Annotated in this window: 52 protein-coding genes, 1 tRNA gene and 1 pseudogene (1 of these 54 running past the window's edge); 31 read left to right on the top strand and 23 right to left on the bottom strand. The window is 31.1% G+C overall.

Going from position 1 to position 57,671, the window contains the following annotated elements; translation table 11 throughout:
- Window positions 1–304, bottom strand: partial view of a potassium channel family protein gene (locus tag Q0V67_RS06000; RefSeq protein WP_297597984.1) — the start only. The gene continues 620 nt to the left of window position 1, outside the view; 304 of the gene's 924 nt are visible here — the first part of the coding sequence; its start codon is at window positions 302–304; its stop codon lies off the left edge, out of view.
- 168 nt (window positions 305–472) lie between these two features.
- Between Q0V67_RS06000 and Q0V67_RS05995 the strand changes: the two genes are divergently transcribed.
- Window positions 473–1,639, top strand: coding sequence for a dicarboxylate/amino acid:cation symporter (locus tag Q0V67_RS05995; protein WP_297597982.1), 1,167 nt, complete (start codon window positions 473–475; stop codon window positions 1,637–1,639).
- Between the two features lie 109 nt (window positions 1,640–1,748).
- Complete coding sequence (locus tag Q0V67_RS05990; RefSeq protein WP_297597980.1) at window positions 1,749–2,978, top strand: GNAT family N-acetyltransferase; 1,230 nt, start codon at window positions 1,749–1,751, stop codon at window positions 2,976–2,978.
- Window positions 2,979–3,017: 39 nt separating this feature from the next.
- Here the strand turns inward: Q0V67_RS05990 and Q0V67_RS05985 are convergent, their stop codons facing one another.
- Window positions 3,018–3,761 carry a glucosaminidase domain-containing protein gene (locus Q0V67_RS05985; RefSeq protein ID WP_297597979.1) on the bottom strand — a complete coding sequence of 248 codons (744 nt, stop codon included), beginning with the start codon at window positions 3,759–3,761 and terminating at the stop codon, window positions 3,018–3,020.
- Between the two features lie 155 nt (window positions 3,762–3,916).
- On the opposite strand from Q0V67_RS05985, the gene Q0V67_RS05980 reads away from it, so the two are divergent.
- On the top strand, window positions 3,917–5,239 hold the full coding sequence (locus tag Q0V67_RS05980; protein WP_297597977.1) for an MATE family efflux transporter: 1,323 nt from the start codon (window positions 3,917–3,919) through the stop codon (window positions 5,237–5,239).
- Window positions 5,240–5,302: 63 nt separating this feature from the next.
- Here Q0V67_RS05980 and Q0V67_RS05975 read toward each other — a convergent pair whose 3' ends face one another.
- The gene (locus tag Q0V67_RS05975; RefSeq protein WP_297597975.1) at window positions 5,303–6,625 is read right to left on the bottom strand and encodes a YjiH family protein; all 1,323 of its coding nucleotides are present in this window, start codon (window positions 6,623–6,625) and stop codon (window positions 5,303–5,305) included.
- 319 nt (window positions 6,626–6,944) lie between these two features.
- Here Q0V67_RS05975 and Q0V67_RS05970 point away from each other — a divergent pair, with 319 nt between their 5' ends.
- Together Q0V67_RS05970 and Q0V67_RS05965 are read left to right on the top strand one after the other, a co-directional pair.
- On the top strand, window positions 6,945–7,928 hold the full coding sequence (locus tag Q0V67_RS05970) for a DNA-processing protein DprA (protein WP_297597973.1): 984 nt from the start codon (window positions 6,945–6,947) through the stop codon (window positions 7,926–7,928).
- Window positions 7,929–7,959: 31 nt separating this feature from the next.
- Window positions 7,960–8,757: a homocysteine S-methyltransferase family protein gene (locus Q0V67_RS05965; RefSeq protein ID WP_297597971.1), complete on the top strand. Its 798-nt coding sequence runs from the start codon at window positions 7,960–7,962 to the stop codon at window positions 8,755–8,757.
- Here Q0V67_RS05965 and Q0V67_RS05960 read toward each other — a convergent pair.
- Window positions 8,736–8,812: transfer RNA gene (locus Q0V67_RS05960), tRNA-Arg, on the bottom strand. The two genes, Q0V67_RS05965 and Q0V67_RS05960, sit on opposite strands and share 22 nt — an antisense overlap.
- 183 nt (window positions 8,813–8,995) lie before the next feature.
- Between Q0V67_RS05960 and mglB the strand changes: the two genes are divergently transcribed.
- From mglB to mglC, 3 genes are all read left to right on the top strand, one after another.
- Window positions 8,996–9,979, top strand: a complete 984-nt coding sequence (mglB, locus tag Q0V67_RS05955; protein ID WP_297597969.1) for a galactose/glucose ABC transporter substrate-binding protein MglB — start codon at window positions 8,996–8,998, stop codon at window positions 9,977–9,979.
- A gap of 62 nt (window positions 9,980–10,041) precedes the next feature.
- The gene (gene mglA / locus Q0V67_RS05950; RefSeq protein WP_297597967.1) at window positions 10,042–11,538 is read left to right on the top strand and encodes a galactose/methyl galactoside ABC transporter ATP-binding protein MglA; all 1,497 of its coding nucleotides are present in this window, start codon (window positions 10,042–10,044) and stop codon (window positions 11,536–11,538) included.
- A 69-nt stretch (window positions 11,539–11,607) separates the two neighbouring features.
- Complete coding sequence (mglC, locus tag Q0V67_RS05945) at window positions 11,608–12,621, top strand: galactose/methyl galactoside ABC transporter permease MglC (protein ID WP_297598012.1); 1,014 nt, start codon at window positions 11,608–11,610, stop codon at window positions 12,619–12,621.
- 36 nt (window positions 12,622–12,657) lie between these two features.
- Here mglC and nrdG read toward each other — a convergent pair whose 3' ends face one another.
- On the bottom strand, window positions 12,658–13,167 hold the full coding sequence (gene nrdG, locus Q0V67_RS05940; RefSeq protein ID WP_297597966.1) for an anaerobic ribonucleoside-triphosphate reductase activating protein: 510 nt from the start codon (window positions 13,165–13,167) through the stop codon (window positions 12,658–12,660).
- A gap of 19 nt (window positions 13,168–13,186) precedes the next feature.
- Window positions 13,187–15,376, bottom strand: coding sequence for an anaerobic ribonucleoside-triphosphate reductase (gene nrdD, locus Q0V67_RS05935; protein WP_297597964.1), 2,190 nt, complete (start codon window positions 15,374–15,376; stop codon window positions 13,187–13,189).
- Window positions 15,377–15,737: 361 nt separating this feature from the next.
- Here nrdD and Q0V67_RS05930 point away from each other — a divergent pair, with 361 nt between their 5' ends.
- Window positions 15,738–17,123 carry an aminopeptidase P family protein gene (locus Q0V67_RS05930; RefSeq protein WP_297597962.1) on the top strand — a complete coding sequence of 462 codons (1,386 nt, stop codon included), beginning with the start codon at window positions 15,738–15,740 and terminating at the stop codon, window positions 17,121–17,123.
- A 50-nt stretch (window positions 17,124–17,173) separates the two neighbouring features.
- On the opposite strand, the gene Q0V67_RS05925 is transcribed toward Q0V67_RS05930, so the two are convergent.
- Window positions 17,174–19,105 (bottom strand): heparinase II/III family protein, encoded by a 1,932-nt coding sequence (locus Q0V67_RS05925; RefSeq protein WP_297597959.1) that lies wholly within the window; start codon window positions 19,103–19,105, stop codon window positions 17,174–17,176.
- A gap of 214 nt (window positions 19,106–19,319) precedes the next feature.
- Here Q0V67_RS05925 and Q0V67_RS05920 point away from each other — a divergent pair, with 214 nt between their 5' ends.
- Window positions 19,320–20,867 carry an extracellular solute-binding protein gene (locus Q0V67_RS05920; protein ID WP_297597957.1) on the top strand — a complete coding sequence of 516 codons (1,548 nt, stop codon included), beginning with the start codon at window positions 19,320–19,322 and terminating at the stop codon, window positions 20,865–20,867.
- Between the two features lie 65 nt (window positions 20,868–20,932).
- On the opposite strand, the gene Q0V67_RS05915 is transcribed toward Q0V67_RS05920, so the two are convergent.
- Window positions 20,933–21,769, bottom strand: a complete 837-nt coding sequence (locus Q0V67_RS05915) for an outer membrane protein OmpK (protein WP_297597955.1) — start codon at window positions 21,767–21,769, stop codon at window positions 20,933–20,935.
- Between the two features lie 9 nt (window positions 21,770–21,778).
- On the bottom strand, window positions 21,779–22,867 hold the full coding sequence (locus tag Q0V67_RS05910) for a histidinol-phosphate transaminase (protein ID WP_297597953.1): 1,089 nt from the start codon (window positions 22,865–22,867) through the stop codon (window positions 21,779–21,781).
- Window positions 22,868–22,977: 110 nt separating this feature from the next.
- Here Q0V67_RS05910 and yvcK point away from each other — a divergent pair, with 110 nt between their 5' ends.
- The 4 genes from yvcK (at window position 22,978) to eutH (ending at window position 27,590) form a co-directional block, all read left to right on the top strand.
- Complete coding sequence (gene yvcK, locus Q0V67_RS05905) at window positions 22,978–23,949, top strand: uridine diphosphate-N-acetylglucosamine-binding protein YvcK (protein WP_297597951.1); 972 nt, start codon at window positions 22,978–22,980, stop codon at window positions 23,947–23,949.
- An 11-nt stretch (window positions 23,950–23,960) separates the two neighbouring features.
- On the top strand, window positions 23,961–25,355 hold the full coding sequence (locus tag Q0V67_RS05900) for an aminopeptidase (RefSeq protein WP_297597949.1): 1,395 nt from the start codon (window positions 23,961–23,963) through the stop codon (window positions 25,353–25,355).
- Between the two features lie 95 nt (window positions 25,356–25,450).
- A complete protein-coding gene (locus tag Q0V67_RS05895) occupies window positions 25,451–26,392 on the top strand; it encodes a nitronate monooxygenase (protein WP_297597947.1) in 942 nt (313 codons plus the stop codon).
- 109 nt (window positions 26,393–26,501) lie between these two features.
- Window positions 26,502–27,590, top strand: coding sequence for an ethanolamine utilization protein EutH (eutH, locus tag Q0V67_RS05890; RefSeq protein WP_297597945.1), 1,089 nt, complete (start codon window positions 26,502–26,504; stop codon window positions 27,588–27,590).
- A gap of 18 nt (window positions 27,591–27,608) precedes the next feature.
- On the opposite strand, the gene Q0V67_RS05885 is transcribed toward eutH, so the two are convergent.
- The 7 genes from Q0V67_RS05885 to Q0V67_RS05855 form a co-directional block, all read right to left on the bottom strand.
- Window positions 27,609–28,862 carry a DEAD/DEAH box helicase gene (locus tag Q0V67_RS05885; protein WP_297597943.1) on the bottom strand — a complete coding sequence of 418 codons (1,254 nt, stop codon included), beginning with the start codon at window positions 28,860–28,862 and terminating at the stop codon, window positions 27,609–27,611.
- 105 nt (window positions 28,863–28,967) lie between these two features.
- Window positions 28,968–29,363 (bottom strand): large-conductance mechanosensitive channel protein MscL, encoded by a 396-nt coding sequence (mscL, locus tag Q0V67_RS05880; RefSeq protein ID WP_297597941.1) that lies wholly within the window; start codon window positions 29,361–29,363, stop codon window positions 28,968–28,970.
- Window positions 29,364–29,378: 15 nt separating this feature from the next.
- Entirely contained in the window at window positions 29,379–29,618 is a 240-nt protein-coding gene (locus Q0V67_RS05875) for a hypothetical protein (protein ID WP_297597939.1), read from the bottom strand.
- Between the two features lie 62 nt (window positions 29,619–29,680).
- Window positions 29,681–31,012, bottom strand: coding sequence for an MATE family efflux transporter (locus tag Q0V67_RS05870; protein ID WP_297597937.1), 1,332 nt, complete (start codon window positions 31,010–31,012; stop codon window positions 29,681–29,683).
- A 73-nt stretch (window positions 31,013–31,085) separates the two neighbouring features.
- Window positions 31,086–31,268 carry a hypothetical protein gene (locus Q0V67_RS05865; protein WP_297597935.1) on the bottom strand — a complete coding sequence of 61 codons (183 nt, stop codon included), beginning with the start codon at window positions 31,266–31,268 and terminating at the stop codon, window positions 31,086–31,088.
- 101 nt (window positions 31,269–31,369) lie between these two features.
- Window positions 31,370–33,178 carry an aldehyde ferredoxin oxidoreductase family protein gene (locus Q0V67_RS05860; RefSeq protein ID WP_297597932.1) on the bottom strand — a complete coding sequence of 603 codons (1,809 nt, stop codon included), beginning with the start codon at window positions 33,176–33,178 and terminating at the stop codon, window positions 31,370–31,372.
- A 92-nt stretch (window positions 33,179–33,270) separates the two neighbouring features.
- The gene (locus Q0V67_RS05855) at window positions 33,271–33,978 is read right to left on the bottom strand and encodes a TrkA C-terminal domain-containing protein (protein ID WP_297597929.1); all 708 of its coding nucleotides are present in this window, start codon (window positions 33,976–33,978) and stop codon (window positions 33,271–33,273) included.
- A 185-nt stretch (window positions 33,979–34,163) separates the two neighbouring features.
- Between Q0V67_RS05855 and Q0V67_RS05850 the strand changes: the two genes are divergently transcribed.
- The 5 genes from Q0V67_RS05850 (at window position 34,164) to Q0V67_RS05830 (ending at window position 39,154) form a co-directional block, all read left to right on the top strand.
- Window positions 34,164–36,242, top strand: coding sequence for a molybdopterin oxidoreductase family protein (locus Q0V67_RS05850; RefSeq protein ID WP_297597927.1), 2,079 nt, complete (start codon window positions 34,164–34,166; stop codon window positions 36,240–36,242).
- 14 nt (window positions 36,243–36,256) lie between these two features.
- Window positions 36,257–36,670: a 4Fe-4S dicluster domain-containing protein gene (locus Q0V67_RS05845; RefSeq protein WP_297597925.1), complete on the top strand. Its 414-nt coding sequence runs from the start codon at window positions 36,257–36,259 to the stop codon at window positions 36,668–36,670.
- Window positions 36,667–37,911, top strand: coding sequence for an FAD-dependent oxidoreductase (locus Q0V67_RS05840; RefSeq protein ID WP_297597923.1), 1,245 nt, complete (start codon window positions 36,667–36,669; stop codon window positions 37,909–37,911). Before Q0V67_RS05845 ends, Q0V67_RS05840 begins: the two co-directional genes overlap by 4 nt.
- 20 nt (window positions 37,912–37,931) lie before the next feature.
- Window positions 37,932–38,858, top strand: a complete 927-nt coding sequence (locus Q0V67_RS05835) for a TDT family transporter (protein WP_297597920.1) — start codon at window positions 37,932–37,934, stop codon at window positions 38,856–38,858.
- Between the two features lie 83 nt (window positions 38,859–38,941).
- Window positions 38,942–39,154: a hypothetical protein gene (locus Q0V67_RS05830; protein ID WP_297597918.1), complete on the top strand. Its 213-nt coding sequence runs from the start codon at window positions 38,942–38,944 to the stop codon at window positions 39,152–39,154.
- A gap of 43 nt (window positions 39,155–39,197) precedes the next feature.
- Here Q0V67_RS05830 and Q0V67_RS05825 read toward each other — a convergent pair whose 3' ends face one another.
- The 7 genes and pseudogenes from Q0V67_RS05825 to glsA all read right to left on the bottom strand — a co-directional run bounded on the left by Q0V67_RS05825 (window position 39,198) and on the right by glsA (window position 46,829).
- Entirely contained in the window at window positions 39,198–40,811 is a 1,614-nt protein-coding gene (locus Q0V67_RS05825) for an AbgT family transporter (RefSeq protein ID WP_297597916.1), read from the bottom strand.
- Between the two features lie 233 nt (window positions 40,812–41,044).
- Window positions 41,045–42,742 (bottom strand): flavocytochrome c, encoded by a 1,698-nt coding sequence (locus Q0V67_RS05820; RefSeq protein ID WP_297597914.1) that lies wholly within the window; start codon window positions 42,740–42,742, stop codon window positions 41,045–41,047.
- A gap of 142 nt (window positions 42,743–42,884) precedes the next feature.
- Window positions 42,885–43,490: a copper homeostasis protein CutC gene (locus Q0V67_RS10350; RefSeq protein WP_366938441.1), complete on the bottom strand. Its 606-nt coding sequence runs from the start codon at window positions 43,488–43,490 to the stop codon at window positions 42,885–42,887.
- A 30-nt stretch (window positions 43,491–43,520) separates the two neighbouring features.
- Window positions 43,521–43,877: pseudogene (locus Q0V67_RS10345) on the bottom strand (MOSC domain-containing protein); the annotation flags it as partial.
- A 52-nt stretch (window positions 43,878–43,929) separates the two neighbouring features.
- Complete coding sequence (moaA, locus tag Q0V67_RS05810; protein ID WP_297597909.1) at window positions 43,930–44,907, bottom strand: GTP 3',8-cyclase MoaA; 978 nt, start codon at window positions 44,905–44,907, stop codon at window positions 43,930–43,932.
- Between the two features lie 16 nt (window positions 44,908–44,923).
- Window positions 44,924–45,886, bottom strand: a complete 963-nt coding sequence (locus Q0V67_RS05805) for an aromatic acid exporter family protein (protein WP_297597907.1) — start codon at window positions 45,884–45,886, stop codon at window positions 44,924–44,926.
- 25 nt (window positions 45,887–45,911) lie between these two features.
- Window positions 45,912–46,829: a glutaminase A gene (glsA, locus tag Q0V67_RS05800; RefSeq protein ID WP_297597905.1), complete on the bottom strand. Its 918-nt coding sequence runs from the start codon at window positions 46,827–46,829 to the stop codon at window positions 45,912–45,914.
- 143 nt (window positions 46,830–46,972) lie between these two features.
- Between glsA and Q0V67_RS05795 the strand changes: the two genes are divergently transcribed.
- The 12 genes from Q0V67_RS05795 (at window position 46,973) to Q0V67_RS05740 (ending at window position 57,663) form a co-directional block, all read left to right on the top strand.
- Complete coding sequence (locus Q0V67_RS05795; RefSeq protein WP_297597903.1) at window positions 46,973–47,485, top strand: nitroreductase family protein; 513 nt, start codon at window positions 46,973–46,975, stop codon at window positions 47,483–47,485.
- Between the two features lie 88 nt (window positions 47,486–47,573).
- Window positions 47,574–48,362, top strand: a complete 789-nt coding sequence (locus Q0V67_RS05790; protein ID WP_297597901.1) for a substrate-binding domain-containing protein — start codon at window positions 47,574–47,576, stop codon at window positions 48,360–48,362.
- Window position 48,363: 1 nt separating this feature from the next.
- Entirely contained in the window at window positions 48,364–48,993 is a 630-nt protein-coding gene (locus tag Q0V67_RS05785) for an ABC transporter permease (protein WP_297597899.1), read from the top strand.
- A gap of 1 nt (window position 48,994) precedes the next feature.
- The gene (locus Q0V67_RS05780; RefSeq protein ID WP_297597897.1) at window positions 48,995–49,600 is read left to right on the top strand and encodes an ATP-binding cassette domain-containing protein; all 606 of its coding nucleotides are present in this window, start codon (window positions 48,995–48,997) and stop codon (window positions 49,598–49,600) included.
- Window positions 49,601–50,248 carry a ferredoxin-like protein gene (locus tag Q0V67_RS05775; RefSeq protein WP_297597895.1) on the top strand — a complete coding sequence of 216 codons (648 nt, stop codon included), beginning with the start codon at window positions 49,601–49,603 and terminating at the stop codon, window positions 50,246–50,248.
- A 19-nt stretch (window positions 50,249–50,267) separates the two neighbouring features.
- On the top strand, window positions 50,268–52,376 hold the full coding sequence (locus Q0V67_RS05770) for an aldehyde ferredoxin oxidoreductase (protein WP_297597892.1): 2,109 nt from the start codon (window positions 50,268–50,270) through the stop codon (window positions 52,374–52,376).
- Between the two features lie 24 nt (window positions 52,377–52,400).
- Window positions 52,401–52,925, top strand: a complete 525-nt coding sequence (locus tag Q0V67_RS05765) for a hypothetical protein (protein WP_297597890.1) — start codon at window positions 52,401–52,403, stop codon at window positions 52,923–52,925.
- A gap of 18 nt (window positions 52,926–52,943) precedes the next feature.
- Window positions 52,944–53,666, top strand: a complete 723-nt coding sequence (gene fdhD / locus Q0V67_RS05760; RefSeq protein WP_297597889.1) for a formate dehydrogenase accessory sulfurtransferase FdhD — start codon at window positions 52,944–52,946, stop codon at window positions 53,664–53,666.
- Window positions 53,667–53,677: 11 nt separating this feature from the next.
- Entirely contained in the window at window positions 53,678–53,869 is a 192-nt protein-coding gene (locus Q0V67_RS05755) for a twin-arginine translocase TatA/TatE family subunit (RefSeq protein WP_185874759.1), read from the top strand.
- On the top strand, window positions 53,866–54,576 hold the full coding sequence (gene tatC / locus Q0V67_RS05750) for a twin-arginine translocase subunit TatC (protein ID WP_297597885.1): 711 nt from the start codon (window positions 53,866–53,868) through the stop codon (window positions 54,574–54,576). The genes Q0V67_RS05755 and tatC overlap by 4 nt, the downstream gene beginning before the upstream one ends.
- The gene (locus tag Q0V67_RS05745) at window positions 54,576–55,784 is read left to right on the top strand and encodes a molybdopterin molybdotransferase MoeA (protein WP_297597883.1); all 1,209 of its coding nucleotides are present in this window, start codon (window positions 54,576–54,578) and stop codon (window positions 55,782–55,784) included. The genes tatC and Q0V67_RS05745 overlap by 1 nt, the downstream gene beginning before the upstream one ends.
- Complete coding sequence (locus Q0V67_RS05740; protein WP_297597881.1) at window positions 55,774–57,663, top strand: molybdopterin biosynthesis protein; 1,890 nt, start codon at window positions 55,774–55,776, stop codon at window positions 57,661–57,663. The genes Q0V67_RS05745 and Q0V67_RS05740 overlap by 11 nt, the downstream gene beginning before the upstream one ends.
- The last annotated feature ends 8 nt before the right edge of the window (window positions 57,664–57,671 follow it).

The raw sequence follows: 57,671 nt of genomic DNA, 5'->3' as shown, positions 1-57,671 counted from the left end.
TAAAATATAAAATTAAAGAGATTGAAAACAATACATGTTCACTCAAAAATTTTCCAAATTTAAATCTGAAAAAATAAATAAAAGGGTATAATATAACAAAAATAGAAAAAATTAGAACGACTGAACTAAAAATGAACTCTTTAGAGCTACGAATAATATCAGAACTATATAGTTCCCATCCTGCAAAAAATATGGAAAGAAGAATAGAAAAAGTACGTATTTGAGTTTTCTTTAAGCTACTTAAAGATTTAATATTTTTAATTTGTTTAATTAGATTACCTAGATATTTTCTGTAATCAAGCATAAAATCCTCCTAGTGAAAATAAGTTGTTTCTATTAATACAGATACATAAAAAAATGATTCTTTCCTCTTAAAAATAATAAAAATTAATTTGACAAAGTTACTAAAGAGTTATACACTCTCAATGTAAAGTGTACCAAAAAAAAATAAAACATATCAAAAGGGGGAGAAATGCAAAAAGAAAAGAAAGATAATCTAATCATTAAGTTAGTTTTTGGAGTTATAGCAGGGTTGGTAATAGGTCTTTATTCCAATGAAGCTGTGATAGGAATTGTACAGACTATAAAATTTGTACTGGGACAAATAATTTCGTTTACAGTACCACTAATTATTTTGGGGTTTATAGCTCCTGCTATAACTAAGATGAAATCAAATGCGAGTAAAATGTTGGGAGTAATGTTATTGTTAGCATATCTTTCTTCATTAGGAGCGGCAATATTTTCAATGATTTCTGGGTATGCTATCATTCCTATGTTGAATATTGTGACATCTGTTGATGGATTAAGAGCATTACCGGAGATGATATTTAAACTTAATATTCCACCAGTATTATCTGTAATGTCAGCATTAGTTTTAGCGTTATTTTTAGGGCTGGCAATAGTTTGGACTAACTCAAAGAAATTAGAGGCAGCATTAGATGAATTTAACAATGTGATTTTGGCAATAGTTTATAGAATTATTATTCCTATATTACCTGCTTTTATTGCTACGACATTTGCGGCATTAGCTTATGAAGGAAGTATCACAAAACAGTTACCGATCTTTTTAAAAGTAGTTTTAATAGTTTTAGTAGGACATTTTATTTGGTTAGTAATTCTTTATTCAATAGGAGGAGCTGTGTCAAAGCAAAATCCAATTAGTTTATTGAAATTTTATGGGCCGGCATATTTAACTGCTGTTGGAACAATGTCCTCTGCAGCTACTCTTCCGGTGGCTCTATCTTGTGCAAAAAAATCTAAAGTTTTAGATGATGATATTGCAAATTTTGCAATTCCATTAGGAGCAACAGTACATTTATGTGGTTCTGTTTTGACAGAGGTATTCTTTGTAATGACTGTATCTCAAGTTTTATATGGAACATTACCAGCTATGGGAACAATGGTTCTATTCATTGTATTGTTAGGAATATTTGCAATAGGTGCTCCTGGGGTTCCGGGAGGAACAGTTATGGCATCACTGGGAATAATATCCTCAGTATTAGGATTTGATGATACGGGAATAGCTTTGATGCTGACAATATTTGCATTGCAGGATAGCTTTGGAACTGCGTGTAATGTGGTTGGAGATGGAGCGCTAGCACTTATATTGAATGGTATATTTAAAAACAAAAAAAAATAGTTATATATAAAAAATCTCCCTTTTAAAAATAAAGGGAGGTTTTTTATATATATTTAAAAGAAAAAATGTTATACTGTCGATATTAAATTTTATGAATTTTGGAGGAAGTATGTATAGAAGCTACACTTCGCAAGAAGTGAAAGAAAATATTGAACAATTTTTAGAGTTAGATAAAGATTTTTATTTTGATGCCAATGGTCTGTATTTTTCTGTAGAAAATAAAAGTGGATTGATAGGTTATATTTTTTTTATAAAAAAAGATAATAACTATTATTTGAAAAATATTTATATAAAAAAAGAAAAAAGATATAAATCCTATGGAAGTAAACTGTTGTCATTCGCTATCAACAAAAAAATACAAAAGGGGAATTTGATAGTAGCAAAAGACACGCCGATAGAGGATTTTTTAAAAAAAATGGGATTTAAAAAAGAGAATGCAGGCGAATATGTGATTGAGAATATAGAAAAAAAAGATGTGAGAAAAAATGAGGGGAAAAGAACGGTTCTATATTCGATATTTTGGAATATAATTTTAGCTGCAACAAAAATATCATTTGGTTTTATAGGGAAATCAAGAGCCCTTTTAGCGGATGGATTTAATTCACTATCAGATGTGATTACTTCATCGGGAATTCTTTTAGGGATCCATTTTAGTAATATTCCAGAAGATGAAGATCACCCATTTGGTCATGAGCGGATAGAAAGTGTCATAGGTGTTATTATGGGAATATTTATGATATTGACAGCTTTTGAACTAGGAAAAAGCGGAGTTGAAATTATTTTTTTAGGAAAAGATAAAGAGATTCCGGAGATGTCAACAATATATTTTGCAGGATTTTCTTCGATAGTTAAATATTTTATGTACAAACAAAAGATAAGAGTTGGAAATGAAACTGGAAATACGGCGTTAATAGCGGATGCAAAAGATAGCAGAAATGATATATTTGCATCTTTAGGTGTGATAGTAGGAATTCTTTTATCGATATATGTGAACCCTATATTTGATATTTTGATAAGTATAGTGGTTTCGATACTGATTTTTAAAGAGGGAGTGCATGTTATTTTAGAAACTACAGATACAATTTTAGATAAGCAAGATGTAGATTTCATAGATGAAATAAAAAAGTATATATATGAAAATACAGATATAAAAAATGTTCATGATGTTGTAATGAGAAAATCAGGAGATAAAATTTTTCTTTTATTTCATATTCGAGTTCCTAAAGATATGACGGTATATAATGCCCACAAAATCTCAGATGATTTAGAATATTCAATAATTGAGGATTTTCCGACAGTAAAAAGTGTTACGATTCATTTGGATTGTTTAATGAATTAAAAAGGTCTGTAGATTTTTATATCTACAGACCTTTTATTTTTATACATCATATTTAGCAAAATTATTTGATTTTAGCATTGTCTGTACATTTCTTATGTATACTTCCTTTTTTTCAGAATAGTATTTTAAACCATGAGCTATACTTTCAGGAGATTCTCCTGCATGTACACGTGTTCTCAAAGATTTATATGCATCTACTCTAGAAAGAGTTAGAACAAAATCTTTAACAGAGTCCTTAATTGAGTCGTATTCCTTATATGTTCGGTTAGTGTGCTTATAAGCATTCATACCAAAAAGATTATTACGACTTTTAAAAACTTTTGAAGTCCCCCAACCACTTTCAATCGCAGCTTGTGATAAAATTAGTGATGTTGGGTACTTGATCATTCTTTTTTTCAGTTCAGACCAATTATAAGCAGACACTTTATAAGAATTAAAAATTCTATCTAATTCCTTTTTTTCCTCATTTGTATGAGCTTTCTTTTTTGATAGAGTTTTTATAATAGCAATATCTCTATCAATCTCCTTGTTAACAACTTCTATACTTGGTAACAGCATGTTAACAAATACTTTTTTTCTATTCGGTACACTTAACGATTTTAAATCTAATCCATCTAAAGAGTAAACGTGATTTCCAGTAGGTTTTTTCTCTAAATCTTTTAATGTTTTGACCTCGACAGTTTTGTATTTGATTTCGTGTGGTAATGTGTAATCTACCATAGAGAATGTAAAAGATGAATAAAGGAAAAAAGTAAGCATACTCAGACATAATTTTTTTATCATAATCTCTCCTTTATTAAATTAACATTTTTTTTGTATAGATTAAATTATACAGTAAAATACAGCAAAAAGCAATAAAAAATTTACAGATAGCTTTAGATTAGTGTATAATAGAGGCTTATAAAAAGTAAAAAAATAAAAAAATAGGAGAAAAAAGGATGTCAGAAAAAAATAAATCATTATTTTCGATAACAATACCAATATTTTTAGAACTTCTGTTGGTAACTGTTGTTGGAAATGTTGATACTATAATGTTGGGACGTTATAGTGATCAAGCTGTAGGGGCTGTTGGAGGGATGAGTCAAATTTTATTGATTCAAAATACTGTTTTAAGTTTTATTTGCTTAGGAACAACCATTCTAATGGCTCAATTTATAGGAGCTAAAAACGAAAAGTCTACAAAAGAGGTTATTTCTGTTTCTATAATTATGAATCTTTGTGTGGGACTTGTTTTAGGGTTAATCTATTTTTTTGCTTGGGATTGGATTCTTTTAAAAATAAAACTTCCATCAGCACTTAGAGATATGGGGATGAACTATTTTAAATTGGTTGGTGGACTTTGTGTTTTTCAAGCTATATCACTAACAAATGGGGCCATATTAAAGAGTTATGGAAATACAAAGCCGATGTTGTTTGTAAATGTGGGTGTAAATTTATTAAACATTTTAGGAAATGGTATGTTTATTTTTGGATGGTTTGGAGCACCTATTTTAGGAGTTACTGGAGTGGGACTCTCAACTGTGTTTTCAAGATTCTTAGGAGCAATTGTATCTTTTATTGTGATGGCTCAATTCTGTAAGTTTAAATTAAAAGATTTAAAGCAGTTTACAATAGAAAAGGTTAAACAAATACTTTCGATAGGAATACCTACAGCAGGGGAGCATTTAACTTGGAGTTTAACTCAAGTTATAATATTGGCGATGGTAAATACTATGGGAACTACCGAAATTACAGCAAGAACTTATTTGGCTCTTGTCTCCTCTTTTATAATGATATTTTCAATAGCTTTAGGTCATGGGACAGCAATTCAAGTAGGCCAGTTAGTTGGAGCTGGAAATAAAGAGAAAGCTTATAGTCAGTGTTTGAGAAGCTTAAAACTATCTTTTACAGCAGCAACGCTAGTTTCGATAGTAGTTTACTTTCTGAGATATCAAATAATGGAATTGTTCACAACAGATATGATTGTAGTAGAAGCGGCAGTAAAAGTATTCCCATGGTTAATTTTTATAGAGACAGGAAGAACTTTTAATATTGTTGTTATAAATGCTTTACATGCAGCGGGAGATATAAAATTCCCGATGTTTTTGGGGTGTTTTGTGATGTTGGGGGTTGCAGCTCCATTGTCTTGGTTACTGGGTATAAATTTAGGTTGGGCTTTGGTTGGAGTTTGGATAGCAAACGGAATGGATGAATGGATTAGGGGATTTGCTATGCTCTGGCGTTGGAGAAGTAAACGATGGTTAAATAAAAGTTTCATTTAATAAAAAAAGCTAGGAGAAAAGATAATTCTTTTTTTCCTAGCTTTTTTATTATTTAAGAATTTATTAATTTGCTAAAATACCAACTTTTAATAGAATCATAGAGATTGTATAGATAATTGGAAGTGTAATAATCGTTCTTAAAATAAAGAATTTTCCAACATCTAAAATAGAAAACCCCATTTTAGAGTTAACTAGAATCATTCCAGTTTCACTTAAGAAAATTAACTGAGCAAAAGATAGAGTTCCTACGATAAAACGAGCTACTTCACTAGTTGTGTTTTCAATGAAAAGAGCTGGAAGATACATATCAGAAAATCCAACAATCATAGCGGGTGCCATCTGAGAGGCAACCTCATGTGTAAATCCTAATAATTTAAGTATCGGCATTAAAGGCATTGAAAGAATGCTGAAGAAATTAGTATTCTCAGCGATAACTAAGCCGATAGATCCAACACACATAATAACAGGGATAAAGGTGATGTATATAACAACAACTTTGAAAAGAGAATCAGTTAAAATCTCTTTTTCAGAAGCTTTACCAGCAGTGGTTGTAGCCATATTTAATGCATGAGAAAAACTTCTGTTTCCTCCATCTTCAATCTTATTATTATTGTAGTATTCATTTTTGAATTTTTTTAATGGCAGTCGAGCAATAACAAATCCAGCTACAACAGTTGCAAAAGCAATAGTACCATAGAAAATCCAGAAAATTTTAGAAAATTTTAATAAATCAGCCACAACAGCAGCAAAAGATATTCCCACGATAGAAAATGAAGTGGCAATAACAGCAGCCTCTCTTTGTGTATAGTAACCTTTTTGGTACTGTTGATCAGTAACCACAATACCAATTGTACCATCCCCTAAAAAAGATGCCAAGGCATCGATGGCTGCATATCCAGGAACTTTGAATAATTTTTTCATAATAGGAGCTATTAGAGTTCCTATAAATTCAACAAGTCCAAAAGAAGTAAGAAGTGGCATAAGCATAACCCCGACAAAGAATGTAACCATAAGAGGGGGTATCATGTCTCCTGCCATTAATCCACCAGTATTTTCATTGCTTAAAAATTCAGGAGCGATTCCAAGAGATATGATAATAAATAAAATTGAGCCACCAATTCTTAGCATTCCACTAAATTTATCAGTAATAAAAAGCTCATTTAAATATTGCTCATTAAATTTTTTCTTTATAAAGCCAAGACATGTTCCAGTTATTGTTATAACAGAACAAAACATGATTAAAAAAGTAACTAAATTTGAGTAGTTATCGAGAACAAAATTTTTAAGATGTCCCATAATAATAGATGATTCTCCACCAATTGTAACAGGAGCTAAAAACGCTAAAAGCCCTATAAAAGAATAAATTCCAAACTTAAGTATTGCCATATAAACCTCCAGAAATTTTTAAATTTCTGCCAAACAAAAAAACATACTTAAAAAAAGTATGCCTGAATTGAGAACTTATTTCATTAAGCGTATTACTATGGCAGCTTCGTAATACTTAATTCACAGGAACATGTCGTCATCGCCATCGGCCTTAGGCTCATAACATATAAGTGAACTAACCTCTATTTAAATTGTTAGCATAGTATACATTAAAATCAAATAATTGTAAAGTGAAATTAATAAAATATTTTTTAAAAGGAGAATTAAAAAAGTTGAGTAATTTAATTAAACAATGTTTTTCAAAAGGAGAGTGATTGGGGTGTATTCTAAAGATGATATGATTTTATGGTCAATGGTTTCTTCAATGGTTATAAATATTGGAAAAATAGAAGTTTTAGCCTTTTCTTCAAACTACCTTTTTAAAATTTTTAAAAAATCTTCTGAAATGGGAATAAATCTATTTACTTCTAGTTACAGTGAAAAAATTGAAATTATAAATATGTTAAAGGATGGCTCTGAAAAAGAGAAGTTAAAAGTTTTTTTTGGTGATTTTCAAATGATAAGAAATTTGAAGTTGCAACTTTTGGAAGAGAAAAAAATTATAGAAAAAAAACAAATTAAGATATCGACGTATTATTGTCCAGATTATCCTAAAAAACTTAGAGAAGTTAAGACACCGCCATATGTTCTCTATTATAAAGGTGTTTTACCCAAGGATAAAGAACTGAAAACTGCTATTTCGATAGTGGGAACAAGGTATCCGGAAGATTTAAGTGTCGTGCAATTTACAGAGGAGATAGTAGAGTATTTAAAAAAAAGTGTTGAGTATAATGTGAGTGGATTAGCAAAAGGATGTGATTTTATAGGGCATCAAATAACTTTAAAAAAAGGATTGAAAAATATTGCCGTTTTAGGACAGGGATTGGGAGGGGAAGTATACCCGTCTGAAAATAAAATGTTAGCGGAAGAGATTATAGAAAAAAAAGGAGCAATTATTTCAGAGATTCCACCAAGCTTAGGGGTTAAGGGTGTGTATTTATTACGAAGAAACAGAATTCAAGTATATTTGGCAGAAGAGGTATTTGTATTGGAAAGTGGGAAAAAAGGCGGGACGATAACAACTATAAAGAATGCATTTGAGGAGCAAAAAAAGGTCTATATCAGAAATTTAAAAAGAAACTATAGTATTTTTAATTTGAAAAATATTAAAAAAGTTACTTTTATAAGTAATTCGTCAGATATGGAGTATATAAAAATATTGACAGGAAAACCACATACTCTTTTTACTTTTGAATATTCCTAGTATATAATAGGAAGAAAAAAGGGGTTATGACATGAAAGAGATATTAGTTTTAGATGGTGCAATGGGTACGTTAATAAGTGAAAAGTTTAAAATAGATGAAAAATGCAGGGAAAAAGTTAATGAACTTTACCCAGAAATAATAGCTCAAATACATAGGGATTACATTGAAGCAGGTGCCGATTTTATAAAAGCAAATACTTTTAACTGTTCGAAAGAAGCCTTGATAAAGTATGGAGAGGACCCAGAAAAAAGTTATTCATATGCATTAAAAGGGGCAAAATTAGCCAAAGAAAGTGCTTTAAAATATAATAAAAAGAGTGTTGGAACTTTTTGTTTAGGAGATGAGAGTCAAATAGATGGAATCTTAGATGGGGATACAGATTTTATTTTAATAGAAACAATTTTTGATTATAATGAAGGTAAAAAAAGTTTGAGATTACTTAAAGAAAGGTTGGCTGAAAAGAAAAGAAAAAAACCAATAATGATATCATTTGCTGTAAATAAAATTGGACAGTTGTATTCTGGAGAGAATGTATTAGATATATTGAATGAATTTATAGTGGAGGATGTTTTTTCAATAGGTATAAATTGTTCTGAGATTTCTGATGAAATAATAATGTTGTTTGAAAAAATGAGAAAAGCAACAACATTAAAAATAAGTTGTCATCCAAATTCAGATGGAAATATAAAAAAATATCTTTTAGAGTTATCTAAATGTTTAAATGAAGGAGTTCTAGATATAGTTGGAGGGTGTTGTGGGACAGATGAGAAGCATATAAAAGCTTTGAAAGTTATGATCGAAAGAGATGGTGTACCTGACGAGATTTGAACTCATGACCTACTCCTTAGGAGGGAGTTGCTCTATCCAGCTGAGCTACAGATACATAACTAAAAAAATATATCATTATATAATATAAAAGTCAACACAAAAATAATAAAAAAAAATAAGATATTTAAATAGGTAAAAAAAGAAACTCTATACTTTTTTGCATTGCTTGACATTGGATTATTAAATAATGTATAATTACAATATGTTTTATAATATAACAATTTTGTAGGGGGTTTTTATGAAAAGAGTTTCGTTTTTATTAGGAGCATTGGCTCTTACTACAGTAGCATCGGCAGCATCAACAAAAATTGGAGTAACAGTATATCGTTATGATGACAACTTTATGTCAACAGTGAGACAGAGAATAGAAGAAGTTGCAAAAAATGACAAAGATGTTGTGGTTTTAATGAACGACTCGCAAAATGACCAATCAAAACAAAATGACCAAATTGATGTATTAATAGCTAAAGGGGTAAATTCACTGGCAATTAATCTAGTTGATCCAGCTGCAGCATCAACAGTTATAGCTAAAGCTAAAGCGGAAGATATTCCAGTTGTATTCTATAATAAAGAACCATCTAAAGAGGATATGGATAGTTATGATAAAGTTTATTATGTAGGAACTGATTCTAAAGAATCGGGAGTGATACAAGGGGAAGTTGTAGCTAAACAATGGAAAGCAAATCCGACATGGGATTTAAATAAAGATGGGGTTATTCAATATGTTTTATTAAAAGGAGAACCAGGGCATCCAGATGCAGAAGCTAGAACAACATATGTAACAAAAACATTAAATGATATGGGGATTAAAACTCAAGAGCTTCATATGGATACAGGAATGTGGGATGCTGCTATGGCAAAAGATAAAATGGAAGCTTGGTTATCGGGTCCTAATGGAGAAAAAATAGAGGTTGTTATAGCAAATAACGATGGAATGGCAATGGGAGCAGTAGAAGCTTTGAAGGCTAATGGAAAACCAAAAACTCCTGTATTCGGTGTGGATGCATTGGCAGAAGTACTGGTAATGGTTGAGAATGGTGAGGTTGCTGGAACAGTTCTAAATGATGGAATGAATCAAGGAAAAGCAGCATATGAAATTGCTAGAAACTTAGGGCAAGGAAAAAAACCAACAGAAGGAACAGCATGGGAGTTAAACGGAAAAATATTGAGAATTCCTTATGTAGGAGTAGATAAAGACAATTTAAAAGATTTTAAAAAGTAACAGGAGAGGGGGAGGTAAAACTTCCCCTTATTTTATAAATAAAAATGGTTTAAGGAGATAGGATGGATAAATATTTACTTGAGATGACAGGGATATCTAAATCGTTTCCAGGAGTAAAGGCTTTAGACAATGTAAATCTTAAAATAAGACCGCATACAGTCCATGCATTGATGGGTGAAAATGGAGCTGGAAAATCAACGTTGATGAAATGTTTATTTGGTATTTACTCCAAAGATGAAGGGAAGATATTTTTAGATGGAAAAGAAATAAATTTTATATCGGCAAAGGATGCATTAGAAAATGGAGTATCTATGGTTCACCAAGAGCTAAACCAAGTGTTACAAAGAACAGTGATGGATAATGTTTGGTTGGGAAGATACCCGTTAAAAGGTATATTTGTAGATCATAAAAAGATGTATGAGGATACAAAGAGAATATTTCAAGAGTTAGATATAAATATAGATCCGAAAGCTAAAGTTTCAACTTTGTCTGTATCTCAAATGCAAATGGTGGAGATAGCAAAAGCGTTTTCATACAACTCAAAAGTGATCGTGATGGACGAACCTACATCTTCTCTTACAGAAAAAGAGGTTGCACATCTTTTTAAGATTATCAAAAAACTTACAGATAGAGGTTGTGGCGTAGTCTATATATCTCATAAAATGGAAGAGATAAAAGGAATATGTGATGATATAACAATTTTAAGAGATGGGCAATGGGTTACTACAACAAATTTGAACGGAATAACAACAGATCAAATAATAGGAATGATGGTTGGAAGAGAGTTGACTCAAAGATTTCCACCAAAATCAAATAAACCTCAAGAGGTTATAATGGAAATTGAAAGATTGACAGCTAAAAACCAACCTTCTATTCAAGAGGTGACTTTTGATCTGAAAAAAGGGGAAATTTTAGGTGTAGCGGGACTTGTGGGATCAAAGAGAACAGATATAGTAGAAACAATATTTGGAATCAGAGAAAAAGAAAGTGGAGATATAAAACTGAACGGAAAAAAAATTAAAAATAACTCGAGTTTAGATGCAATTAAAAATGGATTTGCTCTAGTGACGGAAGAGAGAAGAGCGACAGGTATTTTTCCTCAGTTAAATATAGAGTTTAATTCTTTAATTTCAAATATGACGAGCTATGAGGGTAAGAACAAATTGTTGAACTCATCTAAAATGTATGGTGATACTAAATGGGTTATAGATTCTATGAGAGTTAAAACACCTACTCAAAAGACACCTATTGGGAATCTGTCTGGTGGAAATCAGCAAAAGGTAATAATAGGGAGATGGTTGCTTACAAGCCCAGATATTTTAATGTTGGATGAGCCAACAAGGGGAATTGATGTGGGAGCTAAATATGAAATATATCAGCTTATGCTAGATTTAGCTAACAAAGGAAAGGGGATAATTATGATCTCGTCTGAGATGCCTGAACTTTTAGGAGTGACAGATAGAATTTTAGTTATGAGTAATGGAAGAGTAGCGGGGATAGTAGACACTAAAGAAACAAGTCAAGAAGAGATATTAAAACTGGCATCATTATATTTATAATAGTTACAGGAGGAAAAAATGCAACTAAATAATGAAAATACAATAAACCCAGAGGAAGAAAAGAGAGATATGTTTGGTTTTCTAAAGGGAAAGGACACAAAAAAATTATTATTAGATGGGGGGCTATATTTAGTTTTACTGATACTTATAGCTGGAATAATAATTAAAGAACCTTCGTTTTTAAGCTTTAGAAATATGAGAAATATATTAACACAATCATCAGTAAGAACGATACTAGCTCTTGGAGTGGCTGGAATAATAGTGACACAGGGTACAGATCTATCGGTTGGAAGGCAGGTTGGGCTATCGGCTGTTATATCTGCTACGCTTCTTCAAGCTATGACAAACGTGAATAAAGTATTTCCTAATTTGGATACACTTCCAATTCCAGTTGTAATTATAATAGTTTGTGCTATAGGTGCTTTTGTGGGATTTTTAAATGGATTTGTGGTAGCATATCTAAATGTGACACCATTTGTTGCTACATTGGGATCGATGATAATAATATATGGTGCAAATTCACTGTATTATGACTATGTGGGCGCTTCTCCAATAGCAGGATTTTCAAAAAGTTTTACAAACTTTGCGCAAGGATATTTTACAGTAGCTGGATTTAGATTTAACTTTTTAATTATTTATGCGCTATTAGCACTATTTTTCATATGGGTACTATGGAATAAAACAACTTTTGGTAAAAATCTTTTTGCTGTTGGAGGAAATCCAGAAGCAGCAAAAGTATCAGGGGTAAACGTAAAGAAAACATTAGTTTTAGTTTATACATTATCTGGGATATTTTATGCTTTTGGTGGGATGTTGGAAGCTGGAAGGGTAGGAAGTGCCACAAATAACCTAGGGAATATGTATGAGATGGATGCCATAGCAGCTTGTGTTGTTGGTGGAGTTTCATTTTCAGGGGGAGTGGGAACTGTTCCAGGAGTTCTAATAGGGGTTATTATATTTACCGTAATAAACTATGGGCTTACTTTTATAGGTGTAAATCCTTATTGGCAGTATATAATAAAGGGTGTAATTATAGTTATGGCAGTAGCATTAGATACTCTTAAATATGTAAAAAAGAAATAAGTAATAAAAAAAGTTCTATCACTAGAACTTTTTTTATTATTCAATATATCTGATAGTTTCTTTTAATTCTAAACTTTTTTTGATATCAATAACTCTTTGATTTTTACTTCCTCGCCACTTTAAATTTAAATCTTTTTCCTCTATTTTAAATTTGCCATCCACTAGGATATCGCATAATTTAACGAGAGAAAGTAGATGAGAATTTTGAATGATAGCTTCCCATGTAAAGCCTGACCAAATCCAAATATCTTTTTCTGGAAAGGCCAGTTTAAATTTTTTAAGGAATGAGACAAGAGGAGTTATATTGTCGATGTATGTAGGATCTCCTCCTAAAAGGGAAAGTCCTTTTATACTTTTATCATATTTTTTAAAGTAAGCTAAAATCTCATCTTCAATATCTTTTGTAAATGGTGATCCAAAACCAGGATTCCATGTATCAGAATTAAAACAATCTTTGCAGTAATGAGAGCATCCGCTCACAAAAATACTTACTCTAATCCCTTCTCCATTGATCATATCTGTATATTTAATACCAGAATAATTCATATTCAATCTCCCATCATTATTACATATGTTTAACTCTGTTTATAACTTCTTTTTGTTTCCCTTTATTAAATGGTCTAGCATCAGGCTGTGCTAAGTATCCACATACTCTTCTTATAACATTCATTTTAGTTGAGTCATGATTTCCACATTGAGGACATTCAAATCCTTTTTCGGTAGCTAAAAATTCTCCGTTGAAATCACAAACATGGCACTTATCAACCGGTTGGTTAATTCCCATATAATGGATACCGATAGATTTAGCATACTTTAGTACCTCGTAAACAGCTTCCAAATTATTTTTTAGGGAATCTGTTTCAATATAACTTATATGTCCACCAGAAGCTAAAGTATGTCCAGGAGCTTCAAGTCTTAACTTTTCAAAAGGGCTTATTTTAATTTTAGAAGATACATGGAATGAATTATCATAATATTCTTTATCAGTTATCCCTTCTATTATACCAAACTCTTTTGAATCGATTTGAGCAAATCTATCGCAAAGAGATTCAGAAGGTGTAGAATAAAGAGCAAACCCTAAATTAGTTTCATCTTTGAATTGTTTAACTTTTTTAGAAATATAGTCTAAAATTTTAAAAGTTTTTTCATAAGATTCTTCGTCTAAAGCAAAGTTTTTTCCATATAGTAGCTCAGATACTTCACTTAAACCAATATACCCAATAGAGATTGTAGCGTATCCGCCCCAAACTAAATCTTTGATGGTGTCTTTGGGTTCTTTTTCTGCTAAAGCACCAGCCATCCAAAGGATAGGAGCTATTTCAGCAGGAGTATTTTCTAAATATTTTGCTCTGAAAATACTATTTTCTTTACAAATATTTAAAATTTCATCGAGTTCTTTGTAGAATCCAACTTCATCACCTCTATTTTTAATGGCAATTCTAGGAAGATTTATAGAGGTAGCCCCCAGATTGAATCTACCTGAATATTTTTCAATACCATCTTTGTCAAACCACGGAGAAAGAAAAGCTCTGCATCCCATAGGATAAACAACAGTGCCTTTTTTTATCTGTTCTGGAGTAACGAATAAAATATCAGGATAAACTGATTTTGTCATACATTCAAAAGCAATTTGTGAGATATCCCAGTTTATATCTTCTGGATTAAAATTTAAGCCTTCAGAAACAGCATAAACAATTTTAGGGAAAATTGCAGTTTCTTTTTTAGCTCCAAATCCTTCCATTCTAGTTTTGAATATAAACTTTTGCACAAGTCTTCCTTCCCAAGAAGTCTCAGTACCTATTCCTACAGTTGTAAATGGCGTTTGACCATTGACAGTTGATAAACTGTTGATTTCATACTCCAAACCTTGCATTGCCTGTTTTACAGAGTCTTCAGTCATATCTGTAGCGTATTCAAAAGCTCCAGGATAAGAAACTTTTAATTTTTCATTAGAGTGGTCTATTTCATTGCTAGAAACAATAGAAGCGATATCCTCAGCAGAGAATCTATCCACGTATTTTAAACCTCTACTGAAATGCTTTTTAAAACTTTTAACAATATAAGGAACTAAAGCTCTATCCAAATATGGAATTGAACATCCACCGTAAGTATTAGATGAAACAGAGGCTATTATTTGAACGATGTGTCCAACAGCAACATCCACAGAGTTAGGCTCTAGCATTTTTGCATTACCTATATTGCATCCGCCACTTAACATTTGCTCTATATTTACAAGTTCACAGTTAGTTTCTCTAAAAAGTAGGTAGTCTAAATCGTGGATATGAATTCTTCCGCTTTCGTGTGCCTCTTTAAGATGCTTAGGGAGCATTCTATTTATATAGTAATCTTTAGATGAAATTCCTGCTAACAAATCTCTTTGAACAGAGATAGTTTTTCCATCTTTGTTGGCATTTTCATTAAGTATATCTTGGTTGGATGCATCTATAAGCTCGCCTATTTTCTTGTAAATAACATCTTCTTTTTTTCGTAGTTCAGTTTTTATAGTACGATATTCTTGATAAGAAAGGGCGATATCTTTTTCAGAAGATGCCATTAGTTTTTTTACAACTAAATCTTGAATCTCTTCTACAGTCATCTTAGGAACATCTAAATTTTCAATTTGTATCGCTATTTTTTCAACTAATTCCGCATTAACTGGTTTTTCTTTTTGAGTAAAAGACATTGTAATTGCTCTAACAATTCTACTTCTATCAAAGTTTACAGTTGAGCCGTCTCTTTTAATAACTTCTTTCAAAAAACTCACCTCATAATTTTATTTTATATATTTTAATATTATACACACTTTCATAAAATTCTACAAACTTATAAAAAAGTAAAAATGACAAAAAAAATGGTTAAAAAAAAATATTTGACAGAAAAATATAGATTTAATAACGAAAACTAAGCTGAAAAAATAATCAAATTTTAAAAAAAAGATCAAAAAAAAGTCAGATAAAAAAATTAGAAACACAATATGTATTGTTTGTTTTAAAAATTTAACACAACATATTGTGTTGAAGTAAAAAAAGACATGAAAAAATAAAAAAATAAATAAAAAATATTAAAAAAATGTGATATAGTTATTTTCAAATACTTATAAATAAGGAGGGGTTTGTTTGTTTGGAAAAAATATTTATATTTCTAGAAGAGAAAAAATGAAAAAAATGGTAAAAAATGGTTTGATAATAATTATGGGGAATATGGAATCTCCGATGTCGTATAAAGATAATGCATATAACTTTATACAGGACTCAACATTTTTATATTACTTTGGTATAGACTCTCCAGATTTAATTGGTGTAATTGATGCGGATACAGGGGAGGAGTATATCTTTGGAAAAGAGTTTACTTTAGATGATATTGTTTGGATGGGGCAGCAAAAAACATTTAAAGAAAGGTCTGAAGAAGTTGGTATTGAAAGATTTAAAGAAAAAGATGAACTTTTAGAATTGATAGAAAAGACAAAAAAATTAAATAAAAAAATTCATTATACAAACCAATATCGTGTAGAAAATACTATTTTTCTCTCAGAATTACTGGGGGTAGATTATAAGAAAATAGATCTTGAATTTTCGGAATTACTAGTTAAGACAATAATAAAGATGAGAAGTATAAAAAGTGATGAAGAAATAAAAGAGCTAGAGAAGGCTACAGACGTGACAAGAGAGATGCACATAGAGGCTATGAAAAATATTGAGCCTGGAATGAAAGAGTATGAGTTAGTAGCAATTTTAGAGTCTGTAGCAAAGAGATATAATGCGACAACATCTTTTCATACTATATGCACAAAAAATGGGCAAATTTTACATAATCATTGTTATGAAAATGAGTTTAAATCTGGGGATATGGTTCTTCTAGATTGTGGAGCGAGATTAAAGAACGGTTACTGCGGAGATATGACTACAGTTTTTCCAGTATCTGGAAAATTTACAGATGAGCAGAAAGAGATTTATAGATTGTTAGTAGCGATGTTTGAGAAAGCGGAAGAGTGTACAAAGCCAGGAGTAACTAATAGAGATGTACATTTGGAAGTGTGTAAAGTTTTAGCTAATGGAATGGTAAAAAAGGGGATTTTAAAAGGTAGTGTTGAAAAAATTGTTGAAGCTGGAGCTCATGCACTGTTTTTTCCTCATGGATTAGGGCATATGATAGGGTTAGATGTTCATGATATGGAAAATTTTGGGGAGAATAGAGTTGGTTATGATGAAGAAACTCGAAGGAGTACTCAGTTTGGATTAAAATCTTTAAGAATGGGAAAGAAATTAGAGGTAGGACAAGTCCTGACGATAGAACCAGGAATTTATTTTATTCCTGAACTTATAGAAAAATGGAAAAATCTAGAACTTCACAAAGAGTTTATAAATTATGAGGAAGTTGAAAAATATAAACATTTTGGTGGAATGAGATACGAGGGAGATTTTTTAATTACAGAAAATGGATCGAGAAGATTAGGAAATAAAATGCCAAAATATGTGGATGAAATAGAGAGTATAATGAAATAAGAAAGGCTTGTTACAATGAGTGAACAGTACTTATTGTAACAAGCTTTTTTTTAATATTTGACGATTTCAAAAGAAATATGATCTTTATATTTTTTTATAAAGCCGGTTTTCCCGTAGAATAAGGTGTTATCAATTAAATAACTTTTTTTCTGATTGTTGATGTCAACCATTGAATTAAAAACAATGATTCGATTTTCAGAATTTAAAGTAATTTCAATTGCTTGAGCTTCGTAGGATGGAACAAAAGTTCGATCACCTCTCAAAATACTAATATCTTTGACAGTAATTTTTTCAGAAGATATAACAGTGAATAAAGTTTTATTTCGGCTTCTTTTTATAGAGGTAGTCAATTGAGAATTGGAGATTTTTTTATTATATTCAGTAGAAAAAATACTATTTTTTAAAGATAGATCTAGATCGTTATCAGTCCAATACATAAAAAGATCACTATTCAGTCCTTTTATGAAGACACTTTGTTTGTTAATTATAGGTTTTTTGTCGGGATAAAAATTAAAAATTTGAGAATATTCATGATCACCTTCAGTTAAAAACTCATCGATAATAACCCATAAACTGTCTTTAAAATATAAAATTTTTCTGTTAGTAATAACAGGGTCGTCTAAAGAAATATACCCCAGGTGTCCACCTTCAACAAAGTCAAAATCCTCCTTGAAAGAGTGATAAGAGTTTAAAGTTAAGGGGGATTTAACAATGCCCCAAGCCCCCTTAAATTCACTAAAGGGTAAATTATCAACAATGGTAGTATTGTGTGCAAAGCAACTTTTTAAGAACTCTCTATCCCTATTATTTTCCATATAAGTTAATCTACCGGAGTCGCTTATAAAGTTTTCCCCTTTACAAACTAGATCAAAATGTAAGTGTTCACCATGTCCGTGTCCACTGCCAAGGGATCCACATCTAAACCAAAGGTAACTACTATCTTCTTTATAGGAATCTCTTAAATAGAAATTCCCACTTTCTTTGAGAGCTATTGAAGTGAAATTGGGTTCTTTAATAGGAATAGCTTCATATTTTGATATATTTGTAGGTCCAATATCCCAAATAGATTCAAAGTCCACATAATCATAAGCGAAGTATTTTAAATTTTCATCTTTTAAAATATAGGCTGCTCTAGTAAGAATATCTCTTAAATCTGTTTCATCGCTGTCACCTTGCATAGGTTGGTAATGGTTAGGTTTTTTCATGAATGCATTGGTATAAGCTAATTTTTTTATACTGGATAAAATAAAAACAGGAGTACTTAAATTTAAGTTTTTAAAATCAAAAGATATTTCTAGGAGAGAATTCAGAACTTCGTTTTGATACATAGGCGACTGCTCCCAGTGAATCCCATCAGGTAGGATTTGAATTTTACATTGATACTCTAGTCGTTCTAGAGCAATATTTAAATATTTTGTTAAAATAGGATATTGATTCTGATAGTTTAAAGCCAAAGATATAAGACCACAATTTTGCATGATTCCCCAATTACTAAGAGTTCTGAAATCATCATAGATTTCAAGTAAAACCTTACTTTGGTAGATGAGAGATTCTATCATTTTTGTTTCGATATAATTTATGTCACAGGAACAATTCCTAAATATTTTAATAGCTTTTATCCAATTTAAACATCTGATTCCTACTTCAATAGTTCTAGAACAGTTTGAATATTTTTCTTCGAAAATATCAACGGTATCAATCCATGAGTCCACCTGAGAAATAAATGTATCAAAATATTTTTTTTTAGAGGTCAAAGTGTAAGCCTTAGCTAAATAGATCCAAAATTTATGACGATTTAGCATAAAAGTCCATTCAGGATCTTTAAAAGGGGTTTTATTCCAAATAATTTTTTTAGGAAAAGTATATGGAGTTTTACAAACTTCCATATCCCATTTGTGATTAAAAATAAATGTATTTTTACAAAGCAAATCGCAGGTATCGATTATTTTTTTACTGTCATCTTGAAATAGTTTGTTCTTCACAATTCCTCCTCGCTAGCTAAGAATTTTTTATTATTTTATCCAATTTATTTTTATGATACATTTGGTTGTAAAAAAAGTAAATATTCTATTTTCAATACAGAAAACAGAATATTAACAACAGGAAAAATGCATATAGTTAGAAAAATAACCATTGAAAATAAATAATATGAAAGGGTATATTTTAAATAAGAATTTTTTTTGGGAGGTCTAAAATATGTATAGAAGAAAATCTATGTTAGTTTTATCTTTAGCTTTATTAGGAGTGAAAAGTTTTTCTAATGAGGTTGATGAAAAAAACAAAAATCATAAAATATCAGAAAAACCAGTAACACTATCAATTTTAGCAATTCAAAATGGAAAAGTTTTTGATGAGAATTGGTTGATATTTAAAGAAGCTTTTAAAGATACAAATGTTAAGCTAGAAAGTGCAACATCTAAAAATTTAACGGATGAAGTACAAGCTTTTAATTTGACTGTATCGTCTGGTAATTTACCAGATATAATATCCTATGCCTACCCAGATAAAATTGAAAATTTAGGAATGGCAGGAGGAATGGTATCTTTAAATGATCTGATAGATAAACATGCTCCAAATATAAAAGAATTTTTTGAAAAATATCCCAGATACAAGATGGATGCTGTAGCAGCAGATGGGAAAATATATTATATTCCATGCTATTATGATTGGTACGCTATGAAGGCCTCACAAGGTTTGTTTATACGAAAAGATTGGTTAGATAAATTAGGATTGCAAGTACCAGAAAATATGGATGATTTTTATAAGGTTTTAAAAGCGTTTAGAGAACAGGACCCGAATGGAAATGGGAAAGCAGATGAAATTCCATATTTTGATAGAACTGTTGAATTTGCTACAAAGGAGTTGGTAGGACTATTTGGTGCCGAATATGGATTTTATATAGAGAATGGGATAGTAAAATATGGACCAACAGAAGAAAGATTTAAAGAAGCTATGCCCGAAGTAATAAAATGGTATAAAGAGGGATTGGTAGACCCAGAGATTTACACAAGAGGATTCAGTGGAAGAGACTATATGTTACGGAATGATGTTGGGGGAGTAACATTTGATTGGTTTGCAAGTACAGCAGGATACAATAATGATGAAGAACTAAAAAAACAGAATGAAAAATTTGAATTTGTAGCTATTGCCCCACCAAAATATAAAGGAAAGAGTTATGCACCAGACGCAAGAACAACATCTTTAGGAGGGTGGGGAATTTCAGCAAGTGCTAAAGATCCTGTAGTAATAATAAAATATATGGACTATTGGTTTTCAGACAAAGGATATGAACTTTATAACTGGGGAGTAGAGGGAGATACTTTCGCAAAGAATGAAAATGGGGAAAAATATTATACAGATAAAGTGATGAAGGCTCCAGGAAAAAATGCACTACAAGTTTTAAGAGATAATGGATTACAATTTAAAATGGGAGCACGTCAGGACTACGAGTATGAAAAAGCTTGGGGAGATTCAAAAGCTACCGAATGGTCTGAGATGTATATGAAAAATGGGTATATAATGGATCAAGTTCCACTTTTTAAATACACTCCAGAAGAAGCAAAGAAAGTTCAAAAGATAAATTCGCAAATAACGATGACTTTAGATGAGATGAGTCAAAAATGGGTTTTAGGAGCAGAAGACTTTGATAAATCATATGAAAAGTTTATAGAAAGAATAAATAAATTGGGACTAAAAGAACTTATAGAGATAAATCAAAAAGCATTCGATAGAGTTCAGTCTTAGTTAAAAATTAAAAGCTGATTTGAGATAGTAGAAATTTACTCTATTTTCTCAGATCAGCTTTTGGCTTAAAACATTATTGCGTAGTGAAGGCCAAATGATTTATTATTTTTATTAGAAGTGAATTGATCAACTTGAGAGAAATGATTATTAATTTGGTAAGTATAACTTACAGAAAAATTATCATTTATAAAAAATCTGACTTGATTTTGCCATTGTAAAGAGTCATGCGTCTCATTATTTGAGTTTGTTTTAGCTCCAAAATCGTAGTCTAACCATCCGCTAAAACCTAATTTCATGCCATTTTCAAACTTATGAAAAGTTCCACCATAAGCGACATTAAAAAGATATCCGTCCCATTCATTTTCATTTCTATCATAATTTCTATCAACATATCTTGCATATAAATTTGTTTTAAAATAATCAAATTTTAAATATTTTAATTGAGGAATTGTGATGTAATTTCCAAGACCTACATAATGTTTTTTAATACCTTTATTTTTTCCCCATTCAAAACCTCTCACATTGTCATAATCAAATTGATATGCAATAAACCACTCGTTAACAGGACCGATAGATAAATCGTGACCAGTAAGACCATCGATAGAAAGTCTAGGAGTAATTTCTGCATAGGTATAGTTATCGTCAACACCGTTTTTATCACTTAAGTTAGAATTTTTAAAGACATTTGAACGATCAACAAACCAATAGAGATCTAACAAATTATATCTAGTAGTTCCTTGAATTTCAAAAACAAAATCTTTTTCAGAATCTCCAAATCCATTAGGTAATGCATTTCCTTTAATAAGACTTCCTTCTAAAATAGTAAAATTCCAAGGTTCATATTTAGCAAAAGTTAAAGTTGGTAATAGCAATGAACCAATAAGTAAAGAATTTTTTAACACTGTTCCTCCCTAAATAATAAAGTTGTTTATAAAATTATTAACCTCTGTCAATAAGAGATTAATTTGTTCTTCAGTGAGAATACACACACGAAAAAATTTGTTATTTAACCCGTCAAAGGACTCCGCTTTTCTAATGATGAGACCTTTTTTAGAAAGGTAGGAATATAGGTCATTCGTATTATATCTATCACTTGAAATTTCACATAAGATAAAATTGCTTTTGCTTTCATAAACTTTTAAAGTTGGTATATTTTTTAACCCATTAAAAAGAAGATTGAAATTTTTATTAAATTCTTTATAGCACATATTTATAAAATCAAAATCTTTAAACATAGCTTCACCCATAATTGCAGCAAAAATATTAATGTTCCAAAGATTAGGAAGGTTAGATATTTTTTCTAAAAGGTCACCTTTTGAAACAATAGCATACCCCAATCTAATTCCAGGAGTTGAAAAAAACTTAGATGTACCCCTTATAACAACTATATTACTATTGTCTTGAACAAGAGAGGTAGCTGAGGTATTTTTGAAATCTGTAAACTCAATATATGTTTCATCAATCATAATTGGTTTTTTAAAATTTAAAATTATTTTTTTCAACTCTTCTATAGAGATCAATTGTCCAGTTGGGTTATTAGGATTGCATATGACAATCATATCAAAATTTTCTTTTTTGATAAGAGTGATAACTTCATCAATATTGATTTTAAAATTATTTTCTTTTTTATAAAAAAATTTAACTATTTTCGAATCAATTTTATTTAATTCTTTTTCGTATTCAGAGTAAGCAGGAGATAAAAGAAGAGTACTTTTAGGTTTGACTGTTTTTATAGAAGAGGAGATGAGTTCAGTGGCCCCACTTCCTAGAATAATATTATCAACATCACAGTTACAATAGCTAGAGATACTTTTTTTTAGGTCTGTATAATCTGGATCTGGATATATACTGGCTTTATTTAGGTTGTTTTTTAATTCTTCCAGTCCCTTTGGGCTCAATCCAAAAGGATTTATATTAGAGCTAAAATCTATAATATTTTCTTCGGTAATACCTAGTGTTTCAGATAATTGATGTAGATTTGCTCCATGATTATTTTTCATAAAACTCCCTCCAAATATAAGAATATAAACTATTTTAACAAATATAGTTTTTTTTTGCAAAAGAATGTTATAAAATATAGATATAACAAAATAAAAAAGGGGAATTTATAATGAGAAATCCAAAAGTAGTTGTAATAGGAGGAGGAAGTGGACTTTCTGTAGTTTTAAGAGGATTAAAACACTTTCCAATTGATATAACAGCAATTGTTTCAGTTGCTGATAGTGGAGGAAGTAGTGGTATTTTAAAAAAAGAATTTAATATACCAGCTCCAGGGGATTTGAGAAATGTTATGATTGCACTTAGTAATGTAGAACCTTTAATTGAAGAAGTTTTTCAATACAGATTTAAAGAGAACTCATCAATAGGAGCACATCCGTTAGGAAATCTTTTAATAACAGCTATGACCGAAATAACTGGGGATGTTCAGGTAGCCTTAAGAAAACTTAGAAAATTGTTTAATATAAAAGGAAAAATACTCCCAGCAACTTTACAAAAGATAGAACTTGTTGCAGAAAAAGAGAGTGGGGGATTTGTGTTTGGAGAATCAGATATTCCGGTTTTGGGAGAAAGAATAAAGCGTGTTTTTTATGATGGGGAGGTCAACAGCCCAAAAGAAAATATAAAAGCTATAGAAGAGGCTGATTTGATTGTATTTTCGATAGGAAGCTTATACACAAGCATTATACCAAATTTACTTCTGGGTAACATGCAGGAAGCTTTAAAGAGTTCTAAAGCTAGAAAAATATATATATGCAATGCTATGGGACAGATGGGGGAGACGGAAAATTATAGCGTGGCAGACCATATAGAATCAATAAATAGACATGTTGGTTTTGATATGATAGATAGAGTGATAGTTAACTCTGTAGAAATAGAAAAGGAAATAATAGAAAGATATGAGGCTGAAGGAAGGGTAGCTGTAAAAATAGATTTGGACAGGCTCAAAAAGATGAGGGTTAAAGTGATACAGGAACAGTTAGTAAAGATTGATAGTAAAAAAAGAGTCAGACATCTTTCCTATAAGTTAGCTGCTGTGATATACTCACAGATAGAGAATTTAGAAGAATTTTATGAAGAATAGAGGAGGAGATTATGTTATTAAAAAAAGAGAATGGGTGGAAAAATCAAGGGATTATTGAAAAGAGTGAAATTTTTAAATTTTGTGAAGAGTACAAAAGGTCACTAGATATTGGAAAAACGGAAAGAGAATATGTTAAATATGGACTTTCTTTGGCGAAATCTCATGGATTTGTTTGTGCAAGCACAAAAGAAATCTTAAAAGCTGGAGATAAAGTTTACTATGTCAACAGAGAAAAGAATTTAGTTTTAGCGGTAATAGGAACAGAAAATGTAACACAAGGAATCAACTATGTGGTTTCTCATATAGATTCACCAAGAATAGATTTAAAGCAAAATCCTTTGTATGAAGAGTTAGAGCTTGCATATATGAAAACACACTATTATGGCGGAATAAAAAAATATCAATGGGCTTCAATTCCGTTATCTCTACATGGGATAGTTATTTTGTCTAATGGAGAGAAAAAAGAGATTGTTATTGGAGAAAAAGAAGAGGACCCAGTATTTACAATACCAGATCTATTACCTCATTTGGCTGCAAAGTATCAAGGAGATAGAAAAACTGGTGAAGTTATAAAAGGTGAAGAACTTCAGATTATTGTAGGAACTATCCCAACTACATTAAAAGATGATAGTATAAAAGAGATGGTAAAATATTCGATTTTAGAAGAGTTGAATAGAGCTTATGGAATGATTGAAGAAGACTTTATATCTGCTGAATTACAACTTGTTCCGGCATTTAAAGCTAAAGATGTTGGGCTTGATAGATCTCTAATTGGAGCTTATGGACAAGATGATAGAATTTGTGGATATACATCGCTAAAAGCAATTGTGGATATAGAGGGTATTCCTGCAAAGACAGCAGTTTGTTTCTTAGCGGATAAAGAAGAGACAGGATCTAATGGATCTACAGGATTACAGTCAAATTATTTGGAATATTTTACAGCTGATTTGATAAGTAAAATAAAAATGAGTTACTCAGATTTAGATTTAAGAAAAACTCTTTGGAATTCAAATGCGTTATCTTCAGATGTAAATGCAGCAATAGATCCTTTATTCAAAGGGGTACATGACTGTCAAAATGCAGCTAAATTAAACTATGGGATAGTTGTAACGAAATTTACAGGATCGAGAGGAAAAAGTGGAACAAATGATGCTGATGCAGAATATGTGTGGAGTATTAGAAATTTATTAAATACTGCAGGAATTATTTGGCAAACGGGTGAGTTAGGAAAAGTAGACGAAGGTGGAGGGGGAACAGTAGCTAAATTCTTAGCGGAGGTTGGAATAAATACTATAGATGTAGGACCAGCTTTACTAGCTATGCACTCACCTTTTGAAGTTTCCTCAAAATTAGATGTCTATGAAACATATAGAGCATACAAAGTATTTTTTGAAAAAATGAATTAATAAGAGGTCACTTTTAAAATAAAAAAAAAAGACTTCCATTTTATAATAACACGTGTTATTATAACATATGTTATTAAAGTGGAGGTGAATTTACAATGAAAATTGGAGATTTAAATATAGAGGTACCTATAATACAAGGTGGAATGGGAATAAGAGCATCAATGTCTAGGTTAGCGTCCGCAGTTGCCAATCAAGGTGGAGTTGGAGTTATTTCTGGAACTGCTATTCCTGTAGAAGAGTTAAAAGATGAGATAAGAAAGGCTAAAAATTTAATTGTAGAAAAAGGTGGAGCTTTAGGAGTAAATATAATGGTGGCAGCTTCAAATTTTGCAGAAGCAGTTAAAGTATCAATAGATGAGAAAGTGGATATGATAATATGTGGGGCTGGATTTTCAAGAGATATATTTGATACAGTTAAAGGAACAGGTGTAAAATTAGTTCCAATTGTTTCCAGTTTGAAATTGGCAAAAATAGCTGAGAAGTTAGGTGCTGATGCGATTGTAGTAGAGGGCGGAAATGCGGGTGGACATTTAGGAACAGATAAAGATTCTTGGGATATAATGGAAGAGATTGTAAAAGGAGTTTCTATACCAGTTTTTGGTGCCGGAGGAGTTATAACCCCAAAAGATGCACAGAGAATGATGGCATTAGGTGTAGATGGAATACAGATGGGAAGTAGATTTGTTGCTTCTGAAGAGTGTGAAGTGAGTCAAGATTTTAAAGAAGCATATGTTAATTGTAAAGAGGGAGATGTAGTTCAAATAATGAGTTCTGCAGGACTCCCAGCGAATGCGATAAAATCATCATATGTTGAAAAAGTTCAAAATGAAGAGGTATTAACTCCAAAGAAATGTACTTCTTGTTTGAAAAAGTGTAGCAGAAAATTTTGCGTAAAGGATACGCTTATAAAAGCTCATGATGGAGATAGAGAAAATGGAATCTTTTTTGCAGGTAAAGATGCTTGGAAAATAGATAAAATTTTGAAAGTAAAAGAAATTTTTGATTTATTTAAAGAGAGTGTAGTAAAAACTGTATAGATATAGTGAAAATAGAAATCTAGTGTTTAGACGCTAGATTTTTATATTTTTTGTGATATAATCTAGTGACTTAAATAGTTGGAAATTAAATTTTAGGGGGCTTGAAGGGGTGCAAGTTATATTTTATATTTTGACATGTTTTGCTATAATAGGGGCTTTAGATAGATGTTTTGGAAGTAAATTAGGATATGGAGAAAAATTTCAAGAAGGTATTTGTGTAACAGGACCATTGGTTTTAGCCATGTTAGGGATTTTATCATTAAGTCCAATAATATCGAGTTTAGCGGAACCTTTTGTAAATACATTATATACTTTAACTGGGATTGATCCTTCAGTATATATCAATTCATTTTTAGCTATAGATATGGGTGGATATTTTTTGGCTAAAGATTTAGCAGTAGAAAAAGAGTTGGTAAATTTTTCAGGATTGATTTTAGGTTCTATGCTTGGGACTGTGGTGATTTTTACAATGCCTGTAGCTTTTGGAATTATTGATGAAAATTCCAAAGAAGCTTTTTCAAAAGGAATTTTAAGTGGAGTTGCCACTATTCCACTGGGCTGTTTTGTTGCAGGGATTATGATGGATATAAAAATTTCATTAATAATTTATAATTTGATACCAGTTGTAATTTTTTCCAGCTTAATCTCGATAGGACTATGGTTTTTTCCAGAGAAAATATGTAGTATTTTTGGGAAATTTGGGAAAGTTATGACGGGAATAATTACGCTAGGACTAGTTTTGACAATATTGGAAACAATGCTAGGGATAACTTTAGTAAAGGGGTTAAATCCAATAGATGATAGTATGAAAACAATAATAAGAATAGCACTGACATTAGCGGGTGCATTTCCATTTTTACATTTTATTAAAACACATTTTAGCTCAGGACTATCGAAATTAGGAGATATATTAGGAATAGATGATGATGGGATTACAGGATTTATGGCCTCTTTAGTAAATAGTATTCCAATGTTTGGAATTTTTGATAAAATGAACAATCAAAGTAAAATAATAAATAGTGCATTTTCAGTTGGAGGTGCGTATGTATTTGGAGGTCAGTTAGGATTTGTAGCGGGAGTGTCTCCAGAAACAGTATTCCCTTTTATCGTGGCAAAATTAATTTCAGGATTTAGTGCTATATATTTGGCAAAAATGATATTTATAAGAAAAAAAGAAAAAAAATTGGCTGAAGCATAAATAGCTTCAGCCAATTTTTTATTTGTATTTCTTTTCTCTAGATTGAGTTTTGTTGTTTTGAGTTTTGTTAGATTGAGTTTTATATTTACTATTTCCATTAAATTCTTTTTTGTTCTTTTGTTTAAAAACTTCTTTTGTTTTGCTAGGAAGAGTACTCTCTTCACCGTGAACTTTTAGAAATTCTGTATTATTAGTTTTAATAATTTCAGCTAACATTTTTTTATCATCTGATGATGAGAATGATATAACAATTCCACTTTTATTTGCTCTACCAGTTCTACCACTTCTATGAGTAAAAGCTTCTGCAGTTTTAGGTAGATCATAGTTTATAACATGAGTAACTTGAGGTATGTCAAGTCCTCTTGCAGCGATATCAGTAGCCACAAGGATATTATAAGTACCGTTTCTAAATCCAGATAAAGCCGCATCTCTTTGATTTTGAGATAGGTTTCCTTGGAAGTTTACAGATTTTAATCCTTTAGCTTCTAAAATTCTGCTAAGATATTTGGCTTTGTGTTTTCCATTTGTAAATACAATAACAGATTCAATATCACTATTTTCTAAAAGTTCTACAAGTTTAGCTTTCTTATCGTCATTTTCAATATGGTACAATTCATGTTCAATTAATTTAACTGGATCTTTGTACTCAATTTCAATAGTTTGGTGATCTTTTTGTAAAACTCTAAAAGCTAGAGCTTTTATCTCTTTAGGCATTGTTGCAGAAAAGAAAAGAGTTTGTTTCTTTTTAGGAGTATGCTTAACAATTTTCTCAATGTCCTTTAGAAATCCCATATCTAACATGTGGTCAGCTTCATCTAAAACAAGGAATTCAAGTCTAGTAAGACCTAAGTTTCCTTGGTTAATATGATCTAAAATTCTTCCAGGACACCCAACGATGATGTCAACTCCAGTTTTTAGAGCATCAACTTGTTTTTTAACAGATGTACCACCATAGACAGCCAAACTTTTAATTCCAATCTGTTTACCCAATTGTAAAATTGTGTTATTGATTTGCTCAGCAAGTTCTCTAGTTGGAGCAATAATAAGCGCTCTAACTCCCTTTCCTTTACCCTTTGTTGAAGCTATCTTTTCTAAAATTGGTAAAACAAAAGCTGCAGTTTTTCCTGTACCAGTTTTAGCAAGACCAAGTATATCAATACCATTTAAGATGGCCGGAATAGCAGCTGCCTGTATAGGAGTAGCCTCTTTGTAACCAACAGCATCTATTTGTGCAATTATTTCATTTTTAAAATTAAATTCTTTAAAGTTCATCTTTTCTCCATTTAAAATATTTTATGTTTATCCATTATTATAACATTGTTTTAACAAAAATAATATAAATAAATAAAAAAGGACTTGAATTAAGTCCTTTTTTATTTATTTTTTAGATAAAATATCTCTTATTTCAGTAAGTAAAATTTCCTCTTTAGTAGGAACAGGCGGAGTAGTAGGGATATCATCTTTTTTTCTCATCTTGTTAATCATTTTTACAAATAGAAATATACAAAGAGCAATAATTGTAAAATCAACAACAGATTGTATAAAATTTCCATAGTTAATAGACAGTTCTGTGACTCCAGGAGCAGCAGGTTTTATAACAAATTTTAAACTAGAAAAATTTATACCACCGATAAATATTCCAATAAATGGCATAATGATATCGTTGACAATAGAACTTACGATCTTTCCAAATGCTCCCCCAATAATAACACCGACAGCAAGATCGATAGCATTACCTTTGACAGCAAACTCTTTAAACTCTTTAAAAAACATAGTAAATCATCCTTTCTAAGAAATTTCAATAGCTTTCATAGTATCTATATCTAAGGCGTTTCTGTATAATCCGAGTATAGTGGGTATCCCTTCGGTTTCATCAGCTCTAGAAACCATAAAATCTTTAATTTTAATTTTGTGACATTTGACACATTTATAAATGTAATAAAGCTGACTCATTTCATTGCCAAATTCATCTGTGAAATTCTTTTTTGCCATTCCTAAAAATTCATAATCATGTATAAAATGGAACATAAGCCTCCCTCCTCAATCTCTTTTGCTAAATATATACGAAAATTAGAAAGATTTCTTTTATATTATTTTATGATTTTATTTTTATTTTTAATTCCTAAGACCACTCCTGTTAAAAAGGTCATAAAATCAGCAAAAGGAAGTGAGAACCAAACACCATCAATACCTATGAGAGATGGAAAAGTAAAAATGCCTATAGAAATAAAAACAAGGCTTCTTCCGATAGAGAGGAAATTAGCAATGGTTGCTTCTTCCATTGATTGTAAGAAGGATATATTTATAAAATTAGCTCCTAAAAAAATCATAGCTGATGAATATATAACTAGTCCTCTTGTTGCTAGTTTAACTAATTCAAGATTTCCATTAAAAAGTTCAACAATAATAGAACCTTCAAAATATACAAGAATTAATATAAAAACTGAAACGAGTAAGGATATTTTATGTCCTAAAATAAGAGTAGCCTTTATACGAGCCCATTTTTTTGCACCAAAATTATAACTGACAATAGGTTGAATTCCTTGTGCTAACCCATTAAAAATCATTCTGAAAACATAGAAAATATAGGCAATAATACTGAATGCAGCAACTCCAATTTCCCCTGTAAGAGTCATTAATGTAGAATTAAAAAGTACAGTGATGATTGCGACTGCAAATTCTAGAATAAATGAAGGGAAACCATTAAGAAGGATTCTTTTTAAAATTTTAAAATCAAAATTGGTTTTAATCAACTTTATTTTAGAGTTTTTCTTAAAAAAATAGGCGAATAAAAATAGTGCTGAAGCCATTTGAGCAATTCCAGTGGCATAAGCAGCACCAGTCATACCCCAATTAAATTTAATTATAAAAAGGGCATCTAAAAGCACATTAGTAACCGCTCCAATACCCATAGAAAACATAGCATAATTAGGACTATTATCATTTCTAACCACAGCATTTAAAGATAATGAAAGCATAAAAAATATACTGAATATAATTCCAGGGATCATGTACTGTTTTACTAGTTGAAATAAATTTGGACTACTTCCTAAAAAAAATATAATTTTATCTTGGAAGAGAAGAACAAATGTGGTAATGACAAGATATGAAAAAATATTTAATATAACCATATGAGTAAAATATCTATTAACTTCAAGGATATCTCCTTCAGCTTGTTTTATAGATATTACAGTTGCACCACCAATTCCAAACATCAAGCTTAGGGATATAGCTAATGTTATCACTGGATAAGCTATATTGATGGCCGCTAACCCTTCACCACCGATGCCTCTTCCAATGAAAATCCCATCAACTATAACATAAAAAGCTGATATGAGCATGCCAACTACGGCAGGGAAAGAAAAGTTAAAAAATAGTTTGTTTATAGAATCTTTTTCCAAGTCAAATTTCAATTTGTTCATCTCCTTAAAAGTTTTGTTTACAGACTTTTAAGGTAACATAATATTTAAAAAAAAACAATAAATTAAAAATAGTTTAACGATTTTTTTGAATCTCTTTTAGGATTTCAATCAGAGTTTCATTTTGTTTTTTCAATTCATCAATCATTTGATTTGTACCTAAAACCCATCTTAAAATAAGGATTCCAACATACCAAAATAGTAAAATAAATAAAACCCATATAAAAAAACCTAAACCGCCACCATATCCATACATCATATAAATCATCTCCATTTTTTATTTTATATTTATAATTATTCGATGGCGGTTTTAATAATCCTATTTTTTAAATAAAATTAAATTTTAACAAAAAAATAATTTTAAATATTTTCTTCAAGACCCAATCGAACAATGGTTTCTTGTGTAGGAAAAGCATTGACCCAGCCACGAGCAGCATAGTATTCGGGCAACATTTTATTGAGTTGATTTTTTTGACCTTTAGATGGTCCATCTACGATAGGAACATCAGTTAAACGCTTAGGTAAGGTATCATCTTCCGATTTCATACCAGCCTTTTGATTAAAAAGTCTTTCTAAATTGTAGATACGTTCTCCCACTTCTAATAGAGAATCAACAGTGTGGGTTGTACCTGTTCCCGCATTTAGAAAATTAGCATAGTTATCTGCCCCGAGAGCAAAAGATGTGAATAGACACATTCCCATAGAGTCAATTACAGCAGTTAAATCTTGGAAAATTTTTGTCCAAGTGGCCTTGTCATCTATTTTGGTTCGATCTAAAAGTTGAGGGTGGGCAAGAATTTCAGGAGATATCATATAACCTCTTACATGGCATCCACCACGATTGCTTGTGGCATAGTTTAAACCAATTCCTTGTATACCACGGGCATCATAGGCAGGTAATTCTTGTTTTTTAACAGACATTGATAATTCTGGGAGTCCATAAGCATCACATAATCTTTGTGAACCTTGTGCCATCAATGCTCCAAGTTTACCTTGAGATAAACCAATTCTTTTGGTCCATTCAATAACAGCTTCTTTACTTCCGAAAGTTAAAGGAATCCCTTCACAATCCTCTTGTGAAATGTATCCTTTTTGATATAGTTCCATTGCTGAGGCGATAGTGCAAGGGACAGATATTGAATCTACACCAAGTTCATTACACCAAAAATTTGCTTCATTAATTGTGGGAAGATCATGAACACCACAACTTGCACCGTAAGCCCAAAGAGTTTCGTATTCAGGGCCACCAATATTTTTACCATCTCTTTCCACAACCCGACCACAGCCGATAGGACATCTGTGGCAATGGTAAGTTCCTTTTAGATATTTTTCTGCCATAGTTTCACCACTTATACTCTTAGCATTTTCGTCATAAGAGCCTTGCCAGTTATCTGTTGGAAAACTTCCGGTTTCATTTATTATATTAACAAGTACTGCAGTACCATAAGTTGGAAGACCAGTTCCAGTAACGCCATCCTCTTTAATTTTTTTCATAGCGATAAGCATCTCTTTTTTCATAGCTTCAGCATCCGTAACAGGAATAGAGCCTCTTGAAGCCTGTACAACAATAGCCTTTAGATTTTTAGACCCCATAACAGCTCCAACTCCAGAACGACCAGCAGCTCGATCACCATCGTTTATAATCGCAGCCATGAGAGATAAAGTTTCTCCACCTGGACCAATATTTAGAACAGAGGATTTTTCATATTCATTTTTCAAAATATCTTCAGTTTCACTACTGGTTTTTCCCCATAAAGAGGTTGCAGATTTTAGTTCAATTTTATCATCACATATTGAAAGATATACGGGAGAATTGGCTTTTCCTTCAAAGATAATCCCATCAAATCCAGCGTATTTTAATTTTGCTCCCCATTCACCTCCTGAATTTGAGCATGCAATCATTCCTGTAAGAGGGGATTTTGTGACAACAACATACCTTCCACCAGTTGGAACAGCTGCTCCAGTAAGAGCGCCAGTCATAATAATAAGCTTATTTTCAGAAGAAAGAGGATCAATTGTAGGGTCAATCTCATCCATAAGAATTTTGCTTCCTAATCCACGAGCACCAATAAATTTTTTAGCTAATTCCAAGTTCAGAGATTCACTCTTTATTTCGTTACTGCTTAGGTTGACTCTTAACACCTTACCATTATATGAAGTTATTTCCATTTCTACCTCCTAAATTTAAATTGAAGAGCTCATATTATTTTGAGTATACCCCTCAAACTCAAAATAATCAAGGGTGATTTAAGGAATAAGCTTTACAAAATTTTATCAATAATGAAAAGCCTTTTTATATCTTTTAAATTCCCAAAAATAATAACACGATCCTGAGTTTCTAAAATTGTTTCACCGGTAATAGGGATAGAGTTATCTTCATTTCTTACCACTGTTAAAAATTGTAAATTATACCTATGACGAACATTGGAATCTTTAAGTTTAATTTCTAAAAGTTCTTCTGGAAGGTTTGTAATTATAACTTCAGCAATAACTTCGGATTTAAAAATACCCAATATCATAATAGGGTTATGTTGGTTTTTAAACATAGCTCTTATTCCAATCTTGCTAATAAAACGATCAAAATTATTTTTAATAAAACCTATTTTCAAAAATGAGTACCATATAAAAATGATACTTATAATAGCCAAAACACCTTTGGAAATGAGATGAAAGCTATTGATATCATTTAGTCTCATGAAAAAATTTATAACCATAGAAACAATAGTAACTGAAAAAATATATCCAAAAAGAATAGTTATAAATGCAAGTTTTTTTCTTTTTCTAGAAGAGGTTATAAGTTCGCTTTCGCTAGTTGTGAATCCACAGGTAGTAAGCATAGAAATAACTTGAAAACGGGCAGTTTCTTCAGTTAATCCAGTCAGTCTAAATAAAATTGTAAATATTTCACAGATTAAAAGATAGACTAGCATAAAACTAAAAAAAGCTAGAATAGCAAAGTTCGTATCCATAATATCACCTTCAAAATATTTTTAAAATCTATTGCTTTATTTTCTAGATAGAGGTCGGAGAAGTATTTGTTATTTACGATTATAAAGAATAAATCCTTTTTACTAAATTATTATTAAAAAGGAAAAAAACTTTAAAGATAGAAGAATTAAGATGAGAAAAAATAAAAATCAAGAGGTGATTAGTCATGAAAATAATACAATCTACATGTAATTATTGCTCTATAGCTTGTAATATGGATTTTTATGTGGAGGATGGAAAAATAAAAAAAGTGATTCCAACTGAAAAATATCCAGTTAATAAGGGGTTTAGTTGTATAAAGGGGTTAAATTTAGATAAACAACAGACTATTAGAAATTTCCCCAAGTACCCTCTTTTAAAACAAGAGGATGGAACTAGAAAACAGATTGCTTGGGAGGAGGCTTACTCTATCTTTTCAAAAAAAATGAAAAGTATTGTAGAAAAGTATGGGTGTGAAAATGTGGCATGTATCAGTACGGGTCAGCTTACTTTAGAGGATATGTCATTGGTGGGACATGTATTTAGAAACTATATAGGAGGTCAATTGGATGGAAATACAAGACTGTGTATGGCCACATCGGTTGTAGCCCATAAGCAAAGTTTTGGTTTTGATTCGCCGCCGTATACTTTAAATGATTTAGAGCTCTCGGATGTTATTGTTTTTATAGGTGCAAATCCAATTGTAGCTCATCCAATTCTTTGGGATAGAGTTAAAAGAAATAAAGATAAAAATAAAAAAATTGTAACAATAGATATAAGGAGATCAGAAACAGCTAAAAATTCAAATTATTTTTATGAGATTAAACCAAAATCAGACCTTCAAGTTTTGTATATATTAGCTAAGTATTTAATTGAAAAGGGATGGGTGGATGAAGAATACATACAAAAGCATACTGAAAATTATGCAGAGTTCAAAGAACATGTGAAAAAATATAAGTATGAATCTCTTCAAGAAAAAACAGGAATTTGTTTTTCTGATATAGAGGAACTAGGTAAACTGATTCATGAGGGGAAAAAAGTTTCGTTTTGGTGGACAATGGGTATAAATCAAGGATATCAGGCAGTTAGAACAGCTCAAGCAATAATAAATTTAGCTGTAATGACAGGGAATATAGGGAAACCTGGAACAGGAGCGAACTCTATAACTGGGCAATGTAATGCTATGGGGTCACGGCTATTTAGTAATTCAACAGGTCTTTATGGTGGTGGAGACTATGCTGATGAATTAAAAAGAAAAAAAATAGGGGAAGCTATAGGTGTTGATCCAAATATTTTTCCTAAAGGTCCAACACTTCCATATAATGTAATAATTGAAAAAATAATATCTGGAGAGATAAAAGCTCTATGGATATTATGCACAAATCCAAGACATTCCTGGATAAATAATACTGAATTTCAAGAAGCAGTTAAAAAATTAGAGCTCTTTGTTGTTCAAGATTTATATGATGACACTGATAGTTCATTATTGGCGGATCTTTATCTTCCGGTGGCGTCAGGCCTTAAAAAAGATGGGACTATTATAAATACAGAAAGAAGAGTTTCTAGAATCAAACCAGTACTTCAAAAAGCTGATGGAGAAAAAACTGATTTTGAAGTTATATATGAGATTGGAAAAGCTTTAGGGATGGGAGATCTATTGGAAGGGTGGGAAACACCTGAAAAAGTATTTGATAAGATGGTAAAAGCAACAAAGGACTCCCCTTGTGATATGACTGGTATAAATTACAAAAATTTAGATGAAGGTTATGGCATTCAGTGGCCTTTTAAAAAGGGTGAAATCTTGGAGAACAATGAAAGAAGATTGTTTGAAAATAATGAGTATTATACACCGAATAAAAAAGTAAAATTTATATTTGAAGATATTCTGGAAAATCCCACACCAACAACTGAAAAATATCCATATATTTTAGATACGGGGAGAGGAACAGTGGGCCAATGGCATACTCAAACTAGGACTAGAGAGATTAACTATGTTAATGACACAGTACCTAAACTGCCATATATCTATATATCGAAAGAATTAGGTGAAGAACAAGGGATAAAAACAGGAGACGAAATACTTATAGAGTCGATAAATGAGAGAGTAAGTAGATTTAAGGTTTTGCTAACTGAAGATTTATCTAAAGAGGTTATGTTTTCTCCTTTGCATTATATAGAGACAAATAATTTAACTTTATCTATTTACGATACTTATTCAAAAGAACCGTCATACAAATATACGCCAATAAAAATAATTAAAGTATAAAAGAGGTGAAAAGATTGAAAAGAATAAAAATAGATAGGAGTAAATGTATCGGTTGTTTAACTTGTGTGAGTGCATGTATGGTATCTCATAATTCATCGGAATCTAGAAATAGAGTTGTGATAAGTAGCGAGATGAAATTTTCTCCAATATTCTGTAGAAATTGTGACCTCCCCGAGTGTGTTTATACCTGTATGAGCGGAGCGATGAGGAAAAATTTAGAAACAGGATATGTCACGTATAATAAAAAGAAATGTGCAAGTTGCTATATGTGTATAATGGCTTGTCCCTATGGAGTGTTGAAAGAGGATAAGGAAACTAAACAGGAGATAATGAAGTGTGATATGTGTACAGATTTATCTGAAGGACCTCAATGTGTCATAAAATGTCCAATGGCAGCTATAACTTTAGAGGAGGTAGAGAGCAGATGAGATATGTAATTATCGGTGCTTCCGCCGCAGGAATCAATGGAGCAGAAAATTTAAGGAGATTGGATAAAAAAAATGAAATAATATTGATATCTGAGGATGAAAAGATATATTCAAGATGTATTTTGCATCACTATATTTCCTCTATAAGAACTGTAGAGGAATTGAATTTTGTAGATGAAGATTTTTTTGAAAAAAATAATATAAAATGGCTAAAGAATAAAAAAGTAATAGCTTTATCAGATGAAAAAAAGGAGATTACTCTCTCGGATGGAGAGATTGTAAAGTTTGACAAAGTTTTAATAGCATCGGGATCCACTCCATTTATTCCACCAATTGAAAATTTAAGAGAAAAGAAAAATGTTGTGGGATTAAAAACTTTATCAGACTGTGAAAAAATTAAGGAATTATCCAAAGTTTCCAAGAATATAACTGTTATAGGTGCAGGTCTTATAGGAATGGATGCAGTTGTGGGATTGATTCATACCAAAAATAAAGATTTGAAGATAACTTTAGTTGAAATGTCAGATAGGTTATTACCTTTGCAGCTAGATAAAAGAGCATCCATAGCATATGAAGAAAAGCTTCGAGATAATGGTGTTGAATTAATTTTAAGTTCAAAAGTTTTAAAAGCTAACCTATCTAAAGAGGATTCTAGTGTTGTAAAAAGTTTACTTTTAGAGGGGGATGTAGAGAAAACAACGGATTTAATAATTGTAGCAACAGGAATTAAATCAAATGTTGATTTTTTAAAAGGCTCTAATATAAAAGTGGATAAATTTGGTCTTCTTTTAAATGAGAAAGGAGAGACAAATATAGAGGGTATATATGGGGCTGGAGATGTTAGTGGAAGAGGGCCCATATGGTCAAAAGCAGTGAAAGAATCGATAGTGGCAACGAGCAATATGGCTGGGGTTGATAGAGTGATGGATGACTTCTTTGTATGTAAATCAACAATGAATTTTTTTAATATTCCCACACTTTCTCTTGGAAGTATGAGTGAGTGTTTTCAAGATAGCGAATTGAAAGTAGCTATTTTAGAAGAAGAAGGAAATTATAAAAAAATAATGTATAGGGATGGATATATTTATGGAGCGATTATTCAAGGTGATCTATCATATTCAGGAATTTTAACTCAGCTTATTAAAGCAGATATAGATATTTCGAAGGTAAAAAAACCAATATTTAGTATTGACTACTCGGATTTTTTTAGGATAAAAAAAGATTTAGAATTTGAATTTTAGAATAAAATTAAGGAGGTAAAATGTCCAAAATAATAGAGAAATTTCCTGTGGGTGCAATAGCCACAACAGTGGGTGCCGCCACTCTATCTAACGTGTATTTTTTATTGGGATTTAATTATGTCAGAGATATCTTTATGGTAGTTGGGATTATAGTGTTTATAATGGCAACTTTAAAATTGATTGTTTTTAGAAATACGTTTGTAGAGGAATATAAAAACACTGTCCCAGCAAGTCTTTATGGGACATATTCAATGCTGTCAATGATAATAGGAGCATATGTATTTAATTTTTCCCCTGTGATAGGGAAAAGTTTATGGCTTTTTGGAGTTTTTTTTCATGCAGGATTGATAATAGTCTTCACTTTCAAGAATGTTATAAGAAACTTTAATCTTGAAGGGTTTGTTCCAAGTTGGTTTGTAACATATAACGGAATAATGGTTTCAATAGTAGTTGGTGGCGAAATGAATGAACCAGAAATATCTAAACTCGTTTTATTTTATGGAGTAATAATATTCTTTTTAATAATTCCATTTATGGTTAGAAGGCTTTTGGTGAAGCCATTACCAGATATGGTATATCACACAAAAGCAATACTTTTGGCTCCTTCAAGTCTATGTGTAATAGGGTATTTAAATGTCATGAAAAATCCCAATTTAAATGCCGTTTATATGTTGTATGCAATAGTTTTCATAACATTGATCTCAATTGTTATGAGTATTCCAAAATTTTTTAGTTTTAGTTTTCATCCTGGTTTTGCAGGGACAACATTCCCGATGGCAATAGGAACTGTAGCAACATTTAAAATGAGTTCGTATTTGGCAAGTTTAGGAATGATTGAATCATCAAATATACTTAGAAATATTGGTGGAATTCAAATATATATAACAACATCAATAGTAGCATACGTATTTGTCAATTTTATAAAGCATTTGAAAAATATAAAGTGAAATTATATCAATTCATTTTGATTATAATTTATGATATAATAAAATTAAGAACTAAAATATTTGTCATTAGGAGTGTTTATATTATGAAGAAAATATTGATATTTATTACAACTATAGCTTTAGTTGGATGTATGCAAAAAGAAGTTAAATTTGGAGATGAAAATCTAGAATTGAGAGGTACAAAACTTTATTATAAAAATAAATTGTTTACAGGAGTTGTGACTCAAGAGGTTCCGTTTACTGATAGAGTAATAAGAATTGAATATACGAATGGAGTAATAAAAACACAAAAATAAATTTATAAAAAAAAGGATGAAGACTCTTCATCCTTTTAATTTATTACATAAACATGCTAACTCCAGGACCGATAGGGATTCCTAAATAAGTCCAAGCAATAAACATTATAGACCAACCAATTAGGAATACAATCGAATATGGTAGCATCATAGCTATTATAGTTCCAATTCCCATAGATCCTTCTTTTTCTTCATATTTAGAAGCAAATCCAACTATGATTGGGAAGTAAGACATTAGTGGAGAAATAATGTTAGTTGTTGAATCTCCGATTCTATATGCTAATTGAGTATATTCAGGAGTTAATCCCAACTCAACAAACATCGGTATGAATACAGGAGAAAGCATTAACCATTTAGAAGAAGCTCCACCGATAAATAAGTTTACAAATGCTGTTAAGAAGATTAATCCAACAGCCGCCCAAATTCCAGTGATTCCTAAATCTTTTAATACGTCAGCAAGCTTAACTGCGATAACAATACCAATATTAGATTTTGAGAAAACATAAACGAATTGAGCTGATACAAATATTATAACAAGAACTTGTCCACAAGAAGACATAGCTTTAGTCATAGCTTTGATAACATCCTTATGAGATTTAACAGTTTTAGCAACTACTCCGTAAGCTAATCCAGGAATAAAGAAAGCTAGCATAAGAATGTAAACAATAGAATCACTAAAGAAAGGTTTTAATATCTCCATAGTTCCAGGTTCTCTATTATTTTGTGTGATAAAAGTAGCAATCTCAGCTTGAGTTAATCTGAAAATTGCATTTTCAGGAACAACCATCAGTAGAACAACTCCAATAAAAGCTATTGTAGCAATTCCAGAAGCTCTTAAACCTTTTTTCTCTTCAGAACTCATTTGATTGCTCAAATCAATTTCAACTTTAGGTCCTTTGTACTCTCCAAGTCTAGGTTCAACTATTTTATCAGTTAGCCATGCACCAACTATTGTGATAAAGAAAGTTGAAGCGAACATAAAGAAGAAGTTAGCAGTAGGAGTTACAGAATATCCAGGTAACACAATCTGTGCAGCTGAAGTTGTAATTCCACCTAGTAAAGGATCAGTAGTTCCGATTAGAAGGTTTGCAGAGAATCCACCTGAAACTCCAGCAAAAGCTGCAGCAATTCCAGCAAGAGGATGTCTTCCAAAAGAAAGGAAAATAACCGCTCCAAGTGGAATAAGCACAACATAACCGGCATCAGAAGCGATATTAGACATAACTCCAGCAAAGACAACAATTGCTGAAACAAGGTGTCTAGGGGTAGATAAAACAATTTTTTTAATAATTGAATTTAAAAGTCCAGTACCTTCAGCAAGACCAACTCCAAGCATAGCTACAACGATTGACCCCAATGCAGCATGACCTGTGAAGTTTTTTACAGTAGAACCGAAAATTCCTCTGATTCCACTTCTAGTAAGTAAATTTTGTACGTAAGTAGTTTTTTCAACCACTTGATTTGTAGTTCTAGAGATTTCTTTGTAGTTAACTGATACACCCATATAAGATAGTATCACCGAAAAAATGATTGTTGCTACGAAGAAACCAAAAAACATCGCAACTGGGTGCGGTAATTTGTTTCCAGTAACTTCAACAAAGTTTAGGAATCTCTCGAACAAACTCATTTTTGTTGTTGAATTAGAATTTGTAGACATTTTTTCCTCCTAATAATAAAGTGTGTTTGAGAATTTGATCTAAAAAAATGAAATTTTTTTTTCACAAATTCCATTTATGAAATATATTGAGTCTATTGATGTGATATAGTCTCAACAAATTTTAGCACAATTTTTTTTATAAAGCAATAAAAAAAATAAAATTAATAATAAAAAAAACGCATTTAATAATCATTAAATGCGTATTAAAAACTTAAAGTTTATAAAAAATACACTTATTTAGAAAAGTTACTTGCATTAGTTCCAGCGATTTTTCCAAAAACAGCGATGTCGACCATTGCATTTCCACCTAATCTATTAGATCCGTGTATTCCACCGGTAACTTCACCTGCAGCAAAAAGTCCTTTTATAGGTTTTCCATTTGAAAGAACCTCGGTTTTTTCATTAATTTTAATTCCACCCATTGTATGATGAACTGCTGGAGCAACCTCAACACTGTAAAAAGGTGCCTTTTCAAGAGTTGTTGGAAGACTTTGTCTTTTAAAGTCAGAATCGAAATTATTTTTAACAGATTCATTATATTTTGAGAAAGTTTTCTTCAATTCATTAACAGGGATATTTAAGTTTTGAGCAAGCTCTTCAATAGAACTTCCTTTTACTAAATAACCTTTCTTATCATAACTGTCGATTGCTTTTAGGCTTTCTTTAACAGATTCATCAAAAATTAAGAAAGCACTTCCACCTTTTTGAGCAAGTTCAGCTTCTGATACAATATCTCTAGTGTCAAGTTCATTGATAAATCTTTTTCCGTCCCTATTGACTAAAATAGCCCCGTTTCCTCTAACTGCTTCAGTAATCATTACACTATTAGAAGGAATAACAGTAGGATGAGTTTGTATTTGTTCCATATCAACTAAATCTACATTAATAGATTTAATCATAGAAATACCGTCGCCAGTTGCTCCCTTATGATTGGTAGTACCAAATCCTTTTAAAGATGGCACATTTTCAACAACCATTTCAGAGTTAGCTCCAAATCCACCACTAGCTATAATGACAGCTTTAGAGTTAATTGTATACTTTTGTCCATTGGGTGCTTTTACAACAACCCCTTTAATTGCTTGACCATCATAAATAAGTGATTCAGCAAAAGTTGAAAGTTTGATATCAACACCGATTTTTTTAGCAGATTCAGAAAGAGCTGCAATAACATTTGGCCCTACAGGAGCTCCGCCTGTGGGTCTGTGAGTTCTATCTACACTTTGTCCACCCATTCTACCAAGGTTACTTAAGTCAGCACCTTTTTCCATTAGCCAATCAACGATTTCAGAAGAAGATTTAGCCATAGTTATAACTAAATTTTTATCATTTGTATTTTTACCACCTTTCATAGTGTCTTCAACAAAAATATCAACAGAATCCTTAACTCCTTTAGAAGCTTGTATAGAAGTTTCAGCGGCATTAAGACCACCTGTAGCATAGTTAGTATTTCCACCTAAAATAGCAGCTTTTTCTATAAGAATAACATTTGAACCATTTTCTTTAGCGGCGATTGAAGCAGTCAAACCAGCACCACCACCACCAATAATAACAACATCAGTTTCTAGATCGTTATATACGATAACTTTTTTTTGTTTAGGAGTCAATTTTGCGCCAGAATCTTTTACAGCTCTATCGATAGCTCTTTTAAGACCTACACTAGTTGACGTAGCTCCTGCAACGTTATCAACTTTAGTATTTTGAGTTTCAATAATATCTGATATTATTGATTCCATACCATCTTTTGTAAAACTACTTTCTTTTTCCTCTAAAATTTCAATATTTTTAATCTCATTATTGCTTATTTTAACTTTAACTTTAATATCTCCATTATAACCTTTAGCAGAAGAGATATAATCTTTTGCATAAACTGGGGAAGTAGATAGGAATAAGCAAGCTAAAAGCCCTAAATACTTTTTGGTGATTTTTTTCATTTTAATTTTTCCTCCTTCAATTTATCTATATTATAATACTAATATACAATAGTGATAGTTTAAATTAAAAGTAATAAAAAATCAAGAAAAATATAATGAAAAAGACGGAAAAGTATTATTTCCGTCTTTAATGTTTGTTTTTTTAAACTATTTTTTTACCGTGATACTCATTGTTTGGAATTAGACTCTGAATTTCTATAAGATTTTCTTTAGTAACACCACCACAAACAAGAATTTTAATTTTATTATCAGCTTTTTTTATCATCTGGTTCAAAAGATCTTTTCCCTCAAAAGCTTTATTTTGTTTTCCAGAAGTCAATATTCGATCAACTCCAAGTTCTATCAATTTAGGTATATCCATTAAAGGATTTGAGACCTCATCAATTGCTTTATGAAAAGTTATACTCATAGGTTTAGCTAATTCAATAAGGTTTTTTAAAAGAGGGTAGTCGATTTCATTCTCATTATTTAATACCCCCAAAACAATCCCTAAAACACCTAGCTCTTTACACATAATTATATCTGAGTTCATAATTTCAATCTCATCTTCAGAGTAAGAGAAATTTCCTCCTCTAGGTCTAATCATAACAAAACAAGGCACAGGAAGTTCACGAGATTTTTTAATAGTTCCATAAGAGGGGGTTGTCCCACCAACAGATAAATTCTCACACAGTTCAATTCTATTAGCTCCATTTTTCATAGCAATTTTAGCTTCTGAAAAAGATTCAACACAAGCTTCAAGAGTTATATTTGAATGGAGAATTTCAATATTATCTTTTGGAGCGATTATTCCTCCCACCAAAACTTTTCCAAATACTCCTTCTCTAGGCATTATACAATCTCCAACTCTATGATATATTTGACAATGATGATGGCACTGTTTTCCTTTTTGAGTTATTTCAATAACAGAGTCATTACCTATCTTTAGTTGAGAACCAACAGCTAAGTTTTTCAAATCAATTCCTTGAACAATTAAGTTTTCTCCAAAAGCGCCAAAATCTACATTTCCCCCTCTAATATTGAAGTCATTGATTTTTTCTACTTCTAGAAGACTGATTTGTCTATGCCAATTACCTGCATGGGCATCATTTTCTAATCCAAAATTTTCTATTAAAACACCTTTTTCTACCACCATTTTTTCAGTTCCTTTTTTTTCGCTTAGACATATAGCGATAATTTTCCCCATGTTATCCTCCTATTTCATTCATTCTCTTGGTTTCAATTGTTTTATCCTGAGAATTACAATTCATCTGATGTTCTTTTGGTTTATTATAAATAGCACTTTTTATAATTTTAGCAAGTTCCTCCGTAGAGATATTGCTTTTAAGATAAGGAATTAAGTCGACACCTTGATTATAGTGTAAACAAAGTTTTAAAAATCCACTAGAAGTAACTCTTATTCTGTTGCAATGTTCACAAAATCTATTAGATAAAGGGCTTATAAAACCAATTTCCCCTTTAAAGTTTAAAATTTTATAGTATGAAGCGGGACCGTCAGTTTTATCAACAGAATCTTTTTCAAGAGTGTATTTTGCCTTGATAATATCTAAAATCTCAGAGTTTTTCATAGAGATAAATTGCTTTCCTTCCCCAATAGGCATGAGCTCTATAAATCGGACTCCTATATCTAGCTCTTTTGTCAAATTGACAAAATCTAAAATTTCATTGTCATTAATTCCTTTCATTATAACAACATTTATTCGAATACGCTCAAATTGTCCAAGTGATGCCTGTTCAATAGTTTTCATAACTTGAAAGAAATCTCCACCTCGAGTAATTTCACTATATTTACTTGGTTTTAAACTGTCTAAACTAATATTGATTCTATTTAATCCATTTGTTGAAAATTCATTTAGATTGTTTGAAAGATTGAATCCATTTGTTGTTATTGCAATTTTTTTGATTTTTTCGATGCTGTTAATTTTTTTTAAAATTTCTAAAAAATCTTTTCTTATAAGTGGTTCGCCACCAGTTATTCTGACTTTTTCAATTCCGATAAGAGAGGTTGCCCTCACAATCTTTTCTATATCATCAGCAGTTAAAAGATCTGTATTGTTAGAAAAAGAGTTATTGTTTTCAGGTAAACAGTATTGACACCGTAAGTTACAATGATCTGTAATAGAAATTCTTAAATAATTAATATGCCTGTTGTTTTTATCAAACATGTTTTCTCCTTTTTGCTTAGATTTCATAATCTTTTTTAAATTCAATTTTAGCATTTAAAAATTCTTCCATTTCTTGTAAAAGTTGAAATAAAGTTGCTCTATTTTCGAATTCACTTCTAGATTTTGGTAAAGGAAAATTTGAAAAAAGGAATTTTAACTCTTTGTGCTCTGTGAGTAAAGGAGTAGTTTTCTTTTCAATCTCAATATTCTCAGCAACTTTAAATATAAAATCAGAAATAATTAAACTATATTCATGTGTTATATAGAGTCTTTTAAAGCACGCTCTCATTCTTGTAAGAATTCTATATTGTCTTCTTCTCATAGAAAAGAAATTTAGATTTTCATTACATTTATCAAAAAGTGAATTATCATAATCCAAAAGAGAAAATTTTCTGCCATTTTCTATAGTACTTTTTAAAGATTTGAAATTTTTATCCTCATTAACAGAAACACAGTTGCATTTCAAACTTTCTGAAATATCAGTTAAAATAGTTTTTAAAATATTATCAGTATTTATTTTGATAGAATCTATTTTCTTTAAGTTTGTAGGCATATATAGGTTTAATACATTCCCAATAAACAAACCTAAAATTAGTACATAAAATTCATTTAGCATAAATGTCAAGGAAATTGATTTTTCGCTTAATATATGTGTTGCTAAAACTGTAGTTATTAAAAAACCTTGAAGAATATTTAATTTTATACACAACGGCATAAAAAGAAGAATAAAGATACCGAGTGTAATATATTGAAAGCCTAAAACATAAGCCAAAAATATGAAAAGGCTCATTCCTAAAAATACAGCTAAGAAACGTTCTATAGTTACCCTTATGCTATCGGATTTGGTGGCTTGTATAGAGATAATTGCAATAATACTTGCAGTAAGCCCATACTTTATACCGAAATAATCAGCAAAAAAATAAGCTAAAAAAGAAGCTAAAGCAGTTTTTATAACTTTATGATCGAAGTATTTAAACATGTAACCATTCTCCTAGTTTATAAAATTAATTAAAAATACTAAATTTAAAGTTTTCAGCAATCTCTTCGAGAACAGATATTCCAGCGATTGAGTTTCCTTTTTGATCAAGGGAAGGGCCAAAAACACCTATACCCATTTGTCCAGGAACAACGGAAAGAATACCTCCCCCTACACCAGATTTTGAAGGGATGCCAACTTTAATTGCAAATTCACCGGAACCATCATACATACCACAAGTAACCATGAGGGTTTTTACAATTGTTGCAATATGTTCGCTAATTACTCTTTCACCAGAAGATAAAACTCCTCCCTTGGCTAAGAAAAGACCAATTTTTGCTAAATCGATAGCAGTGACCTCAATAGAGCACTGTTTGAAGTAAATATCTAAAACCTCTTCAACATCTCCGCTGATTAATCCTTCACCTTTTAAAAAATAAGCCATAGATCTATTTCTATTACCGGTTTCTTTTTCACCCTGATAGATCTCATCATTTACTTCTAAGTTTGGATTTTCAGAAATAAGTTTAAAAAAATCTAAAACTCTATTAAATTTCTCTTCTCCTGATCCTCCTTTTATCATTGAACAAATTTCGATAGCTCCTGCATTTATCATAGGATTAAAGGGTTTTCTCATTCTTCCAGTCTCTAATTTTCTAATAGAGTTAAAAGCGTCGCCAGTAGGTTCCATCCCAACTTTTGAAAATACATATTTCTCACCTCTGTCTAAAAGAGCTAGCATTAAAGTGAGCGGTTTAGATATACTTTGGATTGTAAATTTAATTTCGGAATCCCCAGATTTTAAAAGAGTTCCATCACTGTCAATTATACATATGCCAAGATGATTTTTATTAGCTGAAGAAAGTCCCGGAATATAGTCGGCAACCTTTCCGTTTTCACAAATATATTTATTACGATTAATTATACCATCTAAAAAATTTTTCATAGCTCCTCCTATGTTGAATATTGTATGCTAATCTAATTATATATAAAAAAAAGAAAAATATCAAAAAAAATTATAAATTCATACCTATAGTTTTGAAATATACTGATATAATAAAAAAAATAATATGGATAGGGGGAGTAGATATGAAATTTTTATCGAGAAGAACAATAAGAAAATATACTGAAAAAAAGGTGACACAGGATGAGATTCAAGAGATCTTAAAAGTAGCACTATTTGCACCAAGCAGCAGAAATAAGAGAGCTATCGAATTTATAATAATAAATGATGAGAAGGTAGCTAAAAAATTGAGTGAATATAAAAAAAATATTCAAAATATGCTTTTAGATGCAAGTTTTTCTATAGTTGTTATAGCTGATAAAAGCCAAAGTGACACTTGGATAGAAAATTGTTCGGTAGCATTAACATTGATGCAGCTCAAGGCTTGGGATATGGGAATAGGTTCTTGTTGGATGCAAGTGAGAGGGAGAGTGGACAATAATGATATTAACAGTGAAGAAATTATAAAAAAAGTCTTAGAGATACCTTCGGAATATGGAGTGCTTGCAATAATGACATTTGGATATCCTGATGAGATAAAAGAAGGATATGAATTATCTCAGGTTGTTAATGATAGAATTCACTATGAAAAATATTAAAATAGTTCATTTTGAATAAAAAACAGTTGTAAAAATAGGTAGTATAGTAGTATAATTTGTCGTTGAAAACCAAAAATAGGAGGGAATAATGAGAAAAAAATTGGTTGGATTAGCCATGTTATTGGCGGGGATAAATATTTGTGCTGGAGAAATCCTAATGGGAACAACGACATCTTTAGATGATACTGGTTTTTTAACAGAGGTATCAAAAGTCTTAAAAGATGAAAAAGGTGTGGAATTGAAATGGATTGCAAAAGGAACTGGTGAGGCGCTAGAACTTGGGAAAAGAGGTGATGTTGATATTCTTTTCACACACGATCCGGGAAGGGAAGAGAAATTTATACAAGATGGATTTGGAGCGAAAAGACATCCTTTAATGTATAATTACTTTGTAGTTGTTACAAATGGAGAGAGAGATTTGACAAGTTATTCAAAAGATTTAAATGAAGTGCTACAAAAGATTTCAACTGAAAATTTAACTTTTATTTCAAGAGGAGATAAGTCAGGAACTCATTCTAAAGAACTTTCTATGTGGAAGACTTCAGGCGTGGATAAAAACTTTGGAAATTATAAAGAAGCAGGATTAGGGATGGCAAAAACACTTAATTTAACATCTGAATTACAAGCATTTACTCTTTCAGATAGTGGAACATTTTTAAAAGTTAAAGATAAATTTAATCTACAAGAGGTTGCTTTAAATGAGAAAGAACCTCTAAAAAATATTTATTCAATTTTAGAGCTATCAAATGTTGAGGCTTCAAAAAAAGATGATATAAGAGTATTTGTAGAGTTTATGAACTCTGATAAAGCAACTGAAATTATGAAAAATTTTGGAACAAAAGAATTTGGAACACCACTGTTCTTTGTAGGTAAATAATGTGAATAAAGAGATAGTTGAAATAATTGTATTATCTCTATTTGTTAGTGGTCTATCGAGTGTTTTTAGCTCTCTATTAGGATTTTTTATAAGTTTATGGTTATTTTTAAAAATTAATCCATTGAATAAAAAACTATTGGAGATTTGTAGGGCACTAACAGGAGTTCCAACGATAATATTTGGTTTAGTTGTGCTTTTAATGTTATCTCGAAAAGGGATTTTGGGACCCTTGAATCTACTATTTACTCCATCGGCAATTATAATAGCTCAATTTTTATTATTATTACCGTTAGTTATAACTCTGTGTTCAGAGATTCTAGAAAATGATGGAAAAAAAATTGTTACAATGTGTAAACTTTTACATATTCCAAAATCGGAAATAAAAAAAGTTTTCTTTAGGGAGTTAAATACTAAATTTTTAGGAGTATTTCTGGTTGCATTTGCAAGAGGAATATCAGAGGTAGGTTCTGTAATGCTAGTGGGTGGGAATATAAAAGGTCATACTAGGGTGATGACAACCTATATAGCATTATCAACTTCAATGGGAAATTATGATAGTTCATTAATAATAGCATTAGTATTATTTATAATTTCTTATTTGATAAATTATATGATAAAAATGGTGAGATAAATTGATAAAAGTAATGGGACTAAAAAAGTATTATGGAGAAAAACTTATTTTGGATATACCAAATTTTACTTTTGAAAAAGGTAAGATATATTCAGTTATAGGAAAAAATGGAGCAGGAAAATCTACACTTATAAAAATTCTTAGTGGAATTGTGAGTTTAGATGAGGGAAAGCTGGAGATTGAGAGAGAAAATACAATTTTATCTCCTCAAGAACCAATGTTTTTTAAAGGTGATGTTTGGTACAATTTGACTGAACCTTTTAAACTATGTAAAAAAAAAATTTCAACTGATAAGCTAGAGAAGCTTTTAAAAAAATTTGAAATAGATTATTTAAAAAAAGCATCGATAAATAGTTTATCGGGAGGAGAAAAAGCAAAGGTTCAGTTCATAAGAACTGTTCTTTACGAGAAAGACTGTATTTTTTTAGATGAGCCAACAGCAAGTATAGATAAAAAAAGCTCATTTCTTGTAGAAGAGATTTTATTAGAACTAAAAAAAATGGGGAAATTAATAGTAATTATAACGCATGATCACGATCAAGCGAGAAGAATCAGTGATACATTACTAGAGATAGATGAAGCAAAATTATTAAAAAGGGGGACATAAATGTCTAAAGATTTAGTTAAAAAAGTCTTTGATAAAGAGGCTACAAGACGTGAGTTTTTAAAACTTACCGGGAAAGGAATAGCGGGATTCGCTGTGACATCCTCGATTCTTTCAATGTTTGGTTTTGGAGAGGAAGCACTAGCAGCTACGGCTTTACCGCAGGGGTTATTGGTCGTAGATAGATCTAAATGTACTGGGTGTCAACGTTGTGAAATAACATGTACACTTCAAAATGATGGAAAGATTCAACCATTTTTATCTAGAATTAAAGTTAGTGAAAATTATAACTTTGGAACATCGGGACCAAAAATGAACTATCAATATGAAGATGGGCAGATGGGGAATCTTAAGATGGCTCCTGTGACGTGTAAACAGTGTAGAGAACCATTCTGTGCAAATGCATGTCCTAAAAATGCAATTATAGCAGATCCTAATACTGGAGCAAGAGTTGTTGTAAAAGATAAATGTGTAGGTTGTGGAACATGTACAGAGGCATGTCCATGGAGTTTACCAACTATAGATTCAAAAACAAGTCAAGCAACAAAATGTGTGACATGTGGAGCATGTGCAAAAGCGTGTCCTACCAATGCTTTGTCTGTAATTCCTTGGGAAGATATAAGCAAGGCACATTTTTTTAGTAAGAGATAATAAGGGGGATAAGAAATAAATGGATAAATCATACGGATGGGCAGGAAAAATACTGAGAGTAAACCTGACAACAGGAAAAATAACAATAGAGCAAACATCTAAATATAAAGATTTAATAGGTGGAATGGGAATAGGATATAAAGTTATCTTTGATGAGGTTCCGTCTGGAACAAAGGCTTTTGATGAGGCAAATAAAATTGTATTTGCAATAGGGCCACTAACAGGTTCAGGAGCTCCTTCAAGTTCTAGAACAAATATTACCTCATTATTTCCATCAAATCCTTATAATGCAGTAGGAGATTCACATATGGGTGGAAATTTTGCAGCTCAATTAAAATATGCGGGATATGATGCAATAATAATAGAAGGGAAATCAAATAGACCAGTATGGTTAAAAATAGATAACGATAAAGTTACTTTAGAAGATGCATCAAAAGTTTGGGGTAAGGGAATAAAAGATACAACAGCACAACTGGCAGCTTTAATGGGAAAAGACTCATCAATTGCTGCAATAGGTCAAGCTGGAGAAAATATGGTTAATCTTTCTGTTATCATGAATGGACTTAGTCACTCGGCAGGAGGACATGGAGGAATTCTTGGTTCTAAAATGTTAAAAGCTATTGGAGTAAAGGGAAACCAAGCTGTTAATATTGCAGGGAAAGGTAGAGATTTACTAAAACTAAATAACTACATGATGAAAGATTTAATAGGAGCAAACAATCAGCATGTTGTTCCAAGTACTCCTCAACCTTGGGCTGAATTCCATCACAAAGGAAGTAGATGGACAGCAAGAGAAGGATTAACTTGGGGAGCGGCAGAGGGAGGTCCAATAGAAACAGGGATAGCAGCAGCAGGAGATGTAAATAGAGTAGGATATAGAACTATGAAAGCTACATTTGATTTAGGACCATCAGCAGAAAAATATACAGTTAGAATGGGCGGATGCCAATCTTGTCCAATTAGATGTATGAGTCAGCTTAGAATTCCAAAATTAGAAGAGTATGGATTATCTCCTTATGTAGCAAACTCATGTATGGGATATTTCTCTCCTCAAAGGGTTATGTTTAAAGGGAATAAAGATATTGAAGAAAAAGGTGATGGGGGAATGTTCGCAGCAGCTATAGGAGCTTCTTTAGCTGATGATTATGGAGTATGGTGTAACTACGGACTTTTAGGAACAGATTTAAAGCATGGGTATGAGAGTGGAATCTTTAAAAAGGTTCTTCCAGCTGATGAATATAACTCGATTCCTTGGAACCTTTTAGAAGAGAAAGATCCGGCATTCTTAATAGATTTTTATAGAAGAATAGCTTTCAAAGAGGGAGAGTTAGGTCACCTTGGAGATGGAGCTTATTGGGTAGCGAAAAGATGGGATTTTGGAGATGATTACTGGAATAATGTTAAATATGGATTATGGTCAAAATTAGGATTCCCTAAGCACCACTCAAACGAAACAAATGGACAAGTTGGAGCATTAATTAGCTGTATGTTTAATAGAGATGCTCAGAGTCATACTCTAGTAAATTTAGTAGGAAGTGGATTGCCAATAGAGATTCAAAAAGAAATAGTCGCTGAAATTGTTGGGTCTCCAGATGGAATAGATCCGCCACTTAACTATACTCCGATGAATGAGTACAAAGCAAGACTTGCAAAATGGGCAATTACAAAGAACTGTTTACATGATTCGTTAACTCTTTGTAACTGGATGTGGCCAATGACAGTATCGCCTCATAAATCTAGAAATTATAGAGGAGACCTAGGTCTAGAAGCTAAATTTATGACTGTTATAACAGGAGAGAATTACACAGAACAAAATTTAGATTTAGCTGCTGAAAGAATATTTACTCTTCATAGAGCGTTAACAGTAAAGAATATGAACACTATTGATATGAGAAATGAACATGATGGAATGACTGATTGGGTATTTGATAAAGATGCCGACATGAAGGCATTTACACCAGGAACAGACAAGATGGAGAGAGAAGATATGCAAGTTGCACTTACAATGTTCTATAAAGAGATGGGATGGGATGAGAAAACAGGCGCTCCGACAAGAATAACATTGGAAAGACTAGGTTTGGGAGATGTAGCTAACCAACTTGCAAAACTTAACCTATTGCCTGCATAATAAATTAAAAAGGAAGAGTATAAAATGAAAAGAGTTTTAGAACATATAAGAAACTCTTCTAAAGTTGGTGAATTGGTAAGTAAATTAGAACTATTAAGGGGGTCTCTAAATATAGAGGCTCCTGAAATAGAAAAACTTTTAGTGGAGATTTTAAGTTCTGAAGAGTATTCTGACATTCAAGAAATTATTGGAATAAATGATAGTTTTTATTACTCAATAGATTATATGAGTGATGCTTACGCAGAAGTTATATTTAAGCTAAAAGACGAAAATATAGAGAAGACAATTTCAGATTATGTAAGAAAAGAGTCTAAAATTTATCCAAGACCAACAGCTTTAGAAGTTTTTAAATTAAATCCATTTAAGAAAAATGATCAAGAGTTAGAAGAGATATTTAAAAAAATTGAAGCTTCAGAAGAGTTTAAAGATATACAAAAAGTTTTATCATCTAATGGTGCAGTATATCTATATTCAGATATTCATATGACAAAAGGTCATGCAAGAGGACTGTGTGAGTGGATTGAAGTTGGACAGTTTGAAAATCCGTAAAAATTGGGAGTAGAAATTATGATAAAAAAAAGTAATGTATGTGATGAAGCTCCTGTTGAAATGAAGGTAAATGGTGAGAAATTAGTGACATTTATGTGTACTCCAAGCGATTTAACAGATTTAGCAGTGGGACACCTTTACACAAGAGGAATTTTAAAAAATAAAAGTGAAATTATGAGTATTGCAGCTTGTAAAGATTTAAAAATGATAGCAGCATTTGTATCTGGAAAAATAGAGGATGAAGTTTTTACAATTCCAAAAGTAGTTTTAAGTGGATGTGGAAGTGGAGCTCTTTTTGATGAAAAATTAATGGATAAAAAGGCCATTGTTTTTAATAAAACTATAGATATGGATAGAATAAAAAAGATTACAAGAGATATGATGGATGGCGCAGTAATGTATAAAACCAGCGGTGGAATGCATTGTGCAGGAATAGGAAGTCCTGAAGGTGAATTTTTAGTTAGGGAGGATATAGGGAGACATAACGCTGTTGATAAAGTGATTGGTGCTGCTATAAATAAAGAATTTTTATTAGAGAAATCAGTGATAGTAACAACAGGAAGGTTATCTTTAGATATGGTATTAAAAGCTGTCGGAGCTAAAATACCTGTAGTAGCTTCTCTTAGTATTCCAAGTAGTTTATCGGTAGAATTAGCAGAGAAGCTTGGGATATGCTTAATAGGGAGAATAGGGAGTTTGAATCCTGTTATTTATACGTATGAAAATAGAATAAAAAAATAGAGGAGAAAAAAATGTTTGGAAGATTAGGACCATTTGAATTAATATTAATTTTATGTATAGCACTAGTTATTTTTGGACCATCAAAATTACCTGAAATAGGAAAGTCTTTAGGAAAAGCAATAAAAGAGTTTAAAGGGCATGCAAATGATATTACAAAGGATATAGATCCAAATACACCTCCAAAAGATGAGGAGAAAAAGTGAAAAAAAATAATTTAACTATGCTTGGACACTTAGCAGAGTTGAGAAAAAGATTAACAATAATAGTTGTAGCAAATCTAATATTAACTTTTGTTTGCTATGAGTATTCAAATAAATTAGTTCAGTTATTTTTAGATATGAATAGAAATATGAGACTAGTTTATTTAACACCACCAGAATTATTTTTAGCTTATTTAAAGATATCTTTAATAGCTGGAGTTATCATAGCATCGCCAATAACAATTCTTCAAGTTTGGATTTTTGTTTCTCCAGGATTATATAAAAAAGAAAGAGCAGGTATTATTGGAACATTTGTAGCAGGACTCTTATTTTTTATGACTGGAGGACTATTTGCTTATAAAGTAGTTTTGCCAACAATGTTAGAGTTTTTTCAGAAGTTTCAAACTGAAGAAATAGCCCAAATGATATCGGTAGGATCATACTTAGATTTTGTTTTAAGTATTATATTTACTTTTGGAATTGTTTTCGAAATGCCTGTTTTAGCTGCACTACTAGCAAAATTAAAACTAATAAAAGCAAAAACATTAAAAAAGAAACAACCGGTAATGATATTGATAATATTTATAATAGCTGCAATAATGACACCACCAGATATAGTTTCTCAAATAATGTTAGCAGTTCCTATGATCTTATTATTACAACTTAGTATAGGAATTTGCTGGTTGATAAATAAATATCAGGAGGATTAATGAAATTTTTTAAAACAGTAAGCTTAGATATGGCTTTCAAAGAGATATCAAATAAAAATAGTATTGTATTAAAAACAGAGAAAATAGAGATGGAAAATTCACTAGGAAGAATTTTAGCTGAAGATATATATTCCGAGTTGAATTTACCTTCATTTAATAGATCGACAGTAGATGGATATGCTGTAAAAGTAAAAGATATTTTCGGCGCTAGTGAATTTTCTCCAGTACCTTTAAGTTTAAAAGGTACTGTTGTAATGGGTAAAAAAAGTGAGCATATAATAGAAGGTGGAAGTTGTATATATATACCTACTGGAGGAATGCTTCCGGAGGGTGCAGACGGAGTTGTAATGATAGAGGATTGTGAGCCTTTAGGTGATGAGATTCTTGTGAATAAAGGTATTTCAAATTATTCAAATCTTATTTTAAAAGGAAGTGAGATTCAAAAAAATCAAAAGATTATTTCTAAAGGGGAAAGAATAACTTCTGGACATATAGGGGTTTTAGCCTCTATTGGAAGAAAAGAGATAGAAGTGTATGAAAAAATAAAATTCTCTATAATATCAACAGGAGATGAAGTTGTCCCTATTGGAAGCAGTTTAAAAGTTGGAGAAGTATATGATATAAATACCCATATTTTTAGCTCTTTAATAGAGGAAGGAGCAGGAGAGGTAGTTCATAAATTTTTAGTTAGGGATAATTTAGAGTTATTATCAAAAAATTTAAAGGATGCCTCAGAAAAATCACATGTAGTTTTAATTTCTGGTGGAAGTTCTGTAGGGATGAAAGATTTTACAGAAAAAGCAATTGAAAATATAGGTGGAGAGATATTTATACATGGGATGGCAATAAAGCCTGGAAAACCAACGATTGTAGCCACCTATAAAGATAAGTTTATATTTGGAATGCCAGGACACCCTCAATCAGGAGTAAATGTTTTTAGAGTTTTAGTAGAAAAAATATTTTTAAATAGACCTAGAACAGTAGTTTTAGGAAAATTAACTGAAAATTTATATGGTGATCCTGGAAAAACATGTTTTATAAATGTAAGCTTAGTATACAGTGAAGATGGAATAAAAGTTCAACCTTTTCAAAGTAAGGCTTCAATGATTAGACCTGTTTTGGATGCATGTGGATTTATATCTATTCCTGATTATAAAGAGGGACTGTATGCTGGAGAAATTGTGGAGGTTATATTAAATGGAAAATAGAAATGTATACATCGATAATATTGATGTTGAAAAAGCATTGAGCATATTTTTTAAAAGTTTGGAAATAGACCTTCAAGATGAAAAAATATCAGTATTAGATTCAATAGGGAGAGTTACTTCAAAGGCAGTTTTTGCTAAAAGGTGCTCACCGACATATTCAGCTAGTGCAATGGATGGAATATTGATATTCGCTGAAAAAACAGCAGAAGCTTCAGAAGTTAATCCAATCTATTTAAAAGAAAATGAAGATTTTATATTTGTAAATACTGGAAATCCAATAGATTATAACATTGGAGATAGTGTAATAATGATTGAAGAGGTTATTTCGGTAGGAAACGGATTATATAAAATAATTAAAAGTTCTAGACCATGGCAGCATATAAGACCTGTAGGTGAAGATATTATAGAAGGTGAAATGATTATAAAATCCAATCATAAAATAGCACCTCAAGATTTAGGAGCTTTAATTTCTGCTGGAGTTCTTGAAATATTTGTTATAAAAAAACCTAAAGTAGCTATAATAGCAACAGGCGATGAGGTTATAGATATTTTTAAAGAAGACTATAAAGAAAAATCAGTGATTGACTGTAATTCATATGTTTTTTCAGCTCAGATAAAGGAATGGGGTGGAATACCAGAGATATTACCAAAATTGAAGGACAATTTGAGCTGTATAAAAGAAAACTTAAGTTTAATTATAAAAGATTTTGATTTAATATTGATAAATGCAGGATCATCGGCAGGAAGCAAGGATTACACAAAAAGTGTAATAGAGGATTTAGGAGAAGTAGTTGTACATGGTGTAGCAATAAAACCTGGGAAACCAACAATATTAGGGAATGTGGATGGTAAACCTGTGATTGGAATACCAGGATATCCAGTTTCAGCATTTTTAGCTATGGATATTTTTATTAAACCTTTAATGGAAAAATTGACACAAATATCTAAAGAGGATACTTTTGTAGAAGGTGTTTTATCTAAAACAATTGTTTCATCTTTGAAGCATAAAGAACTTGTAAGAGTTACACTAAATTACTCGGAAGGCAAGTATATAGTAAACCCCTTAGCTAGAGGAGCAGGAATTACAACTAGTCTTTCTAAAGCGGATGGAATTTTAGAAATTCCAAAAGAAGTTGAAGGAATAAAAGGTGGAGAGGTTGTAAAAATTAAACTTTTAAAGCCTTTAAAAGAGATTAAAGATTACCTTATATCTGTTGGAAGCCATGATGTTATAATGGATTTAATCGGTGATAAAATAAAATTATGTTCAACTCATACAGGAAGTTTTGGAGGAGTATTAGCAATTAAACAAAAAAATACTCATATAGCTCCAATACATATATTGGATGATGAATCCGGAGTATATAACATCCCAGCAGTAAAAAAATATTTTCCAGCAGAAGAGATGGTATTGATAAAGGGTGTTAAACGTGTTCAAGGATTGATGGTTACAAAATGTAATCCTCTTGGTATAAAAGATATAAGTGATATTATTTCACAAAATTTGAGATACGTTAACCGTCAAAGAGGATCAGGAACAAGAATTCTTTTAGATTTTTTATTAAAAAAAGAGAGTATAGCAAGTGAAACTTTAAATGGCTATGCAAGAGAAGCAAATACACATTTAGAAGTGGCAATGGCTATAAAAAGTGGAACTTCAGATGTAGGCTTAGGAATAAAAGAGGCCGCAGTTATTGCAGATTTAGATTTTATTCCAATATTAGATGAAGATTATGATTTTTTAGTTAATCCTAAAATGATAGATTCAGATAAAATAAAGGAATTTATAGCATTTTTAAAATCGGATTATTTTATAAATAAAATAAACGATTTAGATGGATATTCAGCTATAAATTCAGGTGAAGTTATTGTTATTTAAAAAGAGTT

The organism is uncultured Cetobacterium sp. (genome assembly GCF_947072685.1).
In the GTDB taxonomy this organism is placed as follows: Bacteria; Fusobacteriota; Fusobacteriia; order Fusobacteriales; family Fusobacteriaceae; genus Cetobacterium_A.
Note: the sequence above shows the minus strand (reverse complement) of the source record. Positions and strands in the feature narration are given on the sequence as shown.

Bases quoted from the DNA above. Each gene is read 5' to 3' on its own strand.
- Q0V67_RS05765 (WP_297597890.1), top strand. From the start codon at position 52,401: ATGAAAAGAGTTTTAGAACATATAAGAAACTCTTCTAAAGTTGGTGAA.
- Q0V67_RS05840 (WP_297597923.1), top strand. From the start codon at position 36,667: ATGAGATATGTAATTATCGGTGCTTCCGCCGCAGGAATCAATGGAGCA.
- moaA (WP_297597909.1), bottom strand. From the start codon at position 44,907: ATGTTTGATAAAAACAACAGGCATATTAATTATTTAAGAATTTCTATT.
- Q0V67_RS05980 (WP_297597977.1), top strand. From the start codon at position 3,917: ATGTCAGAAAAAAATAAATCATTATTTTCGATAACAATACCAATATTT.
- Q0V67_RS05870 (WP_297597937.1), bottom strand. From the start codon at position 31,012: ATGAACAAATTGAAATTTGACTTGGAAAAAGATTCTATAAACAAACTA.
- Q0V67_RS05795 (WP_297597903.1), top strand. From the start codon at position 46,973: ATGAAATTTTTATCGAGAAGAACAATAAGAAAATATACTGAAAAAAAG.
- Q0V67_RS05820 (WP_297597914.1), bottom strand. From the start codon at position 42,742: ATGAAAAAAATCACCAAAAAGTATTTAGGGCTTTTAGCTTGCTTATTC.
- nrdG (WP_297597966.1), bottom strand. From the start codon at position 13,167: ATGAATTATTCTGGTATTAAATATACAGATATGATCAATGGAGAAGGG.
- Q0V67_RS05875 (WP_297597939.1), bottom strand. From the start codon at position 29,618: ATGTTCCATTTTATACATGATTATGAATTTTTAGGAATGGCAAAAAAG.
- yvcK (WP_297597951.1), top strand. From the start codon at position 22,978: ATGAGAAATCCAAAAGTAGTTGTAATAGGAGGAGGAAGTGGACTTTCT.
- Q0V67_RS05985 (WP_297597979.1), bottom strand. From the start codon at position 3,761: ATGATAAAAAAATTATGTCTGAGTATGCTTACTTTTTTCCTTTATTCA.
- Q0V67_RS05835 (WP_297597920.1), top strand. From the start codon at position 37,932: ATGTCCAAAATAATAGAGAAATTTCCTGTGGGTGCAATAGCCACAACA.
- Q0V67_RS05805 (WP_297597907.1), bottom strand. From the start codon at position 45,886: ATGTTTAAATACTTCGATCATAAAGTTATAAAAACTGCTTTAGCTTCT.
- Q0V67_RS05895 (WP_297597947.1), top strand. From the start codon at position 25,451: ATGAAAATTGGAGATTTAAATATAGAGGTACCTATAATACAAGGTGGA.
- Q0V67_RS05860 (WP_297597932.1), bottom strand. From the start codon at position 33,178: ATGGAAATAACTTCATATAATGGTAAGGTGTTAAGAGTCAACCTAAGC.
- mglB (WP_297597969.1), top strand. From the start codon at position 8,996: ATGAAAAGAGTTTCGTTTTTATTAGGAGCATTGGCTCTTACTACAGTA.
- Q0V67_RS05910 (WP_297597953.1), bottom strand. From the start codon at position 22,867: ATGAAAAATAATCATGGAGCAAATCTACATCAATTATCTGAAACACTA.
- Q0V67_RS05790 (WP_297597901.1), top strand. From the start codon at position 47,574: ATGAGAAAAAAATTGGTTGGATTAGCCATGTTATTGGCGGGGATAAAT.
- Q0V67_RS05745 (WP_297597883.1), top strand. From the start codon at position 54,576: ATGAAATTTTTTAAAACAGTAAGCTTAGATATGGCTTTCAAAGAGATA.
- Q0V67_RS05755 (WP_185874759.1), top strand. From the start codon at position 53,678: ATGTTTGGAAGATTAGGACCATTTGAATTAATATTAATTTTATGTATA.
- Q0V67_RS05775 (WP_297597895.1), top strand. From the start codon at position 49,601: ATGTCTAAAGATTTAGTTAAAAAAGTCTTTGATAAAGAGGCTACAAGA.
- mglA (WP_297597967.1), top strand. From the start codon at position 10,042: ATGGATAAATATTTACTTGAGATGACAGGGATATCTAAATCGTTTCCA.
- Q0V67_RS05920 (WP_297597957.1), top strand. From the start codon at position 19,320: ATGTATAGAAGAAAATCTATGTTAGTTTTATCTTTAGCTTTATTAGGA.
- Q0V67_RS05900 (WP_297597949.1), top strand. From the start codon at position 23,961: ATGTTATTAAAAAAAGAGAATGGGTGGAAAAATCAAGGGATTATTGAA.
- mglC (WP_297598012.1), top strand. From the start codon at position 11,608: ATGTTTGGTTTTCTAAAGGGAAAGGACACAAAAAAATTATTATTAGAT.
- Q0V67_RS05995 (WP_297597982.1), top strand. From the start codon at position 473: ATGCAAAAAGAAAAGAAAGATAATCTAATCATTAAGTTAGTTTTTGGA.
- Q0V67_RS05740 (WP_297597881.1), top strand. From the start codon at position 55,774: ATGGAAAATAGAAATGTATACATCGATAATATTGATGTTGAAAAAGCA.
- fdhD (WP_297597889.1), top strand. From the start codon at position 52,944: ATGATAAAAAAAAGTAATGTATGTGATGAAGCTCCTGTTGAAATGAAG.
- Q0V67_RS05965 (WP_297597971.1), top strand. From the start codon at position 7,960: ATGAAAGAGATATTAGTTTTAGATGGTGCAATGGGTACGTTAATAAGT.
- mscL (WP_297597941.1), bottom strand. From the start codon at position 29,363: ATGTTTTTTAAAGAGTTTAAAGAGTTTGCTGTCAAAGGTAATGCTATC.
- Q0V67_RS05850 (WP_297597927.1), top strand. From the start codon at position 34,164: ATGAAAATAATACAATCTACATGTAATTATTGCTCTATAGCTTGTAAT.
- Q0V67_RS05855 (WP_297597929.1), bottom strand. From the start codon at position 33,978: ATGGATACGAACTTTGCTATTCTAGCTTTTTTTAGTTTTATGCTAGTC.
- Q0V67_RS05830 (WP_297597918.1), top strand. From the start codon at position 38,942: ATGAAGAAAATATTGATATTTATTACAACTATAGCTTTAGTTGGATGT.
- glsA (WP_297597905.1), bottom strand. From the start codon at position 46,829: ATGAAAAATTTTTTAGATGGTATAATTAATCGTAATAAATATATTTGT.
- Q0V67_RS05825 (WP_297597916.1), bottom strand. From the start codon at position 40,811: ATGTCTACAAATTCTAATTCAACAACAAAAATGAGTTTGTTCGAGAGA.
- Q0V67_RS05990 (WP_297597980.1), top strand. From the start codon at position 1,749: ATGTATAGAAGCTACACTTCGCAAGAAGTGAAAGAAAATATTGAACAA.
- Q0V67_RS05865 (WP_297597935.1), bottom strand. From the start codon at position 31,268: ATGATGTATGGATATGGTGGCGGTTTAGGTTTTTTTATATGGGTTTTA.
- Q0V67_RS05885 (WP_297597943.1), bottom strand. From the start codon at position 28,862: ATGAACTTTAAAGAATTTAATTTTAAAAATGAAATAATTGCACAAATA.
- Q0V67_RS05770 (WP_297597892.1), top strand. From the start codon at position 50,268: ATGGATAAATCATACGGATGGGCAGGAAAAATACTGAGAGTAAACCTG.
- Q0V67_RS05975 (WP_297597975.1), bottom strand. From the start codon at position 6,625: ATGGCAATACTTAAGTTTGGAATTTATTCTTTTATAGGGCTTTTAGCG.